At 40.1% G+C, this 57671-nt stretch carries 60 protein-coding genes and 3 pseudogenes (2 of these 63 cut by a window edge); 35 read left to right on the top strand and 28 right to left on the bottom strand.

Going from position 1 to position 57671, the window contains the following annotated elements:
* The 3 genes and pseudogenes from MST16_RS15085 to MST16_RS15075 all read left to right on the top strand — a co-directional run.
* Nucleotides 1-1610, top strand: a pseudogene (locus MST16_RS15085) (hypothetical protein); it begins 328 nt to the left of the window's first position.
* A complete protein-coding gene (locus MST16_RS15080; protein WP_180092247.1) occupies nt 1607-3664 on the top strand; it encodes a hypothetical protein in 2058 nt (685 codons plus the stop codon). The pseudogene MST16_RS15085 and the gene MST16_RS15080 overlap by 4 nt, the downstream one beginning before the upstream one ends.
* 3 nt (nt 3665-3667) lie before the next feature.
* Nucleotides 3668-4018 carry a hypothetical protein gene (locus MST16_RS15075; protein WP_180092250.1) on the top strand — a complete coding sequence of 117 codons (351 nt, stop codon included), beginning with the start codon at nt 3668-3670 and terminating at the stop codon, nt 4016-4018.
* An 88-nt stretch (nt 4019-4106) separates the two neighbouring features.
* On the opposite strand, the gene tfpZ (MST16_RS15070) is transcribed toward MST16_RS15075, so the two are convergent.
* Nucleotides 4107-4844: a TfpX/TfpZ family type IV pilin accessory protein gene (gene tfpZ / locus MST16_RS15070; RefSeq protein WP_180092253.1), complete on the bottom strand. Its 738-nt coding sequence runs from the start codon at nt 4842-4844 to the stop codon at nt 4107-4109.
* 69 nt (nt 4845-4913) lie between these two features.
* The gene (locus MST16_RS15065; protein ID WP_180092256.1) at nt 4914-5441 is read right to left on the bottom strand and encodes a pilin; all 528 of its coding nucleotides are present in this window, start codon (nt 5439-5441) and stop codon (nt 4914-4916) included.
* 765 nt (nt 5442-6206) lie between these two features.
* Here MST16_RS15065 and MST16_RS15060 point away from each other — a divergent pair.
* The 5 genes from MST16_RS15060 to tfpZ (MST16_RS15035) all read left to right on the top strand — a co-directional run bounded on the left by MST16_RS15060 (nt 6207) and on the right by tfpZ (MST16_RS15035) (nt 10204).
* Nucleotides 6207-6740 carry a pilin gene (locus MST16_RS15060; RefSeq protein ID WP_180092259.1) on the top strand — a complete coding sequence of 178 codons (534 nt, stop codon included), beginning with the start codon at nt 6207-6209 and terminating at the stop codon, nt 6738-6740.
* A gap of 359 nt (nt 6741-7099) precedes the next feature.
* On the top strand, nt 7100-8272 hold the full coding sequence (locus tag MST16_RS15055; RefSeq protein WP_257245659.1) for a sulfatase-like hydrolase/transferase: 1173 nt from the start codon (nt 7100-7102) through the stop codon (nt 8270-8272).
* Between the two features lie 294 nt (nt 8273-8566).
* A complete protein-coding gene (locus MST16_RS15045) occupies nt 8567-9076 on the top strand; it encodes a pilin (protein WP_180004783.1) in 510 nt (169 codons plus the stop codon).
* A gap of 18 nt (nt 9077-9094) precedes the next feature.
* Entirely contained in the window at nt 9095-9451 is a 357-nt protein-coding gene (locus MST16_RS15040) for a hypothetical protein (RefSeq protein WP_180004782.1), read from the top strand.
* A gap of 18 nt (nt 9452-9469) precedes the next feature.
* Nucleotides 9470-10204 (top strand): TfpX/TfpZ family type IV pilin accessory protein, encoded by a 735-nt coding sequence (gene tfpZ / locus MST16_RS15035; RefSeq protein WP_180092265.1) that lies wholly within the window; start codon nt 9470-9472, stop codon nt 10202-10204.
* A gap of 65 nt (nt 10205-10269) precedes the next feature.
* On the opposite strand, the gene bfr is transcribed toward tfpZ (MST16_RS15035), so the two are convergent.
* The 6 genes from bfr to gmk all read right to left on the bottom strand — a co-directional run bounded on the left by bfr (nt 10270) and on the right by gmk (nt 15146).
* On the bottom strand, nt 10270-10734 hold the full coding sequence (bfr, locus tag MST16_RS15030) for a bacterioferritin (RefSeq protein WP_180092268.1): 465 nt from the start codon (nt 10732-10734) through the stop codon (nt 10270-10272).
* Nucleotides 10735-10990: 256 nt separating this feature from the next.
* Complete coding sequence (locus MST16_RS15025; RefSeq protein WP_078192519.1) at nt 10991-11185, bottom strand: bacterioferritin-associated ferredoxin; 195 nt, start codon at nt 11183-11185, stop codon at nt 10991-10993.
* Between the two features lie 217 nt (nt 11186-11402).
* Nucleotides 11403-11786: a RidA family protein gene (locus tag MST16_RS15020; RefSeq protein ID WP_078189365.1), complete on the bottom strand. Its 384-nt coding sequence runs from the start codon at nt 11784-11786 to the stop codon at nt 11403-11405.
* A gap of 54 nt (nt 11787-11840) precedes the next feature.
* Entirely contained in the window at nt 11841-13946 is a 2106-nt protein-coding gene (locus MST16_RS15015; protein ID WP_180008708.1) for a bifunctional (p)ppGpp synthetase/guanosine-3',5'-bis(diphosphate) 3'-pyrophosphohydrolase, read from the bottom strand.
* A 218-nt stretch (nt 13947-14164) separates the two neighbouring features.
* Nucleotides 14165-14446, bottom strand: a complete 282-nt coding sequence (rpoZ, locus tag MST16_RS15010) for a DNA-directed RNA polymerase subunit omega (protein WP_067762989.1) — start codon at nt 14444-14446, stop codon at nt 14165-14167.
* Nucleotides 14447-14522: 76 nt separating this feature from the next.
* Nucleotides 14523-15146, bottom strand: a complete 624-nt coding sequence (gene gmk, locus MST16_RS15005) for a guanylate kinase (protein ID WP_078192517.1) — start codon at nt 15144-15146, stop codon at nt 14523-14525.
* A gap of 133 nt (nt 15147-15279) precedes the next feature.
* On the opposite strand from gmk, the gene ispH reads away from it, so the two are divergent.
* From ispH to rplS, 12 genes are all read left to right on the top strand, one after another.
* Complete coding sequence (gene ispH / locus MST16_RS15000; protein WP_168378169.1) at nt 15280-16230, top strand: 4-hydroxy-3-methylbut-2-enyl diphosphate reductase; 951 nt, start codon at nt 15280-15282, stop codon at nt 16228-16230.
* 164 nt (nt 16231-16394) lie between these two features.
* Nucleotides 16395-16847 (top strand): GspH/FimT family pseudopilin, encoded by a 453-nt coding sequence (locus MST16_RS14995; protein ID WP_180004778.1) that lies wholly within the window; start codon nt 16395-16397, stop codon nt 16845-16847.
* Nucleotides 16847-17347, top strand: a complete 501-nt coding sequence (pilV, locus tag MST16_RS14990; RefSeq protein WP_180004777.1) for a type IV pilus modification protein PilV — start codon at nt 16847-16849, stop codon at nt 17345-17347. Before MST16_RS14995 ends, pilV begins: the two co-directional genes overlap by 1 nt.
* A complete protein-coding gene (locus tag MST16_RS14985) occupies nt 17348-18280 on the top strand; it encodes a PilW family protein (protein ID WP_180004776.1) in 933 nt (310 codons plus the stop codon).
* Nucleotides 18270-18989: a PilX N-terminal domain-containing pilus assembly protein gene (locus MST16_RS14980; protein WP_180004775.1), complete on the top strand. Its 720-nt coding sequence runs from the start codon at nt 18270-18272 to the stop codon at nt 18987-18989. The genes MST16_RS14985 and MST16_RS14980 overlap by 11 nt, the downstream gene beginning before the upstream one ends.
* An 11-nt stretch (nt 18990-19000) precedes the next feature.
* Nucleotides 19001-22660 (top strand): pilus assembly protein PilY, encoded by a 3660-nt coding sequence (locus MST16_RS14975; RefSeq protein ID WP_180092271.1) that lies wholly within the window; start codon nt 19001-19003, stop codon nt 22658-22660.
* A 13-nt stretch (nt 22661-22673) separates the two neighbouring features.
* The gene (locus tag MST16_RS14970) at nt 22674-23144 is read left to right on the top strand and encodes a type IV pilin protein (RefSeq protein WP_180004773.1); all 471 of its coding nucleotides are present in this window, start codon (nt 22674-22676) and stop codon (nt 23142-23144) included.
* Nucleotides 23145-23612 (top strand): type IV pilin protein, encoded by a 468-nt coding sequence (locus MST16_RS14965; protein WP_180004772.1) that lies wholly within the window; start codon nt 23145-23147, stop codon nt 23610-23612.
* Nucleotides 23613-23755: 143 nt separating this feature from the next.
* Nucleotides 23756-24013, top strand: coding sequence for a 30S ribosomal protein S16 (rpsP, locus tag MST16_RS14960; protein WP_005013161.1), 258 nt, complete (start codon nt 23756-23758; stop codon nt 24011-24013).
* Between the two features lie 18 nt (nt 24014-24031).
* Complete coding sequence (gene rimM / locus MST16_RS14955) at nt 24032-24580, top strand: ribosome maturation factor RimM (RefSeq protein ID WP_180004771.1); 549 nt, start codon at nt 24032-24034, stop codon at nt 24578-24580.
* 42 nt (nt 24581-24622) lie between these two features.
* The gene (trmD, locus tag MST16_RS14950; protein ID WP_180004770.1) at nt 24623-25363 is read left to right on the top strand and encodes a tRNA (guanosine(37)-N1)-methyltransferase TrmD; all 741 of its coding nucleotides are present in this window, start codon (nt 24623-24625) and stop codon (nt 25361-25363) included.
* 139 nt (nt 25364-25502) lie between these two features.
* Nucleotides 25503-25874 (top strand): 50S ribosomal protein L19, encoded by a 372-nt coding sequence (rplS, locus tag MST16_RS14945; protein WP_078189351.1) that lies wholly within the window; start codon nt 25503-25505, stop codon nt 25872-25874.
* A 109-nt stretch (nt 25875-25983) separates the two neighbouring features.
* Here rplS and MST16_RS14940 read toward each other — a convergent pair whose 3' ends face one another.
* The gene (locus MST16_RS14940) at nt 25984-26493 is read right to left on the bottom strand and encodes a hypothetical protein (RefSeq protein ID WP_180092274.1); all 510 of its coding nucleotides are present in this window, start codon (nt 26491-26493) and stop codon (nt 25984-25986) included.
* 114 nt (nt 26494-26607) lie between these two features.
* Here MST16_RS14940 and MST16_RS14935 point away from each other — a divergent pair.
* Nucleotides 26608-27752 (top strand): IS3-like element ISAba14 family transposase gene (locus MST16_RS14935; protein ID WP_099046175.1). Its coding sequence is split into 2 segments (ribosomal slippage): nt 26608-26872 and nt 26872-27752, totalling 1146 coding nucleotides; the frame shifts between segments, so codons are not numbered across the junction.
* Between the two features lie 62 nt (nt 27753-27814).
* Here the strand turns inward: MST16_RS14935 and MST16_RS14930 are convergent.
* The 5 genes and pseudogenes from MST16_RS14930 to MST16_RS14910 form a co-directional block, all read right to left on the bottom strand.
* A pseudogene (locus MST16_RS14930) lies at nt 27815-28183 on the bottom strand (esterase/lipase family protein); the annotation flags it as partial.
* 224 nt (nt 28184-28407) lie between these two features.
* Nucleotides 28408-29373 (bottom strand): triacylglycerol lipase, encoded by a 966-nt coding sequence (locus MST16_RS14925; RefSeq protein WP_180092534.1) that lies wholly within the window; start codon nt 29371-29373, stop codon nt 28408-28410.
* Nucleotides 29374-29574: 201 nt separating this feature from the next.
* Entirely contained in the window at nt 29575-30585 is a 1011-nt protein-coding gene (locus MST16_RS14920) for a triacylglycerol lipase (protein ID WP_180092531.1), read from the bottom strand.
* A 367-nt stretch (nt 30586-30952) separates the two neighbouring features.
* Entirely contained in the window at nt 30953-31897 is a 945-nt protein-coding gene (locus MST16_RS14915; protein ID WP_257225815.1) for a triacylglycerol lipase, read from the bottom strand.
* A gap of 78 nt (nt 31898-31975) precedes the next feature.
* Nucleotides 31976-33004, bottom strand: coding sequence for a lipase secretion chaperone (locus tag MST16_RS14910; RefSeq protein WP_180092525.1), 1029 nt, complete (start codon nt 33002-33004; stop codon nt 31976-31978).
* A gap of 153 nt (nt 33005-33157) precedes the next feature.
* On the opposite strand from MST16_RS14910, the gene truB reads away from it, so the two are divergent.
* The 3 genes from truB to MST16_RS14895 all read left to right on the top strand — a co-directional run bounded on the left by truB (nt 33158) and on the right by MST16_RS14895 (nt 35452).
* Nucleotides 33158-34066, top strand: a complete 909-nt coding sequence (truB, locus tag MST16_RS14905; RefSeq protein ID WP_180073438.1) for a tRNA pseudouridine(55) synthase TruB — start codon at nt 33158-33160, stop codon at nt 34064-34066.
* A 24-nt stretch (nt 34067-34090) separates the two neighbouring features.
* Entirely contained in the window at nt 34091-34864 is a 774-nt protein-coding gene (locus tag MST16_RS14900) for a TSUP family transporter (protein WP_180092522.1), read from the top strand.
* A 126-nt stretch (nt 34865-34990) separates the two neighbouring features.
* Nucleotides 34991-35452 (top strand): hemerythrin domain-containing protein, encoded by a 462-nt coding sequence (locus MST16_RS14895; RefSeq protein ID WP_168378156.1) that lies wholly within the window; start codon nt 34991-34993, stop codon nt 35450-35452.
* A gap of 143 nt (nt 35453-35595) precedes the next feature.
* Here MST16_RS14895 and MST16_RS14890 read toward each other — a convergent pair whose 3' ends face one another.
* The 3 genes from MST16_RS14890 to serA form a co-directional block, all read right to left on the bottom strand.
* Nucleotides 35596-36465, bottom strand: coding sequence for a DMT family transporter (locus tag MST16_RS14890; RefSeq protein ID WP_180008737.1), 870 nt, complete (start codon nt 36463-36465; stop codon nt 35596-35598).
* A 117-nt stretch (nt 36466-36582) separates the two neighbouring features.
* A complete protein-coding gene (locus tag MST16_RS14885) occupies nt 36583-37452 on the bottom strand; it encodes an EamA family transporter (protein WP_180012356.1) in 870 nt (289 codons plus the stop codon).
* A gap of 117 nt (nt 37453-37569) precedes the next feature.
* Complete coding sequence (gene serA, locus MST16_RS14880) at nt 37570-38802, bottom strand: phosphoglycerate dehydrogenase (RefSeq protein WP_078189340.1); 1233 nt, start codon at nt 38800-38802, stop codon at nt 37570-37572.
* Nucleotides 38803-39174: 372 nt separating this feature from the next.
* On the opposite strand from serA, the gene MST16_RS14875 reads away from it, so the two are divergent.
* Both MST16_RS14875 and MST16_RS14870 read left to right on the top strand, forming a co-directional pair.
* Entirely contained in the window at nt 39175-40584 is a 1410-nt protein-coding gene (locus MST16_RS14875) for an FAD-binding oxidoreductase (RefSeq protein ID WP_180026080.1), read from the top strand.
* A 193-nt stretch (nt 40585-40777) separates the two neighbouring features.
* Nucleotides 40778-41149 (top strand): hypothetical protein, encoded by a 372-nt coding sequence (locus MST16_RS14870; RefSeq protein WP_078192499.1) that lies wholly within the window; start codon nt 40778-40780, stop codon nt 41147-41149.
* A 194-nt stretch (nt 41150-41343) separates the two neighbouring features.
* Here MST16_RS14870 and MST16_RS14865 read toward each other — a convergent pair whose 3' ends face one another.
* Nucleotides 41344-42090 carry an IS5 family transposase gene (locus tag MST16_RS14865; protein ID WP_180092519.1) on the bottom strand — a complete coding sequence of 249 codons (747 nt, stop codon included), beginning with the start codon at nt 42088-42090 and terminating at the stop codon, nt 41344-41346.
* A 166-nt stretch (nt 42091-42256) separates the two neighbouring features.
* On the opposite strand from MST16_RS14865, the gene MST16_RS14860 reads away from it, so the two are divergent.
* The 3 genes and pseudogenes from MST16_RS14860 (at nt 42257) to MST16_RS14850 (ending at nt 45406) form a co-directional block, all read left to right on the top strand.
* Nucleotides 42257-43021 carry a DNA polymerase beta superfamily protein gene (locus MST16_RS14860; RefSeq protein WP_180003393.1) on the top strand — a complete coding sequence of 255 codons (765 nt, stop codon included), beginning with the start codon at nt 42257-42259 and terminating at the stop codon, nt 43019-43021.
* Nucleotides 43022-43046: 25 nt separating this feature from the next.
* Nucleotides 43047-43926, top strand: a pseudogene (locus MST16_RS14855) (pirin family protein).
* Nucleotides 43927-44176: 250 nt separating this feature from the next.
* On the top strand, nt 44177-45406 hold the full coding sequence (locus MST16_RS14850; RefSeq protein ID WP_180003395.1) for an MFS transporter: 1230 nt from the start codon (nt 44177-44179) through the stop codon (nt 45404-45406).
* Nucleotides 45407-45485: 79 nt separating this feature from the next.
* Here MST16_RS14850 and MST16_RS14845 read toward each other — a convergent pair whose 3' ends face one another.
* From MST16_RS14845 to MST16_RS14820, 6 genes are all read right to left on the bottom strand, one after another.
* A complete protein-coding gene (locus tag MST16_RS14845) occupies nt 45486-45785 on the bottom strand; it encodes a DUF3817 domain-containing protein (RefSeq protein ID WP_180092516.1) in 300 nt (99 codons plus the stop codon).
* Nucleotides 45786-45927: 142 nt separating this feature from the next.
* Entirely contained in the window at nt 45928-46494 is a 567-nt protein-coding gene (locus tag MST16_RS14840) for a hypothetical protein (protein WP_180092513.1), read from the bottom strand.
* 18 nt (nt 46495-46512) lie between these two features.
* Nucleotides 46513-48663 (bottom strand): YccS family putative transporter, encoded by a 2151-nt coding sequence (yccS, locus tag MST16_RS14835; protein ID WP_373687871.1) that lies wholly within the window; start codon nt 48661-48663, stop codon nt 46513-46515.
* 124 nt (nt 48664-48787) lie between these two features.
* Nucleotides 48788-49336 carry a superoxide dismutase family protein gene (gene sodC / locus MST16_RS14830; protein WP_180092510.1) on the bottom strand — a complete coding sequence of 183 codons (549 nt, stop codon included), beginning with the start codon at nt 49334-49336 and terminating at the stop codon, nt 48788-48790.
* Between the two features lie 116 nt (nt 49337-49452).
* Nucleotides 49453-50574 carry an AI-2E family transporter gene (locus MST16_RS14825; RefSeq protein ID WP_171263748.1) on the bottom strand — a complete coding sequence of 374 codons (1122 nt, stop codon included), beginning with the start codon at nt 50572-50574 and terminating at the stop codon, nt 49453-49455.
* Nucleotides 50575-50724: 150 nt separating this feature from the next.
* Nucleotides 50725-51369, bottom strand: coding sequence for a ParA family protein (locus tag MST16_RS14820; RefSeq protein WP_078192493.1), 645 nt, complete (start codon nt 51367-51369; stop codon nt 50725-50727).
* Nucleotides 51370-51501: 132 nt separating this feature from the next.
* Between MST16_RS14820 and MST16_RS14815 the strand changes: the two genes are divergently transcribed.
* Both MST16_RS14815 and MST16_RS14810 read left to right on the top strand, forming a co-directional pair.
* Nucleotides 51502-51972 (top strand): Holliday junction resolvase-like protein, encoded by a 471-nt coding sequence (locus tag MST16_RS14815; protein ID WP_078192492.1) that lies wholly within the window; start codon nt 51502-51504, stop codon nt 51970-51972.
* A 55-nt stretch (nt 51973-52027) separates the two neighbouring features.
* Nucleotides 52028-52621, top strand: coding sequence for a hypothetical protein (locus tag MST16_RS14810; RefSeq protein WP_168378147.1), 594 nt, complete (start codon nt 52028-52030; stop codon nt 52619-52621).
* 47 nt (nt 52622-52668) lie between these two features.
* Here MST16_RS14810 and MST16_RS14805 read toward each other — a convergent pair whose 3' ends face one another.
* Entirely contained in the window at nt 52669-53295 is a 627-nt protein-coding gene (locus MST16_RS14805) for a class I SAM-dependent methyltransferase (protein WP_168378146.1), read from the bottom strand.
* Between the two features lie 305 nt (nt 53296-53600).
* Between MST16_RS14805 and MST16_RS14800 the strand changes: the two genes are divergently transcribed.
* Both MST16_RS14800 and MST16_RS14795 read left to right on the top strand, forming a co-directional pair.
* Nucleotides 53601-54161: a hypothetical protein gene (locus tag MST16_RS14800; protein WP_078189325.1), complete on the top strand. Its 561-nt coding sequence runs from the start codon at nt 53601-53603 to the stop codon at nt 54159-54161.
* Between the two features lie 73 nt (nt 54162-54234).
* Nucleotides 54235-54660 (top strand): protease inhibitor I42 family protein, encoded by a 426-nt coding sequence (locus MST16_RS14795; RefSeq protein ID WP_257222553.1) that lies wholly within the window; start codon nt 54235-54237, stop codon nt 54658-54660.
* Nucleotides 54661-54749: 89 nt separating this feature from the next.
* Here MST16_RS14795 and MST16_RS14790 read toward each other — a convergent pair whose 3' ends face one another.
* A complete protein-coding gene (locus MST16_RS14790) occupies nt 54750-55082 on the bottom strand; it encodes a HopJ type III effector protein (protein ID WP_078189323.1) in 333 nt (110 codons plus the stop codon).
* 168 nt (nt 55083-55250) lie between these two features.
* Between MST16_RS14790 and crcB the strand changes: the two genes are divergently transcribed.
* A complete protein-coding gene (gene crcB / locus MST16_RS14785; RefSeq protein ID WP_078189322.1) occupies nt 55251-55634 on the top strand; it encodes a fluoride efflux transporter CrcB in 384 nt (127 codons plus the stop codon).
* 120 nt (nt 55635-55754) lie between these two features.
* Here crcB and MST16_RS14780 read toward each other — a convergent pair whose 3' ends face one another.
* Together MST16_RS14780 and MST16_RS14775 are read right to left on the bottom strand one after the other, a co-directional pair.
* Entirely contained in the window at nt 55755-56009 is a 255-nt protein-coding gene (locus tag MST16_RS14780; protein WP_078189321.1) for a type B 50S ribosomal protein L31, read from the bottom strand.
* A gap of 107 nt (nt 56010-56116) precedes the next feature.
* Nucleotides 56117-57415 carry an AarF/ABC1/UbiB kinase family protein gene (locus MST16_RS14775; protein WP_180092507.1) on the bottom strand — a complete coding sequence of 433 codons (1299 nt, stop codon included), beginning with the start codon at nt 57413-57415 and terminating at the stop codon, nt 56117-56119.
* A 201-nt stretch (nt 57416-57616) separates the two neighbouring features.
* On the opposite strand from MST16_RS14775, the gene MST16_RS14770 reads away from it, so the two are divergent.
* Nucleotides 57617-57671, top strand: partial view of a DUF1737 domain-containing protein gene (locus MST16_RS14770; RefSeq protein WP_180064830.1) — the beginning only. 158 nt of this gene lie beyond the right edge of the window; only the first 55 of its 213 coding nucleotides appear in the window; its start codon is at nt 57617-57619; the stop codon falls past the right edge of the window.

The raw sequence follows: 57671 nt of genomic DNA, 5'->3' as shown, positions 1-57671 counted from the left end.
AAATTTTTGATTTATCAAATCAAGACAGTGTGATAGATGCGTATCGTCGTTAAAGCAAATATTTAGTTGATCGGACTTTGCTTGCGGACACTGATGAAGATAACTTGGCTGCGCATACCGCAAAGCAGTATCAGCGTTATGTTGCCAAACTGATTGCATATGTATTTGATTGTCATGAAATTGATATTTCTAGTCAAGCGATGCAAGTACAGTCTCAGCGTTATGATGTGCCTGTTTTGCCAATCGCTAAAGAGGATCATCAAAAAACTTATGCAACTTTGTTGAATGTCTTTCTTGAAATTCATCGTATTGTTGTACAAGAAAATGACTTTCCTGCGCATTTTCAATCTGTAGATGAAGAAGATTTTTATTTTTACTCGGGCTTTCATCATCAAACTGAGAAACAACATATTCAGTTTGATATGCAGAATTATTTAGCCAAATATCCAATTATTCCAGCCCTTTCCAAAATGTTGGCTGATTTTGAGTTAGGAGAAGATAGTGAGCATCGAAAACGTGTACGTGAAAATCGCAATCAAGCGATCCGTAAACTTGAAGAACGCAACAAAGACAAGCGACATGTAGAGCGTGAAAGACTTGCCACCTACGGTCTTGCCATCGGCATGTTGCTCTTTATCGCACAAACGGGGGCAAATTTAGACACGGCTCAACAGTTGCAACTGGATACGATGGAAATTCTACCAAGTACTCAAGGGCGCAGATTTTCTGGCACAAAAAGCCGTGCAGGTGACAAGACAGTCTACCCAGAATTTGGGGTTCAATTTGAACCTATTTTTAGGAAAATTCTGGAACTGCGTAAATGGTATATTCAAGATGAAGCATGTGATTTCGTCTTCCCATTACGCAATGAAATTCAACAGTTGGGACCTGTCAGCTACGGCAGATTACAATTAATGAAAAAGCTTTTTCAGCGCATTTTCCCAAGAATGATTTGGATTACGCCGCAACAGTGGCGTAAGCATAAAAGCAGTCAAACTGTTGAGTTTAGCGCTGGTGACCTACTGCTTGAAGCTGAAGTCATGGGTCACTCTCTCGATACGGCAAGAAATAATTATGCACGTACTTCATTCAAAGATGCAGCCCAGCAAATTTCACAGTTTTTTAATGAGCTGCGAGAAGTTGCCGTCTCAAAAACTCGAACGCTTGAACGAATTTCGGTGCAAATGTTAGATGAAACTATTGATGCTCAACCCTCACCTGTCGGTGCATGTGCCTCTATCTATCCACAGCCTGAAAAAGCTATTGGGTTTACTGAACGGGCCCCTACACCCAATTGTCAGCAATTTGAGCATTGCTTGTTCTGTCAGCACTATGCAGTCCATGCCGATGATACGGATATTCGTAAGCTTTTATCACTGAAAAGTCTACTTGGTTATGTCAAACAAAAAGCCACGGATTTGATCAAATGGGAACAGCAGTTCAGTGTTGTACTACACCGAATTGACGAAGTGCTTAATGATTTATCAAACACTTATGAAAATCTACGTGACCGTATTTTTTCAATTCAAGAGGAAGTAGAAAGCGGTGATTTAGATGCCTATTGGCTCAATCATTTTGAGCTTTTAATTGATTTGGGGTGGATCGCATGAGTTCATTTAATTCGTATTTGTATGCCAGTGGCGTTGCTGAGCATTTTTTACCCGATGAATATCGGTTGCAGAATCATCAGCTCACTGTTTCCGCCTCTTTTGTATTGTCCCGAATGAAAAATGGTACCACATTATCGGTTTATGCCGATAATGTTTGGGATCTCTCACCCTATTTACCAAAGTGTTACTGTAAATTAAATTTTAAGACATGGCTAGAGAATGCAAGAGAGGATGATTTTCTATTTGCTCAAATACGTGCAGAAATGAAAAAAATCATCTTTGCGTTGTTGTACGTTAAAACAGACAAGTCGATTATTAAAAGTATTGAGCAGCGCCATCTTGTGTTACGCCAGTTTGCACGACTTGCATACAAGAATGGCTGTACGTTACAACAGTTATTTGGTGATGGCGCTTATCTATCGAAAGTCAATGATGCTTATGCTGGTGTGAGCTACCAGAAAGTGGCTCATATCAAAGCATTTTTAACCGATTGTTTTACTTTACAACAGCAGTATCCCTTATTAATCCCTGCATTTAGTACATACCAGCCGATTGAGCATTTAGCAAAGTTAGTGGCTCAACTCAGATTGCAGTCAAATAAGGTCGGCCCACAAACCAAAGTTGTTCCTTCACGGCTTTATATCGCCCTAATTAATGCTTTAGCAGATAAACTGAACGAGTTTAATCAAAATGCAGTTGCTTTGCTGCAATGGTTCCAACGTATTCAGCAAGATAAAGCTTTTGCGCGTATGCCACGTGAGTTCAGCTATTATAAAAATGCAGTGAGTTTTGTCGATGCTCGAGATTTGCTTGGTTTAACTCAACTGTTTGAAAATAATCAGATTCAGAAACATGCAAATTTGACTCGCTATATGACGCTGATTCAAGGCATGGCCAAGCTGTGGATTCACTTATTTACAGGGATGCGCGATAATGAAGTAAATCATCTGTCTTATGACTGTTACCAAACCGTTCAGAGCCATGAACATCTTGTGCATGTGGTTATGGGCTATACCTCCAAGTTACATGGTGGTGGTAATAAGTCTACGTATTGGATTAGCTTTGAAGATATTCAAATTGGGGTATGTGCAGCGCAAAGTATCGGTGAAATTTATGCTCTGCTCAACCCGCATTATGATTTGTCGAACCCTGCTGAATATCCACTTTTTCCAACGCTGTACTCGCAAAAGCATCGAAATAAAAATAATCAAAATATTAAAAACGAAACGGATTTTGTGTCACATTTTTCAGGTGCTCCGACCCGAACACAAGCCAATTTTAACCAGTATCTAGGCCGTATTTCCGTATCACTGGGTGATGGACTGAGAATCATTGAAAGTGATTTAGCCGAGCTAGAAGCTTTCGATGCTTTCCGCAACTGGCGGGAAGAAAAAGACTGTCAAATTGGCAAATATTGGAATATTTGCACCCATCAGTTTAGGCGTTCACTGGCTGTGTATGGTGCTAGATCAGGTTTTATTGGACTAGGGGCTTTGTCTGTGCAATATAAGCATTTAACCGAAGCGATGACGCTGTATTATCGCGAAAATTCAGTATTTGCTCCGAATGTTTTAGCCAGTGAGAGCCAAAAGGAATTTATTCAAGAGCTTGAGTATCAGCGACTGGTGCATTCTTATGCACAATTTGATGATGGTGTGATTAATAGCTCTAGTCGCTTGCTCGGTGGTGCAGGAACCTATTTACAGCTACAAAAAGACCGTGAGCAGCTACTTAAAGTATTCCCAAACCGTGATGAAACCATCAAGCGTATGAAAAAGGGTGAGATTGCTTATAAGCCGAGTCTTTTTGGCGCATGTACCAATCCTGATTCTTGTGAAAAAATTTCTTTTACTGCAATTACCAGTTGTTTGAATTGTGCACATTCAATTTTTGATGTTGAGAGTGCTGAGAAGATGCAAAAAGCAGTTCAGCGATTACGACGAGTACGGGATGAACAAGCGCAGGATAGTTTGCTGTATGGGCAGATGGACAGCGACATTATGGCTCTAAATAAAACTATTCAAAAAATTCGAACTATCAATATTGAGGACTAAAATATGAGTGCAATAGATGAATATTATGCCGCTTTAGAGCGTCTAAAAGCCAATAAGCCGACCGTTCTACCGAAAGGATTTGCGATTAATAATGACACAGTGGCACTGGAGGCTGGACGTAAACGGGGTTCGATTAAGAAAAGCCGTCATGCCGTATTAATTGAGGCAATTGAGCTAGCTGCACTGGAAGCAGGGCAAAATGTTCTTTCACCTGCACAACAGATTGAACAAGCAAAAAGCAAGACCAAGGCGGTTAAAACTGATTATGAGCAGCTTGAGGAATATTATGAGAAACTGCTAGAAAAGTGCAATTCGCTGTTGCTAGAAAATTTTGAGTTGAGGCAAAAATTGTAAATTTTTGAATCTGCTCATAAAAAAGTCACTGAGTTTACATTATATTCAGTGGCTAGATTCACATAAATATATGGATTGATTCTTTAAATTATTTCCATGGTCGCAAATCAACGATTTTCACTACTTCTCCTGTATTTTTATTGACTAATACAGTCATGTCTATTTCATTGGCCTTAAGAGGAAGAAAAGCATTCGCTTTAGGATATTTTGCCAAAGCATCCATAACACTTTTTTCATTATTATAATCTTTAAGCTCTTCTAAATTTTTTGCGCGTTGTTTTATTTGCACTTTGGCTTGAGCAAAGTTTACATAGCGTTCAGGTCGTTGAGCTAAAGAAATACCAGCAAAGACTTCCTCAAACATATTTTGATTACGCTCTTCTGAATTGCTTGCGAATTTAACAGCTACAAATTGCGGTTTAAGCCAGGAGGGAGATTGAAATTGTTGTTTTGCTTGGCTAATATGGTTCTGTATAATTTCATTTTTACGCACTAATTCAAAACGATCAACATTATACACAATCCATGCAGGGCGGGCTTGTGAGATTGAATACAGACCATAAATTAGTGCTGCGCATTGAAAGAGAAAAATAATTGCTAGATCAAACTTTAAGGTCTTTTTCTTTTCTCTATAAACAATAAACCCTAAAAGAGGACCAAGTATAACATCAATGCCTAAAAGCATTAAAAAAATATATAAAACATCTGTTGCCTTTGCTAATGGACTTGGATACCAAATATTAAATACCCAAAGTAACGCCACTATAGAAATACAAATTGAGATGAATAAATGCCACTTTAGAAATTGGTAACGTGTAATTCTCATCTAATTGCTCCGTGATATCCCAAATTAGCAAAAAAAAAAGACTGGTTAACCAGTCTTTTTTTAAAAAAATTAGCGACAGTTTGACGGTGCTAATTTCGATTCCAAAGAGGGATTATTTGCAGGTATAACATTCGCAACAGCTGCAGTTGCACCTTTTGCAACACATTGCCAAATGATTTGACTAGCCGCAGGAGTATATGCAACAGCAGCACCAGAATTTGCTGCAGCCCGAGATGCAGGTAATTTAGCCGCAGCACCATCATCACCATCTTTAGTATATGGAAGCAACATTAACGTACCATCATCCTGAACTGGCTTATCAAATGTAATTGTAATCAAACCTGAAGTATCATCTATCGCAACTGATTTAACATTTGCTGTAGGAGATGGCGCTTGATAGCCTAAGCTATAAATTGCTGCACTTGATGAATTTTCAACCACTGCTGCTTTCGCAGCTGCAGCCAAAGAAAGACCCTCAGAAACTTTTGCACGTTTTGTATAGTCTTGGTATGCAGGAATTGCAACTGCAGCCAAAATACCAATAATAGCGACCACAATCATCAGCTCGATCAATGTAAAGCCTTTTTGAGCGTTCATAACATTCTCCACAAATGTTTTGTTAATTTAATTATAAGCTTTGTAAGCTAATTTATACTTTGCACAAAGTGTGCCAAAGTATATTAACTAATTATTTCTAATGAAATCAATACATTGTTTAATAAGTTAAAAATCTTAAAAATCCACAAAGTAAATTTATGTAACTAAGTGACAAAAAATGTCAGTTTTTGGAGATTTTTGAGATGTCATAATGCATGTTTTCTATATTTGAAAATGCTAAATTCTCAGCAGTTAAGCAAGCAGACAACTATATTAGTTTAGTGATGATTACTTGTGTGGGGATGAAAGCAATTTGAAATTGAAAGTGCTGTTCTATGCGGAATGTTTCATACATTGGGGAGTAATAGGATGAAATGGCTTAAAAAATTCAAAATAACCGAACGAATATCACGGTAAACTATAGAAGTTTTGCCTATGCAATTTGGTGATGACGAAGCCACCCGACGTATTGTTCTGCATCATGCAAAATGTGTCATCCATCAGCATTGAGAAGAACTACAAAAGTTGACTTATAAATGAGTCTGGATTTTTTATTCCATTTTTAGCCTATCTAGATTTAAAAATATCTCACAACCTGTCTGCTTTTATAAAAATTCATCCTATCATACTCAGTAAAAGCCATTTTCTGATATGGACAAATTGGAGAAATTTGTCCATTTAAAACGATGTCCATATGGATAAAATGAAGAATGAAGTAAAATAATATAATTCAATGACTTGATGCATGTCCATATAAAGTGACTTATGGAATGTATCGAATTAATGATTGTTGTTGCAATTATCGGTATTCTTGCTGCAGTTGCGATTCCTGCTTACCAAGACTATACCGTACGTGCGAAAATTACTGAAGTGATTACAGCAGGTGCTTCTGCTAAATCTGCAATTTCAGAAGGTTTCCAAACCAATGGTATGGTTGGTGTGAATTCTGCTGCTCAAGCAATTAGCAAAGGTACTTCTAGTGCTCCTATCAGTAAATATGTGGAGTCAATCGAATCGCCATTCGTTGTAGGTGAGCCTGATGATACGGTTACAGGTGTTATTACTTTAACAACGACTGCGGATGCGAGTTTACCAACAGATGCTCAGCAAGAGACAATTATGTTGACTCCATATGTTGATGTTGCAGGTACACCTACAGCTTTAACTGCTGGTCAAGATGGTTCAGTTCAATGGGCATGTGAAACTAGTACAAATGCACAAGCATTGTCTCGTTTCCCTGACATCGGTGAAACAGAAGCTACTTTACCTGCAAAATATGCACCATCTGAGTGCCGTTAATTTTTACGACTGAGTAAAGATGATTAAAAACCCGCTTTTTTAGCGGGTTTTTTTTACACTATTTAAAGGCGTTGTAATTTAATTTGACTGCAGCATGTTCTATGTTTATGAAAATTCAATCTTGGTTAAAATCTTCCTATCCAGCGCCAAAAACCAAAGAAATCATGCAAATATTATTTTGCATTGCATTGCCCAATTTATTTTTTTTAGCTGCGGCAGCATATACCGCTACGTCTAGACCTTTGCTGGATATCGATTATCTCTTTGCACTTTTTTTTCTGCTTATTCCATGGTCAGGCAGCCGTATATTGGGCGGATTATTCTTTATTGCGGCAGTCTTTTTTGATGTACTGATGCTTGTGATTCAAATTTTTCCATTTATGGACTTTGCTGCAATTCATTATCTTTTGCCTTTTGTATCTGTTGCACCTGTGCGTTATATTGCAGCTATTGCTGGCTTAATTATATGCAGCAGTTTGATTTTATGGATAAATCTATACTTAACACGCCAACAGAAAATTCTCTATCCACAATTTATCATTGTCCTTTTGTTGATTTTTTCTTATCCCGCTATGATCTTGGGGTTTACTTATGCTGAGTTTAAAGGAATTTTAGGTAGAGATAATTATTATATTGCACATAGCCAAAGCCGTTTATATCATGAAATTACCCAAAGCTATTTTTGGGAAGCTACAAATGTTGTGCCGAAACTTATGCCGCTTTCTTCAACTCAGCCCAGTGCAGCTCAGCAGCTGCATCAACCATTCAGTCCTAAAATTTTATACATTGTGGCAGAATCATGGGGGCAGTTGCGTAATGCTGAGGCGCAAAAAAACATACTTGCACATATAGATGCACAGCAGCATAAATTGGCATTTATTGAACACGGTACTTTTCAAACATCAGGAGCAACTGTTGCAGGGGAGTTACGGGAATTATGTACCTTAGCATTAGAAAATGATGGATTTGCATTAAAAAAAATAGCTAAAAGTCAGTTTGAAAAGTGTTTACCGAATCAGCTTAGAAATAAGGGGTATCAAACTTATGCGCTGCACGGTACAAGCGGTTTACTTTATGACCGTACTGACTGGTATAAAAAGGCAGGATTTCAACATACTTGGTTTGGTGAAAACTTTATGGGTTTACGACGCTGCACTGCATTTAAAGGCGTGTGTGACAGTGAGTTAATGAAAGAGGTTGGGCAAACATTTAAAGAGACCAAAAAGCCATTGTTTTTTTATTGGATGACACTGACTTCACATCAGCCTTATTCTAAAAAAGATATTCATAATCATCGTTTTGACTGTCAAAAATATAACATGAAACAAACAGGTGACGCTTGCCATAATGCACAATTGCAAACTCAGTTTTTTGATGATTTAGCATATCTTATTCAAAAACCAGAAATGCAAGGCGTGGAAGTGATGGTTGTAGGCGATCATCAACCGCCTGTTTGGGGTGAGGAGATTCAGCATATTAAACCGCTGACAGTGTCTTATTTGCATTTTAAAGTTAAAGCCGTACAGGATTAATAGATATCTTTCATAAGCCAAAAATGATCATTAACTTGTAGCAATATTGATATTGAAAGTCCCTTCTCCTTGAAAAAGAGAGGGAACATTTTTGTGAATTACGTATTGATTAAAAACAGACTTATGAAAGAATCCTAATATAAATATAGGTTGTTATATTTGAATCAGAATTGTATTTTTGTGACAGTTTTTGCATTAAAAGGTATTTTATATTTTTAATTTGTTGATTTACATTAATATTTTATATGGCATAAATATTGCTTTGTTGTGCAAAAGATATGAGACGTAACTCTTATGCGCAAATATTCTGGTTTTACGCTGATTGAGCTGATGATCGTGGTGGCGATTATTGGCATACTGGCCGCTATTGCTGTGTCTGCCTATCAGGTTTATGCTGCCCGTGCCAAAATCAGCGAAGCTATGATTCAAGCCAGTCCTGCAAAAGTTTTGGTCAGTGAGGCTTTCTTAACCAATGGTATCAGCAGTTTGGCAAAAATTTCTCAAGAATATAATGTCCTGCCGGCAGCATTGAAACAAACGCGCTATGTCTCCGATATTCAAATGGATAGTCAAGGCGTTATTACGGTAACTTTAACTGCTCAAAACAATGTGGGTTTACCCTCAGCGGTTTTGGGTAAAACATTGGTTATGACCCCCAATGTAGGCGGAGTAAAATTGGCAAATACGATAGGCAGTATAGATTGGGCTTGTGCCTCTGGCAGCAACACAACGGCTGCTGTAAAAAACTTGGCGGCTGATATAGGAACTTTACCTGCTTTATATGCTCCGCCTGAGTGCCGGTAATTTATGTAAGGATTCAATATGTCTATTAAGAACTTTGTGAATGAAATATTTATGCAGCAGATTTCATTAATTCTCGAAACACCGAAAGGAGGGGAGGTCGTAGAGGTGTGGCAGTTTGTGAAAAATGAAAATACTCAGCCAACAACTTATGATTTTGTTGAGTATTTAAATTTAGATGGTTTTTATGGTTGTAAAAATTTAGATGAATTAAAAAATAAATTTCAAATTATTATTCAAAATAAAGTAGAAGAAGGATTTGATTTGAAGCAGATTATAAATGATGGCGGGGAGCAGATAGTAACTCCTTTAGAGCAAAAAGAATTACTTGAGAAGGTTGGTCTGTATCAAATTAAAGAAGTACTTATCTTTAAATAATTATTAGGGAATTGAGCTGTGTCCAAACGCTTTAAATTTTTTCTCCATCATTTATCTATTTCTTTTCTAATTACTTCATTAGTGATGGGATTGGTCTTTTTTATTTGGTATCCCACACCATTAGCAACGGCAGTTGGCGTGACAAATATCTTTTTAATGCTGCTGGTTATTGATGTAATTTTAGGGCCATTATTAGGGCTGCTTGTTTATAAGGAGGGCAAAAAAACGCTCAAGTTCGATCTTAGCGTGATTGTTCTTATTCAAATTGCTGCATTAGGTTTCGGAGTTTACAGCATAGCGCAAGGTCGCCCTGTTTGGATTGCATATAATGTAGATCGTTTTGAATTGGTACGTAAAAATGAAATGATTACCGACCATATAGAACAAGCGCTTCCTCAATTTCAAGATACTCCTTGGTTTAAACCACAATGGGTGGGAGTGGAATTTGCCAAAGATGCAAATACTCGCAGTGATGACCTATTTGCTGAAGCTTTAGGTGGGATCTCGATTGCACAGAAACCTGAGCGCTATATCGATTTTTCTAAAGTGAAGTTACAGCTAAAGCAACGCACAATAAGTTTGACAGAGCTTAATGATTATAATGATGCACAACAAGTCGATCGTATTTTATCGAAATATCCACAAGCAACTGCTTTTGTCCCTTTAAAAGCCAACAGTGTGGATATGACAGTCCTAGTCAATAAAGAAACGGGTGAAGTAGTGAAAATAGTTGATCTTCGACCATGGAAATAAATCCAAAACAATATAAAAAAACCTGCATCTAAACTGCAGGTTTTTTTATTATTGATAGAAAAGCTTTACATCTGACTCTGAATATAATTCTCAATACTCACAGTTTCAATCAAATCTAACTGAGTAGTGGCCCAATCCAACCATTCTTCTTCTTTCTCTAAAATTTCCTGTACCAAATCGCGAGTCACATAGTCCAGTTGCTCTTCCGCTAGCTTAACCGCTGCTTGTATGGCCTCGATATTTTCTTTGACCTTACGCACATCACAGTTCAACACTTCAACGGTATGTTGGCCGATATACAGCTTGCCCAAATGTTGTAAGTTTGGCAGACCTTCTAAAAACAGAATACGCTCAATAATTTTATCCGCATGCTTCATTTGACGAATCGATTCTTTATATTCAGCAGAACCGAGTTGCTCAATGCTCCAATCGTTAAACATACGTGAATGAAGAAAATATTGGTTAATTGCAGTTAAATGATGATAAAGCACCTGATTTAACTGATTAATTACATCACGATTGCCTTTCATGTCTGACTCCTTAACTGCAATAAAGCTCGAATTAAGCAATATAAATTCGATATTAGAATAGAAATATCTTAAACAACAAAGTGTAATTTAGCGAGTGTTTTATAGAACAGCAAATGAAAATCACAATCAAAACAAGGCACTAATTTTCAGGTTTTAATAAATAAAAACCCGCTTAGAGTCAGAAGCGGGGGAGGAGGAATGGTCTGAGACCATTGGTTTTATAATTATGATTGTTGAGGAAATTTAAAAGCTTGGCTTATGCAGCAATTGCGATACGGGCTGCAATTTGTGCAACTTCATCACTGATGATCATACGTGCTTCAGGAGCACAGCGACCACAACAGGTGCCTAAATCGAGCATATCGCGAACTTCACGATAGCTTTCTGCACCATTGGCAATTGCATCTTTAATGTCTTGATCAGTAATACCACGGCACAAACAAACGTACATGAAATAAAACCAAGTGAATAAATGGGATAAGTAATATTATTGATAATTATTATCGTTTGTCAATAAAAATTATTTAAAAATGCTTTTAAAGTGATTGAGTTTTTGAATAAAAGCTGTCATTTAAGCGGAAATCTGAGTAATGCTCAGATTTCCATGAAAGGCTTTTGATCTTTTAGTATGAGATATTTCGCGAAAGGCTTAATCAGAGTTTACTAAATTATTGATTAATAATCACCACGCCATCCATTTCAACTAGTGCACCTTTTGGAAGGCTAGCAACACCGAGTGCTGCGCGTGCAGGGTAGGGTTGAGCAAAGTATTCGCCCATAATTTGGTTGACCAATTGGAAGTTAGAAAGGTCAGTGAGGAAAATATTCAGCTTAGCGATATCTGCTAGCGTACCACCTGCAGCTTCACATACCGCTTTTAAGTTGTCGAATACACGGCGAATTTGAGCTTCAATGCCTTCTACCAGCTCCATGCTATATGGATCTAAGCCAATTTGACCTGATAAATACAAAGTGTCGCCCACTAAAATGGCTTGTGAGTAAGTACCAATTGCAGCGGGTGCATTTTCAGTATGGATTACCTGGCGGGACATCTATTTCTCCTATTATCATCACAGACACAACATATATAAATAAGCGGTGTCAGGTTAGCTGGCAACTTTCGCAGGCTCAGCAATGGCAACAGGTTGTGCCAAACGACTGATGCGTGGGAAGCCAAAATGCATTCTTAAATTACGGATAATTTCGGCAATTTGTTTACGGTTATGTACAACAATATTCACATAGGTTTTTTCTTCATGTGAGCGGACAGTCTCTACACCGACTTTTTCTTTACGGCATAGATAGATCAGTTCTGAAATTTGCTCATCATTTAACAGCATGTTTAGGCATAAATAGGCTGTAAAACTAATGTCTTCACTGTCTTCTGTGGTCCAGTGTAAAGGCATGATATTTTCAGGATGTAAATGCTGTTCATGTAATAAATTATGACAACGTGAACGGTGCACAATTAAACCACGACGTGATAAATGACCTTGAATTGGATCGCCTAAAACTGGGTTGCAGCAGTGCGCATATTTAACATCGACACCGTCAGTGCCCAAGATCAAGCGTGCAGAGTTTGAAGTCTGAATGGTGTCTTGAGCATATAAATGATTGGCAACCAATTGAGGTAGTAAGTCACCCACGGCAATCTGTTCAAATAATTGTTCTTTATCATTTAAATGACGCCAATTCAGTACATTTTCCCAATCGGCTAATGTCAAATCACTCACAGAACGGTTAAAGAGTTTTAATGCGCGATTTAAAGCTTGCTGACCAACTAAACGTTGTTCGTCTTGGTCTTGGTCACGAAGGATATTTTGTAATGCACGACGGGCTTTTTGGGTATTAATAAAGCTGAGCCAGTCAGGATTCGGTGTTGCAAGAACATCGGTGATAATTTCAACCACTTGACCACTTAGTAATGGTGTTGAAAGGGGCTTGGTTTCCCCATTAATTTTCGCACCAACAGCATGGTTGCCCAAAAATAAGCTTGCTGAATAAGCAAAATCAACAGCTGTTGCACCCTGAGGGAGTTCATGCAAATGACCGTGTGGGGTATAAACCCAAATTTTTTCTTGATGTAGATAATCCAGTAATTCACTAAATGTGGTCTTTGCACATGCGCCATCGACTAACACGTTTAAATTTTGCATGGAGGCTTGGATCGCTGAACGACAAGCTTGCGGTGCATTTTCACCGAGGACCACACCAAAGCGCGCTGCTTTACGCATCAGCTCTGTTTGGATGGTCAGAGACAAAATAGTTTTTTCACCTTTTAAGCGCATCATCAGTGACTGGTTTCCACCAGGGAGTGGGCGACGGATATGATCGGCGTAATTTAAAACTTTAAAGCTTTCTTTGAGGATGTCTGCAAGTCGGTCACAGTCTGCGATACTTTGTAAAATAATTTCAAAGGCATGACTATGGGTGAGCTCTTGCAGATCGATATCGTTTTTTACAAAGTGACGAAGTAATTCAATATTATTATTTTTCTTTTTAATTCGACCTGAAATATGGTGCTGTTCAAGTAGGGTAGTGAGGTTGTTTTCCCACTTGGTTTGGTATTCGCAGCGTTTCGGTTTGGTTTGTAATAAAGCTTCTTGAACATTGTTATACATATCTAAATCTAAATTTTGATAACACAAATGTTCAAGGTTGTCGGCCATTTCATTCATACCGACAAGACGTGCCATAGGTACAAAAATTTCAAAGGTTTCTTGGGCAATACGAGCACGTTTGTCAGGGCGTAAAGCACCTAGTGTGGTCATATTATGATAGCGATCTGCTAGTTTAATAATAATGACACGTGGGTCTTGTAGTGTGGCTTGCAGAATTTTACGGAAAGATGCTGCCTTATTATATTCTTTATCACTAGAGTGGCTGAGTTTTGTGACGCCGTCGACGAGTTCAGCAACGGTCAGGCCAAATTTTTCAGTAATATCTTGTTTGGTAAATTCAGTATCTTCGATGACATCATGTAGTAAAGCGGCCATTAAAGTTTCCGCATCAAGACGCATATGCGCCAAAATACAGCTCACCGCAATTGGGTGAAGGATGTAGGGTTCGCCACTTTTACGTGTAATGCCATCATGGGCAATATCCGCATAGTCGCAAGCTTCAAGCACGCGTTCGACATCACTTACTGAAAGGTAAGCGTCGATTATCACATTTAACTGTTGCTTGGCTTGGCTGACCATTGGGCCTGGCATAGAACACCCTTTTACTACTGATTTACAAATGAAACGGTTAATACTTTAATGAAATGCATATTGCATGACTTGTCAATTTTTTAGTTTAAAAAAATGAAAATCTTTTTCGCTTGCTTTGCACTTCTTAAGCTTATGTTATAACTGTTCTGAGTAAAATATTAAAGAGAATCCATAAAAAAAGCCTAGTTAAAAACTAGGCTTTTAAGGTCAGGTTTATCTTATTGGAAAGAAAAACCGTCTAAGTTTAGGTTATTTGCAGAAAGTGCAAGGTCTAAACTTGAAGTTTGGTAGTCTTGTTCACGTTGTTTCAAAATGTCTTTAGAAACGTGACCCGCTGCGATTTCACGAAGAGCAACAACGGTTGGTTTGTCATTGTCCCACTCAACAGTAGGTTCGATACCTTGACGTGCCAATTGACGCGCGCGTTTGCTTGCCACTAGTACAAGCTCAAAGCGGTTGTCTACATGGTCTAAACAATCTTCAACGGTTACGCGTGCCATAAGAATTCTCGTTTGAATATAAAATTTTAACAGACTGTGCAGTATAAGGTGCTTTGTCTATAGACTCAAGTTTTAATCACTGTTCCGTAGGGGTGATTAATTTCTCAATCAGTTTTTCATGGCGCATAGCTTGTTGTTTTAAAACAAGACGATTGGCAATAATCACGGACTCTAAGTCATGCAGTGCTTTATTAAAGTCATCATTAATAATGATATAGTCAAAATTAACGTATTGCTGCATATCTTCTACGGCACAGCTAAGACGATGTTCAATGACTTCAACAGAGTCTGTACCACGATTGGATAAACGTTGACGTAAATCGAACTGACTCGGAGGGAGAATAAAAATTTGTCTAGATTCAGGAAAAAGTTTACGAACCTGTTCAGCACCTTGCCAGTCAATTTCAAGTAAAACGTCATGACCTTTGGCCAATTGTTCTTTTACTGTGCGCTGTGCAGTACCGTAATAATTACCAAAAACTTCTGCATATTCAATGAAGCCACCTTCATTTACTAAAGATAGAAAATCTTCTTTTTTTGCAAAATGGTAATGTACGCCGTCTAATTCGCCAGGACGCTGACCACGAGTGGTATGAGAAACAGAGACATGTAAATTGTTTACACGTTCAAGCAGGGCTTTAACGAGGGATGTTTTGCCCGTTCCCGAAGCAGCAGAAACGACAAACAAGAGACCCGACATGATATTTTTCCTGATATGATAAAATATCTTCTCTATTTTAGAGTAGACGCGCGCCAAACAAAATAGTCAGACGTCTATTGTTTACATTTATTTCAAGTGATACCCGTAAAATTGAGTGGGCATTGAGGATTCTATGGAAATTGTTTTAGCTAATCCACGCGGTTTCTGTGCAGGTGTTGATCGCGCCATCGCGATTGTGAACCGTGCACTGGAATGCTTTAACCCCCCAATATATGTGCGTCATGAGGTAGTACATAATAAATTTGTGGTGGACGACTTGCGTCAACGCGGTGCGATATTTGTGGATGAACTGGATGAAGTACCTGATGACAATATTGTGATCTTCAGTGCGCATGGTGTATCTAAAGCGGTACAACAAGAAGCTGAACGCCGTGGGCTAAAAGTTTTTGATGCGACCTGCCCTTTGGTGACCAAGGTGCATATAGAAGTGACCAAGTACGCACGTGAAGGTGTGGAAGCCATTTTGATTGGTCATGAAGGTCACCCTGAGGTTGAAGGGACAATGGGCCAATATGACACCAAAAATGGTGGTTCGATTTATTTGGTTGAAGATGAACAAGATGTTGCTGATCTAAAAGTGGTGCATCCTGAAAAAGTAGCGTTTGTAACTCAGACAACGCTTTCTATAGATGACACAGCAAAAGTCATTGATGCCTTACGTCAGAAGTTTCCTGAAATTCAGGGGCCGCGTAAAGATGATATTTGTTATGCTACTCAAAACCGCCAAGATGCCGTACGTGATCTGGCTGAGCAATGTGATGTTGTACTGGTTGTGGGTTCACCGAACTCTTCGAACTCGAACCGATTACGTGAATTGGCTGAACGGATGGGTAAGCATGCGTATTTGGTAGACAATGCAGATCAGTTGCAACAAGAGTGGTTTGATGAACACACTAAAATTGGTGTAACTGCAGGGGCATCTGCACCTGAAATATTAATTAAACAAGTAATTCAGCGCCTACAAGATTGGGGAGCAAAAGCACCGCAAGAGCTTGATGGCCGCGAAGAAAATATTACATTTAGTTTGCCAAAAGAGTTACGTATTCCTGTAACTCAAGCATAAAGTGTTAATGACTTAACATTCTGAATTTTTTTAAGAATTGACAGATAATTGCTTTTTGGCAATTATCTGTTTTTTTATGCCTTTTATCCTGATTTGTGTTTGTTTTGTAATTTAATTAGATATTATTTTTAATAGGGTAAAGTTTGGCGCGCCTTGGGGGGAGTATGCAGAAAAATAAAGGATTTACGTTAATTGAGTTGATGGTGACGATTGCTGTGATGGCGATTATTGCCATGCTGGCTGCGCCTTCGTTTGGAGATATGTTACAGCGTCAAAATTTAAATAAAAGTACAAAAGAATTGGTTGCTACTTTAAATCAGGCAAGGGCAAAAGCAGCTTTAGAGCGCAGAGAGATAACTGTGGTAATAGGAGAGGGAGCGGACACCCCTAATAGACTACATTGGTCTCCATCTGGTAAAGCAATATTAAAGTCAGGTAATAATCTTATTTTTATGCCTAATGGATTGGTTCGAGATCCATTAAATGCAAATACAGTAATAGCGAATAATACAACTTTTGTGATTTGTGATACTGCAACGAATGCAACAGCATCTAAAACAATATCAATTTCTCGAATGGGTACAATACAACAACCTGTTGATGGAGCATGTGCATAATGAACAAAATACAACAAACAGGTGTGGGATTGATAGAAATTTTAGTCGCACTTTTAATACTCGCAATTGGAGTATTAGGTTTTGTTGCATTGCAATATCGTGCCATAGAAGCATCGAGTGAGGGAGAGAACCGAATCCAAGCTATTAATATAGCAAGAGATGTGGCTGAGAAGATTCGAGTGAATCGTGCAGCCTTAGCAACTTATTCAACAGAGCTTGCTCGAACAAATATAACTGAATTAACCACACCTAGTTGTTTTAGTACTTATTGTTCTCCTACACAAAAAGCTGAATTTGACTCTTCATTTGTAAAACTCTCCACTCAAAGAATGGGTATGACTATAAATATGATGACGTGTCCTGGTATACAAAATGGTCGCCGGTGTATTTACGTCGCTTGGGGAGATACTGCAGCGACAAATGCTGACGGACTGAATAATTGTACGACTTCGGGTCTTTATAGAGCAGATTCCACTTGTGTTGTGATGGAGGCCTATTAAATGAGACAGCAAAACGGTTATACATTAATGGAGCTGCTGATAGCATTAACTCTTGGTTTGGTCATTGTTGCTGCCGCCACTATGCTATTTTTGACAGGTGTCCGAAGTCAAGCAATGCAACAGGGTGTTGCAGATTTACAAGATAATGCTAATTTTGGACTGAATTATATTACCCAAGATTTACGTCTAGCAAATTTAAATAATCTTGCCGCAGAAATGAATGATCAGCTTTTATTGGGGGGTATTGTCCTTTCACAAAATAACTATCCTAACCCTTTAAGACCTCAACCAGATCCAGCAAATCCAACTGCAGTACCGCCACCTATGAATCAGATATTGTTAAGTTCTTCAGGTAGCGGCCTCACAAATGTAGCCCAAGGTAGTGATCAATTGGTCATTCAATACCAACCCATGACAGTAGGTGGTTTTGATTGTGAAGGCCGTGAGATCACGAATAGTAACCGCATCATTGTGCAACGTTATTTTTTAAGAACGGATGCTAATCAAGCAACAGGTGAGACTAATCCTTTAGCTTTAGCATGTGATGCTGGGCATTATGCCGTTGGGGATAATACTGTTACTAACTATGGTGATGCAGGTGAAATCATCATGAAACGTGTTGATTATTTCAGAGTTCTTCTTAATGTTGCTAATGCTACAGGTGCTCAAAGATATGTAGCAATTAATAATTATTTAACTCTCACCCCTAGACCTAGAATTTTGGGTGTGTCATTGGGAGTGTTGACGCGTTCAGCACAGAGTGTGGGAACTGATCAAGCCATGGCTCAAAATAATAATTTCACTGTATTGGATCAAACTGTGCAAGTGACAAATACTGGCAACCCGAATGGCTATATGCGTCGAGTCGTTACACAAGATGTCGCACTTAGAAATGCATTAGGTGAAAGAGAGGAGGTGCAAGATGCTGAATAGGCAGAAAGGAGCAACATTAATAGTTGTGCTTATTTTACTTGTAGCTTTGACTGTCATAGGAACACTAGCTATCCGTCAGAGCCTAGTTTCTCTGAATATTGCGACAAATGGACAAGCGCAACAACTTCTTATTCAAAATTCAGACTCAGCTACATTTAATGTAGAGAATCCGAATAATTTGATAAGAAGTCTAGCGCGTGATGGAATGTTTGGCTTTATTAAGGGATCAACAAATAAAGGTAAAGAATTGATTTTTTGCTATCGCGGAGATCAGTCACAATTTTTTAATTTATCCCGGGCCAGTCTTATTTATGAGCAAAATGGCAGTATTGTGAATAACTCTTTAGGAGTTTCTGGTTATTGTCAACTTGGTTCACAAAATTTTTTCACTAGTAATCGACGTGCTGTTTTAACACAAGTTTCTGTAAGTTTTGTAGAGGGTGGAAATGTGAAGCCCTTCCAATTTTATATTCGTGGCACAGATCCTGAAAAAGCAAAAATTGAGCAAACAGAACGTGTTGTGGTTAACACAGTTTCGCTTATTCCATCACTTTCTACAGCAACGGATGAGGAAATTAATACTTGTCTATCAACTCGTCTGAGCAATACGGATATTCCAGCTCATAGTATTGCGACCTGTTTATCTCGCTTAAATGTTCCATTTACAGTACATGTAACAGAATACACACTTGGTCAAGCATTTATTTAAGGGTGAATGAAATGAAGAATAAATCTATGTTTAATAAAAAAACTCATCCATTTAAAAATGTTTTGGCAATGAGTTTATCTGCAATTATTACATCTATGACATGTGTTTCTACATCGTCTTTTGCCAGTGATATTGAAATTTATCAAGAGGCGAAGTCAGGTGATATTACCTTAATGTTTATGCTTGATATTTCTGGGAGTATGACAAATAAAGATGGTGGTAGTACATCTAGGATAGATCGTGTAAAGACAGCAATGAAAGATCTGTTAAATGGAAATGTAACAAATAAAATTACTAAAATTGATGATGATAAAATAATAGGATTATCTACACTAGGTGCAAGGTGGAACAGTGAGAATTATAATGCTGGTGCAGTTTTAATACCTGCAAAAAAACTAGGGTACAAGTATACCTCAGGCACTAATAAGGATAAAACACATCGAGACGTGTTAGTTGCTGCCATTAATAGTCTAGGTGCCAATACAAATACACCAACAGCAAGATCATATGCAGAGACAATTGCTTATTTAATGGGGACGACAACTAAACCACAAGGCATTTATCAGAATTATTTTAAACTCGATCAATATAATAATTATGGTATGTGTACCCAATGGAATGCGAGTAATAATTGTACAAGCTGGGACCGGTGGTATGAAGGATCATATATTCCTAGTGCATACACTAATTCCGGAAGTGGGAAGGTAGATAATTATAATGGAAAGTATTATGTTGGTACACATATTGCATCAGGTTTTGATTTTTCGAGTACAGATACTAAATCAGGAAATAATTATATTCCACCCACATCTTTAACTCAAACAGATGAAATTAAAAAATGTAGTGGGCAAGGTATTTATGTTTTAACCGATGGTGAACCTAACCAAAATGCTTCAACTCAAACTACAGCTCGATTAGCATTAAATAATCTTAATTTTACTTGTGATAATAATGGTGATGGTTGGGATTGCACAAGAAAATTAAATGCTGCATTAATAGATCCTAAACAAAATCCTAAGAATTTAAAATTTAAAACTGCTGTAGTCGGTTTTGGTAATTCGTTTAATAATGTGACCAGCTATGATCGTTCAAAAACACAAAAAGAAAATTTAGATGCTTTGGGAAATATTAATAGTGATGTAAAACGTGCTGCAGAGTGGGGTATTTTGGGAGAAGGAGGATGGTATGCGGGTAACAGTTCTCAAGATATTGTTGATAGTGTAAATAATTTTATTAACGATTTGGGAGCTGAAATTCCAGCTGTAACTACAGGTACTCCCACGATTCCATCTGATGAGTTGAATCCAATTGTTTTACAAAATTATGCGTATTATCCACAGTTTGAACCTATGCCTGAGAAAACCTATCAGCATTGGTCTGGAAACTTAAAAAAATATAATGTAGATAGAAATGGTAAATTACTCGATAAATTGAGTAATTTGATCACTGATGTTAAAGGTAAAATCATTGATAACTATGATTTATGGTCACCTACAGTTGGAGCAACTCCAACTGATGCTCAAAAAACTGCAGCTTTAGTAGGTGGTGTGAAAATGCAATTAAATTTGCGTCATACTGGGACGGATGTTGTTCAGCGTAAGTTACTCACTACTCGTGGTTATACATCAACAGGGGTAGTAACAATTACTAATACGCTGCAACAAGTGAAAGTTACAGACCTTGATGATAATTTAAAGAAAAAAGATCAAAAAATTGGCTATTTAATGAATCTATTGGGTTATGCTTTCGACCCGAAATCTTATTTAAATTCCACTAAAACGGAAAATACTTTAACAAAAGCGACTTTATTACAACAACCTGAATTAAGACAGGTTGGAGCTGTAATGCATTCTAGTCCAGTTTTGTTAACAAATCAGGGTAAAATTACTTACAACGATACAACTAATGCTGTTGGATCGGAGAATCGTAAAGATTTTATTCTATTCGGAACCACGCAAGGATTACTACATGTTGTGGATGCTATTACAGGTAAAGAAAAATTTGCTTTCGTTCCCAATGAACTAATCGAGAGTCAAGCGGAAGCATTCAATAAGCCTGAATTAACAAGCGGTGGTATGAAGAGCATGTATTATGGGGTTGATGGACCTTGGACTGCTTATACAGAATATGTAATAGATAAAAATAATACTGATTTATTATCTGTAGGTGAGGGTAAACCCTATACAGTTGTTGAAAACAACCAAAATGTAAATAAAACCGTGAAAGGAAAACAAATAGTTTACGGTGGATTACGCATGGGCGGTAAGGGGTACTATGCCTTAGATTTAGCAGATATTGATGCGCCGAAACTTCAGTTTCAAATCAATCCCACAGGTACTTGTTTAACTGAAAATCCTCTTGGGTGTATGGGGCAAAGTTGGTCAAAACCCACAATTACTTGGGTAAATTGGAAAGGAGTTAAAAGGCTCGTCATGTTTGTAGGTGGTGGTTATGATGCAGAAGGTACTAATATTGGTAATGATAACCATAAAACTACTGATAAATATCGTGGTTACGAGTACGACGATTATGTGCAATCGAATAAGGTGGGAGCAGGCGTCTATATGTTTGATGCCTTAAATGGGGATTTATTATGGTGGACTGGTGCAAATGCTACCGAAAGTAAAAAAACATTTGTTGCCAAACCAGCCTCACAAATGGCATATAGCGTAGTCAGCCAAATTCGTACTATAGATCGTGATTCAGATGGCTTAACCGATCATTTGTATTTCGGTGATTTAGGGGGACAAGTTTGGCGTATTGATTTAAATAATCAGGCAGGTAGCGAAACAGATCTCTTCGCAAGAAATCCGACGCTTATTCTTAATTTGAATAAAGGTAAATACAGCCCACGTTTTTATGAAACACCTGCATTTTCTACATATGCTAGCGATGGACAAATTTTCGGCTTAGTTTCAATTGGATCAGGAAATAGAAGCAAGCCTTTAAGTGAGTACACACATAATACGACCACGACTGGAACAGATACAAACTATAGTTATGATGGTGTGTTCAATATTTATGATAAGGATGTTGCTAGAGAAAGCTTACTGAAATTGACACGTAATAATCCAACAAGCACAACTGATAAATCTCATAAATACTCATTAACCGATGCTGATTTATTTACAAAAAATATAAAGTTGCAACCTGAAAGTATGGTGGGAATTACCACAGATTCTAAAAATAAGTTATTAGCTATTACAGATGCTACAAGGTTCCCTAAAGCTGGGGAATCAAAAGTAGAAAGGGTTGCCCCTTATGCATTAACTTCAGGTTGGTATTACAACTTTAATAGCCAAAAAGTTCAAAGTGAAAAAGTAATGTCGACACCTATCGTAATTAATAATGATATGTATGTAACGACCTTCGATGGAAGTAAGCCTGGATTGTCTGGTGATTGTGGAGCGGGAGTGAAAGGCGAAAGCTTTATGACATTATTCTGTATGCCTTTTGGTCAGTGTAATAGTGGTTCTGTAAGTACACATCGTTTAAATTTAGGTGCTGGGATTGTAGGCGGTGCCGTAGGTGCTGGGGATAGTTCTGGTATGCAGCGTCTAATAGTTGTTAACGTGGATACCACAAAAGTTCCTCAACCGAATAATATTTTAAATGCACGGTATAACACTATTAATAAATTAATCCCACAGCGTTGGTATGAGCGTCGATAAACGAGGGATCAAAATGATTAAAGACAAATTCTCTGGGTTTACGCTTATAGAATTGATGGTGGTTGTGGTGATTGTTGCAATATTTGCAGCAATCGCTATTCCTTCTTATCAAGAATATGTACGACGTGCACACGCAAGTCAGGCCCAACAAGAGATGATGCATCTTTCTAGCTTGTTAGAAAGACATAAGGCTAGAAATTTTTCTTATAGGAATTTTACTCCTTCTGCTGTGGTTATTCCAGAAGGTGCGACTGGAAGTGCCATTAAATATAATATAGAAGTTGTTAGCGGAGATAATAGTAACCCTCTGCTAAATGCATCTACTGCAACTGGTCGTAGTTGGGTTATTAGGGGATTGAGTACGGATACTCAAAACTATTCATTTTTACTAACAAGTACAGGCATTCGTTGTAAGAACAAAGCAGCAGAAAACGTTAGTTTTACAAGCTGTGGAAATACTAACTCTGGTAGTGAGACATGGTAAATGAAAACTAAAGGTTTCACGCTGATTGAATTAATGATTGTTGTGGCGATTATAGGTATCTTAGCTGCTATAGCTTATCCTTCATATCTAGAATATGTTCGTAAAACCCATCGTCAAGAAGTAAAAGCTGAGTTAATTGATATTGCAAAAAAAATTCAACGATACAAAATTTCCAATTTCTCATATTTAAGACCCTCTGTGCCTCCAGCCACTATTGGACTACCAATTACATTAGCTGATATTGGGGAAACAGTGCCATTAAATATTCCGAGACAGGGCACAGCACTATATACAGTTACATTGACGAATGTTACACGGAATACTTGGACATTAAATGCAACACCAATTAATGGCACAACTCAACAAAGTGACGGTAGCCTGGTTATGAATCACCGTGGGGAAAAATGCTGGATAAAGGGGCAGTCAACCTGCAATCTTTCAGCTACCTCCAACTGGGACGGACGTTAACCTAAATTCAAAATTGTAGCCAACCAACTTTTGATCTTTCATTCAGGGCAAACTTCGCGTAAAATATTGCCCTCTATGAAAGGGGTTTGAGCTGTATCGATGGTCGGTACAAGGATAATCCGTAAAAACTATAAGGTTCTATCATGGTTGTTATTCGTCTTGCACGCGGTGGTGCTAAAAAACGTCCGTTCTATCAAATCATTGTGACTGATAGCCGTAATGCACGTGACGGTCGTTTCATCGAACGTATTGGTTTCTTCAACCCTACAGCTCAAGGTAAAGCAGAAAAACTACGTTTAGACGCTGACCGTTTTGCTCACTGGGTATCTCAAGGCGCGCAGCCTTCTGATCGTGTTGCTTCTTTAGCTGCTCAAGCTAAAAAAGCTGCAGCTGCTGTTTAATACGGTAGTAGCTAGCCCATGACACCAACACAGAATGTTCCCGAAGATCGTATTCAGATTGGACAGCTACGTTCAGCATATGGATTAAATGGGTGGCTCTGGGTCTATTCCAATACAGAACCTATGAGCAATATATTTGACTATCTGCCTTGGTACATTGAGACCAAAGCAGGTTGGCAAATTGTCGATGTAAAACGTTGGAAACCTCATGGCAAAGGCTTGGTTGTTTCGCTGAAAGGTGTGGTTGACCGCACTGGGGCGGACGAATTGGTTGGCGCAAATGTCTGGATTTCAAAATCGCAACTGCCTCAAGCAGGCGTGGACGAGTATTACTGGTCAGATTTGAAAGGCTTAATCGTATTAGGTCTGGATGATGACGAACAGGAAGTTAATCTTGGTCAAATCCACGAAATGTTTGAAACAGGTGCCAATGATGTGATGGTGGTTCGCGCAACCCCTGACAGCGTCGATAGCGAAGAGCGAATGATTCCATGGCATAAAGATGTGGTACAGCGTGTTGATCTCGAAGCTGGTCGTATCTACGTAAATTGGGGCGTAGATTATTAATCCTTTAAGGATTGACGCAGCAGGAAAATAGAGGAGTCTGCGATGTTTTTTGCAGTCATTACGCTTTTTCCTGAAATGTTTGAAGCGATTACAGCCTACGGTATTAGCGGGCGCGCAGCAAAACGTGACATTGTGCAAGTTCATTGTATCAATCCACGCGAATTTGCTGAGGGCAACTACAAAAGAGTGGATGAACGTCCATTTGGTGGTGGTCCAGGTATGGTGATGATGGCTGAGCCATTAGCGAAAGCAATTCATCGTGCCAAAGAGCTTGCCAAGCAAGCGGGTGCTGTTCATGTCCCTGTGGTGTATATGTCGCCGCAAGGAAAAACCTTAAATGAACCTGCGGTACAAGATTTCGTCAAATATGATGGATTGATTGTATTGTGTGGTCGTTATGAAGGAGTTGATGAGCGTTTGATCCAACAATATGTTGATCAGGAATGGTCAATAGGCGATTACGTTTTATCTGGTGGTGAACTCCCTGCGATGGTTTTATTGGATAGTGTGATTCGGAGACTTCCGGGTGCAATGTCTGATGAGCAATCACATGTGCAAGACTCATTTGTGGATGGTCTTTTAGATTGCCCACAATATACCAAGCCAGACCATTTTGAAGGTTTAGATGTTCCTGAAGTATTAAAATCGGGACATCATGCCAATATTGAGAAGTGGCGGTTTTTGCAGCGATATCAACGCACTTTAGAGCGCCGACCTGAGTTGGTTGAAAAAGTTGAATTGACCAAGCAGCAAAAGAAATGGCTGAAAGATTCCAAGGTTTAAATTTTTTAAATCTTATATTAGGCTCTTTGTGCATTGAAGCGGTCAAGCATAAAGGGAAAGTCAATCGGGTCTATGCGCTTTAGCCTCTAGCCCCAGCGATGATTAGACCTCTTCTAACTCGCATAATCGGAGATACCCCATGAGCGGTAAACATCCTTTAGTACAAGCTGTTGAAAATGCACAGTTGAAACAAGACATCCCTGCTTTTGCTCCTGGTGACACAGTAGTTGTTCAAGTAAAAGTAAAAGAAGGTGAGCGTGAACGTCTTCAGGCATTTGAAGGTGTTGTAATTGCTAAGAAAAACCGTGGTTTGAACTCTGCGTTCACAGTACGTAAAATTTCTAGTGGTTTCGGTGTTGAGCGTGTATTCCAAACTCACTCACCAATCGTTGCTGGTATCGAAGTGAAACGTCGTGGTGACGTTCGTCGTGCTAAACTTTACTACCTACGTGAATTGTCTGGTAAAGCTGCACGTATTCGTGAAAAATTACCAGCTCGTAAAGCAAAATAATTTGTTTTACAACGCTGTAAAAAAATGCGCCTTTAGGCGCATTTTTTTATGCAAGAAAGAAAAATTATAAACCTTGAAGTTTCAAGCGATTGGCATGTTGACGGTAGACTCAAACAGGGTCTGGTGCAAATAAGCCTTTCAAGCCTAATACTTGATTGACTTCATCGAAATGGTTCCACTTGTAATTATCACGGACGGTTTTACCTAATTTACTGCTGCATTGGCTCACTAAGCCGTCGTTCGGTTGTCCGCTAAATGCAATTGGCCCCATTGCGGTAAAGATCGTATCTGGATCAAGTAAGTTGGTGGTGTTCGAAATACCTGTCCATGAATAGAAGCTAATGCCATTGGCTACACTTGGGCCATCAGCACATTTGGTTGCAGGCATACCGAGTGGAAATTTTGCATTAAAGGCTTTCACACCCGGTTGAGACATACTGTAGATCGAAGCTTTAAAATTTGAAGGCAGATTGGACTGCTGGGCGAAGTTAATCACTGGGGTCATTAAGGCATCCATAACTGTCGCTAATACGCCATTTAAAATCGGCACACTCTGTACTAAATCCGCCACAGGTGAACCGTCATTGGTTCCTGCAACTGTACTGACAGAGGCAACCAAATCAGGTCGTACGCCAGCAATATATCGAGCCGTAGGACAGAGATGGATCCGGAAATTTGAACAACTCCTATAAGTGATACTCTGCTGCTCAAATGATGTTATAAACATTAATATATGGAGTATTTTATGGCACGTAGACCAAGAAGAAATCATTCAAACGACTTTAAGGCTAAGGTAGCACTTGCTGCGATCAAAGCAGAAAAAACACTTGCTGAATTGAGTTCTGAGTTTGATGTTCATCAAAACCAAATTATTGACTGGAAAAATCAATTGATCTCAGCTTCCTCACAAGCTTTCGATCAATCAAAAGCTCCATCAGAACCTCCCATTGATCTTAAAAAGTTACATGCAAAAATCGGTGAGCAGGCATTAGAAATTGATTTTTTAGAAGGTGTGTTGAAGAAACTGGGCCGCTTCAACCACAAAAGTTAATCGATCACTCACTTCAGATTTCAGTATCTAAACAAGCTAAGTTACTGAAAGTCTCTCGTGGTTGTTATTATTATCGCCCAAAACCTGTTAGCTCATCAGATCTGAAGCTGATGCGATGTATTGATGAATTACATATGCAATATCCTTTTGCAGGCAGTCGTATGATGCGTGATTTGTTGAATCGTCAAGGGCATCATATAGGACGACGTCATACACGTACTTTAATGAAGAAAATGGGTATTCAGGCGTTATATTGCAAACCAAATTTAAGCCAGGCTAATCAAGCTCACCGTAAATATCCATATCTGCTCAAAGGATTGGCTATTCAGCGCAGTAATCAAGTGTGGTCTACGGATATAACGTATATCCCTATGGCAAAAGGCTTTGTTTATTTATGTGCTGTGATTGATTGGCATAGCCGCAAGGTACTTGCGCATAGGGTATCGATTAGTATGGAGGTGGATTTTTGTATTTCGGCTTTAAATGAAGCGATTGAAAAATATGGATCACCTGAAATATTGAATACAGACCAAGGCAGTCAGTTCACCAGTGATGCATTTATTGATGTATTGAAATCAAATGGCATTCAAATCAGTATGGATGGTAAAGGTCGATGGGTAGATAATGTGATGGTTGAACGATTATGGCGGAGCGTTAAATATGAAGAGGTGTATCTCAAAGCTTATAGCAGTGTCACAGATGCGAAAAAGCAATTGAGTGCATATTTTGAGTTTTATAATCTGAAACGACCTCATTCGAGTCTAGACAAAATGACACCAAATGAGTTTTACTATGATCAGCTACCGCAACAAAACAAGGTGGCTTAACTAGAGCAGAATATCACTTATAAATACGCTTTTAGTTGTTCAAACAAGTGGAACCACCTCTGACCACCATGTGAATGACCAATTAAATTCACTTTGGGTTTGCCTGTAATCGCGACAACTTGTTCAACTTGGTCTAACAGTTGTTCACCGCGAACTTCAATGGACTCCAACGGGGAGATTTGAGTAGCAAAGGCCGTTGCCTTATGGCTTGCCAAATCGGGGAGAACTTGATACCAATAATCTAGACCAAAAACGGCACCGCCTAAGCGATTAAAACCAAACATCCCGTGTACAAACACTAGGGGGTATTTGGTTTCAGCATAATTGTCGATGACTTTTTTAGTGGTCGCTTGTTGTATACCCAATGCAGCATGCGTTTGGGTCACTGCCATACTTGCAAGGAGCGTGGCGCAGAGCAATTTTCCTTTCATTTTTCATTCCTTTCTTTTTGTTTTGGTTTTCAAACTTTGATTCAGTTCAGTTTGCAAATAGACAAAATTGCCTATCTGACAATTTTTATTGTCATTAAGGATTATAAAAAAAGGAAAGTAAAATGTGAGAACTAATCGACAGAATGAAAGATATTTTGTACATTGATTAATGAAAATATCATTAAACCCTGAATTTACAGGGTTTAATGTATAGCTTTACTAAATTATAAACCTTGAAGTTTTAAACGATTGGCATGTTGACGATAAACATCGACAGGATTTGGTGCGAACAACGCTTTGAGACCAAGCACTTGGTTGACTTCATCTAAATGGTTCCAGTTGTAGTTATCACGAATGGTTTTACCAAACTTGGCACTACAGCGTGATACGAGGCCATCATTGTCTTTTCCGCCATCGATCAGTAATGCGGTCACTTTTAGTGCTGAGTCTAAATCTAAAATATTGGTGATTTGGCCCACACCTGTAAATGAATAGTTATAAATGCCTTTTTCCACGCTATTACCATCAGCACAATTGGATTTAGGCAAGCCCAGAGGGAATGCGGTATTGTACTTTGCAGAACCCGCTAGCGTTAAACTTGAACCACCTGCCAATGCATCATGAGGGTAAGTCTTTGGATCTAGACCTTGCGCCCAAACAATGGCTTTAGAGACAAAATTCACAGCTCCGACCAAGGGTGCTTCGACAGCGGTGCCTTCAGCTTTTAAAATTAAATCTGCAACAGGGGAGCCTTGATGAGGTCCTGCAACACTGGTTAATGAAGCCACGACATCTGGGCGCACACCGGCAACATAGCGAATTGTTGGTCCACCATGACTATGTCCAATCAAATTCACTTTATCTGCACCGGTGAGTGCTCGGATTTCAAGGACCTGTTGTAAAAGTTGTTCGCCACGTACTTCGGTGGAGTTAAACGGCGATACGCGCGTTGCCCAGACATTTGCACCATTGCGGGCAAGATCAGGCAGGATTTGATACCAATAGTCGAGTCCAAATGAGTCCGTACCAACGGTAATGAAACCACCCATACCATGGTTAAATACGATTGGATATTTGGTCTTTGCATAGCTAGAACTAGCTTTGGCGGTGACTTGGGTTGCTTGCGATGCAGATACATTACCGATGAATGTAGCTGCAATTAAACCTGCTAAAAATGGTCCGTATTTCATGAGCGATCCTCAATGTATTATTGTTTTATGACAATATTTATTGTCACTTCTAATAAAGCAATAAAGATCACCTGTTGCAAATTGAAAAAGATTAACTGCGCCGCTAAATGTAACAAAATAAAAGATCAAGAACTTCAGATTGATAAAAGTAAATAAGAGGGCCGAAGCCCCCTTAGTGAATTGAAACGTCAACGATAAAAATTAAAGTCCTTGCAGTTTTAAACGGTTAGCATGTTGACGGTACAGTGCCACAGGATCTTGTGCAAATAGACCCGTTAAGCCGAACATCATATTGGCTAAATCGGTATGGTTAAGTTTGTAGCTGTCGTTAATGACTTTACCGATATAAGCACTACAACGTGCAACCATACCGTCATTGTCTTTATTACCATAAGACAATGGCCCGAGTTGCATCAGGATCGTGTCGATATCAAGTAGATTTGTGGTTTGTGCAACACCGGTCCATGAATAGTACTGAATGCCTTTGCTGTCGACTTGCTTTAAGTTTTTGCTGCAATTTTCTGAAGATGCCAAAACACCGTCAGCTACAGCAGATTTTGCAACCGTACTGTTAAATGCAGCAGAACCTGTTTGTGATAATGATTTCATAGAAGCATCGAAATCAATTTCAAGCTCAGGTTTTGCCTGACCTAAAGCAATCAGTGGGCCGACAATATAGTCACCTAAAATATTGAAGGCAGTGCGAGAAAGTGAGTTGCCTTGAATATCATCCGCTACTTTAGAGCCGTGATAGGTTCCTGCAACACCTGTAATAGACGCAATGTACTGTGGTTTTGTTTGAGCAACATACAATACAGTTGGGCCGCCATGAGAGTGACCGATTAAGTTAAGTTTTGGCTTCCCTGTAATAGCCAAAACATCTTCAACTTGTGCAATTAACTGCTCACCACGATGTGCTGTGGTATTTGCAGGAGATAATTGCGCTGCGAATACGGTTGAGCCATTTCGTGCCATATCTGGCAAGATTTGGTACCAATAATCCAGTCCAATGGTGTCGGTACCGATACGTGACCAACCGAGCCAACCATGCACCATTAAAATTGGATATTTGGTTTTTGCGTAGTCAGATTTTGCCGTTTCCTTCACCTGGAGGACGCTAGGCGCAGCTTGAGTGCTTGCCGATATACTGATCGCTAAGCTTGCAATTGCAGCTACAGAGGCCATCTTGGCCGTGTTTACTAAAGATCGCATAAATGTTCCTTGATCTGATGTTGTTTTTATTACTTTTTAATAATGAAAATACTCTCTATTTTTAAGCATCATCTTTGTGATTGGCCAGGCCATATCTTTGATTTTAGAGAGTTTGAATAGACAAAGATGCCTTGTCATTTTTTCATGCTCGGTTTGAAATTCCATGTCATTTTAGGACATGGACGGCATTGAGGTGACAAGTATATTTATATACATTCGTCTTTTATTTTTGCTATTTATTTTAGTTGTTATCATTTAATAACTTATTGAATTAAATTGTTTAATGCGTACAAATAAAAAAATTGTAAACAAAAAAGGACGTCCAAAGACGTCCTGTTCAGTGCTGAAAGGGAGCCAACTTTTGAAGTTACAGTCCCTGTAATTTTAAACGATTGGCATGTTGGCGGTAGAGCGCAACTGGGTCAGGTGAAAATAGGCTGCGTAGACCAAAGACCATATTCACTTCATCTAAGTGGTTGTGATTGTAGTCATCACGGATTACTTGTCCGATGTGGGTGCTACAGCGTCCAACCAAACCGTCATTGTCACGATTTCCATAGGCCAAAGGGGCAAGCTGACTAATCACTGTATCTAGTACATCTAATACATTCGTGGTTTGTGCTGTACCTGTCCATGAGTAGTAATACACGCCATTGTCGACTTTGGCACCCGACTGATTACAGTTCGCAGCCAGTGCTGCGGTTGGAAATTTTGCATTAAATTCAGCAGAACCTTTTTCACTGATCGCGATAAGTGATGCATCAACACTGTTGGGTAGACTCGAGTTGCCTTCAGCCCAAGTAATAATCGGTGCTAAGAGTTGATCGCCAAGGACTCCAAAGACTGAGTTAATAGTTTTATTCGCTTGGATTTTATCTGCGACTAGAGAGCCACGATAAGTGCCTGCAATCCCAGTCACCGAAGCCACATATTCAGGTTTGATCGCTGCAATGTAGCGAGTTGTCGGTCCACCATGTGAATGACCAATGAGGTTCACTTTAGGTTGCCCGGTCAGGGCAAGGACTTCTTCGACTTGAGAGAGTAATTGCTCACCCCGAACTTCTGTCGACTCAAGTGGAGAAACTTGGGCAGCAAAGGTATTGGCCCCATTGCGGGCTAAATCCGGCAAAATTTGATAAAAATAATCCATGCCAAAGCTGTCAAAACCAATGCGGGTAAACCCAAACATACCATGGGTAAACACAATCGGATATTTGGTCTTGGCATAGCTTGCCGAGCTGTTGGCGGTGACATGTTGGAGTCCTGCTGCAGCTTGGGATTGTGTGCTGGCGATCGCTGCTGATACAGCCATAATTGCGCATAAAAGAGCTTGTGGTTTTTTCATCATTTCATCCTGAAATTGAAGTTGTTTTTAAATTGTTGTTTGCAGTTATTCTGCGAAAGGTAATTTTCCACCTTGATCATGTACAGATTCAAAGGTACTGATGCGGAGCTGATCTTCCTTCGATTTAAAATGTTGATTACGGAGTTGCTGTACCGCTTGTTGTTTAGCACTGTCACTCATATTGCTTTTCACAATGCTGTCACGCTCTGTGAGGTATTGATTTACGCTAGATTTCCAAGAGCTGCGCTGGCTGTCTAGATTTTCAAGGCGCTGAGTGGCTTCTGGGCCAACTAAATTTAACCGCATTTGATGGATTTCTTCGCTTGAACCACCACGGGCTTTAATGTCCGCTGTGAGTTTGCGTAAATCTTCAAGTTTATTGATTTGTTCCAGATTTTCTTTCCAGTCTTCTGGGAGTTCATCAAACAGGGCTTTTAGTTTTTTGGCTTTTTCAGACTCAGACAGTTTTTTGTCATTCACCACTTCCATGCGTTTCAGCGTGTATTCGTGATAGGTATTTTCCTTGCCAAATAAACCTTCAATTTCATAATCAGAAAAGAACTGTTTTCTTAAATTCTGTGTGCTGCTGTAGATCGAGCGATAATATTGTGGAGATTCTTTGTCGTCACTTGGTGGCTGTAAATTGCCTAATTGTTCACGATATTTCATATAGCGATCCCACAAATCATAAATTTGGGACAGCGCCGGTTCTTTATGACCTTGTGCAATGTAGGCTTTAAAGTCCTTTTTGATTTGATCTATCGACTTTTCACCATACTGAGTAATGAAATATTCAAAACAATTCCGCGTTTGTTCGTTCACGATCAGACGGTTTGAACCATCCATACTGATTTGACAGTTTACTTCTGTGTCTTGTTGACTTGGACTGAGCAGTGAAGAACCGCTTATGGCTTGTGCTGTAGCGTTTTCGCCCTGAGTTAAAGGCGTATTTTGTTGTTGAATCGATTGATCTGAAGGATCATTTTGTGATGCTTTTGGCGTCAGCCAAAATATAAATGCAGCAACAGCGATAACGACCAAGGCAATGATGAGCCAAAGTTTATTTTTTTGCATATCCCAATGCACCTTTATTCCGTTTTAATTGTTTTATGAGTTCTAAATGTGAACTCAATATGACATAAAAGAATGATAAAAACATAGAAAAGTTGTAAACGCTTAGCATGGATTGATACCATGGCGCAGTTCTCTTTTTGCCCTATTTTAGTCATGAAAAAAGCTTCTCCTAAGATTCAGCGTCGTCCTGTACATGGTGTATTTCTTTTGAATAAGCCATTAGGTATTAGCTCGAATGCAGCCTTACAGAAGGTGCGTTGGTTGTTTCGTGCACAAAAAGCAGGACATACTGGTGCGCTTGATCCGCTGGCTTCAGGTTTATTGCCGATTTGTTTGGGTGAAGCAACAAAGTTTTCGCATTTTTTATTGGATTCGACTAAACGTTATAAAACCACCGTCTTTTTAGGACACAGTACCACGACGGGTGATGTGGAAGGTGAAATACTATTAGAGCAAGCTGTTCCAACATTGACTGAAGAAAATATTCAAAATGTCTTGGCGCAATTTGTAGGGGATATTCAACAAATTCCACCGATGTATTCTGCGCTGAAAAAAGAAGGTCGCCCGCTGTACGAGTTGGCGCGTAAAGGCATAGAAATAGAGCGTGAAGCACGTCCAATTTCGATTTATGCCATCGAGTTATTATCATTTAATGAGAATAGTATTACACTCGACATCACCTGTTCCAAAGGCACGTATATTCGTGTTTTAGGCGAAGATATTGCCAAAGCATTGGGTACTTTTGGACATTTGACCTATCTACACCGTACGCAAACGGGGCATTTTGACCTCAATCCAACTTACACCATTGAATATTTGGAAAGCTTGACCGAAGGGGAACGTGAAGCATTATTGCTGCCAGTGTATTCACCTGTCGATCATTTCTGCAAAGTGCAAGCGCCGGAAGGTCGAGCTGAATATTTTAGTCGTGGAATGGAAAGTAATATTGAGCATGCTGCGGAAGCGCAGGTTTTGGTATTTGATGGTGAGCGTTGTTTAGGGCTGGCTGAAATTACAGACCGTAAACGTTTGGTGCCTAAGCGTGTGTTAAATCTAGAGTAGCTGATACAGCATTGAAGACTTCTTATGGACTTTGAAATTATTTTAAGCCTCTTATTTTTTGCATTTTTTGCCGGTGCAATTGATGCAGCAGTGGGGGGCGGAGGATTAATTCAAATTCCAGCCATTATGAATGCCATGCCGCACTTATCTCCAGCGACTGTATTTGGCACCAATAAGTTGTCTTCGATTTTTGGTACAGCGTCAGCTTCCTATTCTTTTTTACGCCAAGTCAAACTCCGTTGGAAATTACTTGCGGTCATTGCAAGCTGTGCATTTGTTGCCTCCTTTGTGGGAGCAGCCTGTGTATCAATGATTCCAAAAGAAGTCTTACGTCCTTTCGTTTTGGTCATGTTGATCGTGATTGCAATTTATACCTTTGCCAAAAAACAATTTGGTCAGGTGCATGTACGCCAAGAACTGACTCCTAAAATCCTCGGTTTTGCCGCTCTTGGTAGTCTGGTGATTGGCTTTTATGACGGCATTTTTGGGCCAGGCACGGGCAGTTTCTTTATCTTCTTTTTTATTCGTTATCTACAAGCAGACTTTTTACATGCCTCTGCTTTGTCTAAAGTGGCTAACTTAACCACCAATTTGGCTGCATTGAGTTTTTTTGCGCCCACAGGCCATGTGTTATTTGCGATAGGCTTAATGATGGCTGTGGCAAATATTTTAGGCTCGATCGTTGGTGTACGTGCAGCGATTAAATACGGCAGTGGATTTATTCGAATTCTATTTTTGATTTTGGTGAGTATTTTGATTGTACGGCTAGGGTATCAAACCTTTACGGGACAAGCTTAAAACAAAACTTAACAGAGCTGCGCTGTATTCTGATGCTGATATGTTTAGTATAAAAATGAAGCACTTTATTTTGCTGAATTAAAAAAAATACTCAGCTATCGCTAAGCATCAGAGGACATCATCAGAATGAATATTTTTGAAGCTTTACGTCAAAGTCATGAACAACAAAGAGCGCTTGCAGAACAATTAGTACAAACTTCTGGTGATAGTCCAGAACGTCGCGATCTGTTTGACCGACTTAAAAATGAATTATTCGCGCATGCTGTCGGAGAAGACCGATATTTTTATATTCCTTTAATGATGACCGATTCGGGGCTGAATATTACCCGTCATGCCTTGGCTGAACATCATGAAATGGACGAACTTTTAGAGCAGTTGACTGAGACTGAATTTAGCAATCCGGGCTGGCTGGCCATTGCCAAAAAACTTTCAGAAACAGTGCATCATCATTTACAGGAAGAGGAACACGGTTTCTTTCAACAAGCCGGTAAAATATTGGATGATAAGCAAAAAGAAGCTTTGGCTAAACAATACTTAGCCGAGTATAAAAAATATAAAAAAGCAGATAAAGACAGCCTGACTGGTTAAGTCCTTTATAGAAGCTAGACTTTTTCGAACCTTGTATTTAAAAGCCTTGTATTTAAAAGCTTAGATGTAGGAGTTCTTAGACAAGGTGTTGAAAAATGGCGGCAATCCCGCCATTTTTATTTAACTATTTTGCCTTTAATAATTTAGTTGGCTGTTTCCGATTTAGAGGAACGCATCGTCACCCCGACTGAGGCGAGCATAATACACAGCAGTGCGATCCATTGCCACATGCCGATACGTTCTCCCAATAAAACCATACCCGTAATAGCTGCCAAAGCAGGTGAGATACTCGACAATGTGCCATAGCTTAGCTTGCTTAGAATCTTTAAGGCTTTGAGGTCTAGGGCATAGGGAATCGCTGTGGCTAAAATGGCAATCAACAGTGCTTTAGGCCAATATTGTGTGTCCATTAAAGCTGCTGCGTTGTTATAGAGGCCGATAGGTAATAAGGTCAATGCCGATAAACTAATGGCAATGGTCAGTGCATGCATGCCAATATTTTGGTGTACCACTTTTTGCCCGAAATAAATATAAAAGGCCCAACAGAGTCCGGCAGCCAAGGCACACGCCGCACCAATCAGTGAGAAATTGCCGCTTTGAGCCTGTCCCCAAGGCACCATCAACGCAATCCCTAAGATCGCCAAAAACACCCAGATGTAGTCGCTACGATTTTTTATCGACAGCAGCGCCAAACCTAGAGGCCCAATAAACTCGAGTCCAACGGCAATCCCTTGAGGGAGTTTGCCTAGAGACATATAGAACAACACATTCATCAAACAGAGTGCCGCGCTATAGCAGAGCAGATCCCGCCATTTTAAAAAAGACAGCCGTTTTAAAATGTGCCATGAACGAAACATTAAGCAGATAATAATTGAAGCAAAACAGAGTCGTAAAATGGTCACACTGAGTGGATCAAGCACCAAAAATAATTGTTTGGCGAATGAAGCACTGATCTGATAGGAAATCATGGAGAGCACCATGAAAACAACAGCGAGAAGTTGTGAATTTGGCATGCGGCACACAGTTGTTGGGCGGTGTTGAGCCCTATTTTTGAATCAGTACAGTATAGCGGTTAATGCTGACAGTTGAATGATTTTTAACATTTGATCAAATCATGATGGATTCTGAATTTAAATGGCTTTGGCTTTTTGTGTGGTATAGGTACACCCAATCGAGGCACAGATGATGACAGCAAGGGCTAACCACTGGGTCCAAAGTAATTGTTCATTTAAAAAGACAAAACCAGAGAGTGCTGCAATTGCAGGTTCTAGGCTCATAAGCGTTCCGAAACTGAGCGCCGTTAAATTGCGGAGTGCAATCATTTCTAAGCTAAAGGGGATTGCACTGGCCAAGGTGGCTAAAGCAAGAAAATAGAGGAGACTCATCGGTTCAAAGGCATGCGCAGGAATCCCTACAAATAATGCAATCGGCATAAGCATACACATGCCGACAAACATACCTAAACAAACTGTATGGTTGCCTGAAACGCCAGAAGGTTTCTGACCTGCCACGATATAGAGTGCCCAGCAGGCACCTGCACCAAGGGCGAGGGCAATGCCAACGGGATCAAGTCTTTGTGCAGCTTGGTCAAAAGGAAAAAGTAGGATAAGGCCTAAAATAGCCAGTCCGACCCAAATAAAGTCAAATTTTCGGCGTGCAGCAAATAGTGCGACACTGAGCGGGCCAATAAATTCAAAAGAGACGGCAATGCCGAGCGGGAGACGATCAATCGACAAGTAAAATAATACATTCATCCCTGCTAAGGCACAGCCATAGCTGAGGATCGACGACCATTTCACTTGTTTAAAATTGATCTGCCAAACTTTAAAAATAATCGCCAAAATCAAAGCGCCTAGCATTAAACGCATGGCCGAAACGGTCAGTATGGGAAATTGACCGAAAAGATATTTGGCAAATGAACCGCTGCTTTGCATGCTGATCATGGCAATAAGCAAGATCAGCGGTGCTTGGACAGCCGGTGCAACTTTAAAATTTGGCATAAACTAAATTTGTTTCGATGACTCGAAGAGCGGGAGAGTGGCACTAGCCAGATTTTAAAAGTTTATAACAATAAAAAAACCACAGCCCGAAGGCTGTGGCTTCAGTGTCTAATACGATTAGAACAATACGCGAACTCGGATCGTACCTTCAACTTCGTGAAGTGTATCCAATGCTTCTTTAGAGGCAGTTGCGTCAACGTCCATCACTAAGTAACCCACATCACCTTTGGTCATTAAAGACTGACCAGAGATGTTGATACCGTGTTCAGCAAACAAGTTGTTGATTTTTGAAAGAACGCCCGGCACATTTTTGTGAATGTGAAGTAAACGGTGTTTACCTTCAGTCAACGGTAACGCGATTTCTGGGAAGTTCACTGCAGATAAAGTCATACCTTTATCAGAGTAAGCAACGAATTTTTCAGCTACTTCTAGACCGATGTTCGCTTGCGCTTCCATTGTTGAACCACCCACGTGAGGAGTCAAAATCACGTTGTCTAAGCCACGAAGTGGAGAAACGAATTCTTCACCGTTTGCTTTAGGTTCTTTCGGGAATACGTCTACAGCTGCACCAGCAATATGACCAGATTTGATTGCATCAGCAAGATCTTCAATGATGACACATGTACCACGTGCAGCATTGAGGAAGATTGCACCTTCTTTCATTTGAGCAAATTGGTCTTTGCCGAAGAAGTTGCGAGTTGATGGAACGTCTGGAACGTGTAGAGATACGACGTCTGCATTGGCAAGAAGTTCACCCATAGAACCGACTTGACGTGCATTACCCATTGGAAGTTTAGTTACAGCATCGTAATAAATTACGTGCATACCTAAACCTTCAGCAAGTACAGAAAGTTGCGAGCCAATCGAACCGTAACCAACAATACCTAAAGTTTTACCACGGGTTTCAAATGAACCAACTGCAGACTTGTTCCAACCACCACGGTGAGTTGAAGCAGATTTTGCAGGAACACCACGAAGCAATAAAATCGCTTCTGCAAGTACTAGTTCAGCAACTGAACGAGTATTTGAGTATGGTGCGTTAAATACTGGAATACCGCGAATCATTGCAGCATTTAAGTTCACTTGGTTTGTACCGATACAGAAACAACCCACAGCAATCAGTTTGTTCGCCGCTTCAAAAACTTCTTCAGTTAATTGAGTACGTGAACGAATACCAATGAAGTGAGCATCTTTAACCGCTTCTTTCAACGCTTCACCCTCAAGCGCAGTTTTACGGTAGTCAATGTTGGTGTATCCAGCAGCATTTAGAGTGTCGATTGCGTTTTGGTGAACGCCTTCTAACAACAAGAAACGAATTTTATCTTTAGGTAAAGAAAGATGTTGGCTCATTACGGCTCCGCTACAAAGGCCAAATTTAGTGCGCATATAATAGCATAGGAAGTCGCCTGATATACATTTCCTTTATGACCGACGTCATGGCTATTTTGGCGAATGATGAGTCAATACTTTTTAGATTTGGTCTAATTAACTTGGTCATATTCCTCGTGACATTTTGAAATCACGTTTTTCTTTGGGTTTTGTCAAAAAAAGCCCAGTTATAGCTTATAATGGTGCCGCTCAAAATCATCATGACCAATTCCCTGACATTTTGATGCGCTCTGTTTCAGGCTTTTTCCCTTGAAATATGCGTTACCGCAGTTTTGACTGAATGAAGTCTGGACCTTTAAAAAACTTGTTTACTTCTTGCAAGGTCTGAAAACGATGAATGCTCCAGTCGCTTTAACCCCAGAGTTATTGACCCAATTGACCGCTATTGTTGGCGAAAGCCGAATTAAAACCGATGCGGATAGTCTCCAAAATTGGGGTCGTGACCATACTAAGCACTTCGATCCAAACCCGTCGGTCGTCGTTTTCCCTTCAAGCACAGAACAAGTTCAACAGATTGTAAAACTTGCCAACCAATTTAATGTAGCGATCACACCAAGTGGCGGTCGTACAGGTTTGTCTGCGGGTGCTGTGGCTGCTAACGGTGAAATCGTGGTGAGCATGGACAAGATGAACCAAATCTTGGAATTCTTCCCAGCTGACCGGATGGTTCGCGTACAAGCAGGTGTGGTGACCGAACAACTTCAGAACTATGCTGAAGAACAAGGCATGTACTACCCAGTTGATTTTGCATCTTCAGGTTCTTCACAAATTGGCGGCAACATTGGTACCAACGCCGGTGGTATTAAAGTCATCAAATACGGCATGACTCGTAACTGGGTGTTGGGCATGACGGTTGTTACAGGTAAAGGTGACGTCCTGCGCTTGAACAAAGGCATGATCAAAAACGCGACTGGTTATGCGCTTCAACACTTATTTATTGGTGGTGAAGGGACTTTGGGCCTCGTGACTGAAGCTGAAATCAAACTTGAACGCCAACCCCATGACTTACAAGTATTGGTTCTCGGTGTGCCTGATTTTGATGCGATTATGCCTGTTCTACATGCCTTCCAAAAGAAAATCGACCTGACTGCATTTGAGTTCTTTGGTGAACTTGCGATGCAAAAAGTATTGGACAATGGTCATGTACAACGTCCATTTGAAACACCATGTCCGTTCTATGTTTTACTTGAGTTTGAAGCACCATTTGAACCGATCATGGATGCGGCAATGGAAATCTTTGAACATTGCATGGAACAAGGCTGGGTACTGGATGGCGTGATGAGCCAAAGCTTAGACCAAGTACATAGCTTATGGCGTTTACGTGAAGACATTTCTGAGTCAATCGCACCGTTCACTCCATACAAAAATGACATTTCAGTACTGATTACGCATGTACCTGCATTTATTAAAGAAATTGATGCAATTGTGGAAGCGAACTACCCAGACTTTGAAATTTGCTGGTTCGGTCATATTGGTGATGGTAACTTGCACTTAAATATTTTGAAACCTGCGGATTTAAGTAAAGATGAATTCTTTGCAAAATGCCAAGTGGTAAACAAATACGTATTTGAAACTGTGAAAAAATATGACGGTTCAATTTCAGCAGAACATGGCGTGGGTATGACCAAAAAGCCTTACCTCGATTACACACGTTCAGCAGAAGAAATCGAATATATGAAAGCATTGAAAAAAGTATTCGATCCAAATGCAATTATGAACCCAGGTAAATTGTTCGATCTTTAATTTTTTTAAAGACGTACTAGAACGCATCTTCGGGTGCGTTTTTTTATGGCTATAGCACGCCTTTTTAGCCGCACATGGATGAGAAACAGCACGTTGATTTTGTGGAGTGAGGTACTTCTTTTACATTGCTTAAATAGTGTTTTGGACAAATGTTCGGCATGATAGGACTGAATAATAAATTTGAGTTGCTTCTATGTATCGTTTAATTGCTGTGTCTGCATTGTGTGTGGGGATGTTGGCGGGTTGTGCGACAACGCAGAAAATTGTGTCTAAAGTCGGTTCTTCTGCTACGCCACTCGATCAGGTATTAAAAGAACGTCCTGATTTGCGTAAAGAGCTGTCGACTGTAGAAATTCGTCAGTACTTTAACCGTGTCGAGTCGCCAAATGCGGGGCAGGTGAAAGTGACGGAAACAGGTTTGATGGATGATTCGGTGAAATCAATTCGTACTATTTATAGTTTTAGATTGGTGGATGGTGACTGGCAGCGTGTAAATACGCAAAAGGAATATCAGTGCCAACGTGGTAAAAATACCAAGACTTTCCAATCGGCGAAGTGTCCTTAATAAATCTTTGATTTATGGTTGGAATTTAGGCATGTGTGCCTCATAAAAAGCGTATCGATTGATGCGCTTTTTTATTTCAGAAAGAACAAGCTAGCGTGACAATTCAAATCAAATTTTGAATATATCTTCATATTATTTAATTTATTTCTTAATCAATGTTAGGGTGTGTTGACATTTACAGCCGATAAATTGAGCTAAAGAGGCAACCATATAAATATACAAGTTAAAGCAACAGCGCTTTGATAGTTACGTTTTAGCTTATCGTATCTTGTGGCAATTCCTCTAAATTGTTTTAATCTACAAAATGCATTTTCAACTAAATGTCTGATTTTATACATATACCAGTCCATATCATCATTGCTAGATTTGGCATTTGATCTTCGAGGAATGTTTGCTTTCGTATTACTTTCTCTAATTTTCTTTCTGAAACTTTCTGAATCATAGCCTTTATCTGCACATAGCATTTCTGACTCTGTTAAATCTAATTTTGATACAAGATCAGGTGCAACCTTAATATCATGTGAAGTTCCATCTGAAATAATAAATTCAATAGGATTACCATTTGAATCGATTGCTAAATGTATTTTTGAACTATTACCACCAATACTTTTGGAAATACTTTGATTCTTAATACCAGCTGAATGTTGATGCGCTCGTACATGGCTCCCATCGATAAAAATCCACTCTTTATCAGCATGCTGGCTGAATAATTTAAAAATATTCATAAACTTACTATTTTTAGACCATCGATTATATTTCTTAAAAATAGAATTTGATTTACCAAACTCTTGAGGTAAATCACGCCAAGGACAGCCTGTTCTAATTCGAAATAAAATCGCTTCAATAAAATTCCGTAAATTTAATTTGAGATAAATATTAAAGTGACGGAAAATAGCAAGTAACTTGGACCAGTGTTGATCATTTAGCATTGTTCGAGGCATAGCGAGTGTAAAATTGGGTTTGGCGATTTAATTTTACTATCTCGCTATTTTTTTAATCAACAAATGTCAACAGACCCTAAATAAAGTTGAATTAAAGTTTTATAAAATCCACAGTTTGGCCATAATAATGGTATAAAAACAGTCACACTGCCTAAAACATAAATTTATGAACATCCAACAAGAAATCCAAAAATTATTCCAAAACCGAGATGAATTTCCATTATTTTATATTGAGAGTGGCAGTCGATTATGGGGCATGGCAAGTCCAGACAGTGATTATGATGTACGAGGTTTTCATCTCCCGTCTAAAGCACAATATTATGACTATCGGAAACATCGTGACCTTATTGAAATCATGGATGGTGATTTTGATTTCGTCTCTTTTGATTTAAATAAAATGTTTGGTCTATTGGCAAAGAGCAATCCGACAGTATTGGAATGGGTCCGCGCACATATTATTTATTTAAATCAGTTTCCTGAGTGGGAGAATTTTCGTGAGGGTCTACTTGAGCGTATAGATTATAAGGCTTTGTATTATCATTATTTATCACTGGCAAAAGGTGGTATGAATGTTATGCAAACGGCAGAGAATTTTACATATAAAAAAGTGTTCTATTCGATTCGAGGGTTAATGTCTGCTGAGTTGGCTACACAAAAAATTATGCCTGAACTATTGATTACACAGTTGTTTGAACAGATTGATGCACAAGATCCATTGCGTCATTGGGCAGAAGATTATTTGGAAATTAAAAAACAGCAAAAAGAAAAGGCACAAGTTCCATTGGCTGAGCAAACCCAAATTTTAAAATTGCTGAATGATAAAATTGAAGCACTTAATGAAAAGCCGATAGAAGCAACCAATGATTTACACAAATTACAGTCTTATCTCACAGAGTATAGTTTCCGTTTAAAACAGCATTTTTACGATTAAAATTTATTTTCGATACAATTGTATGATGAAAACCCTCGCTTTTATCCACGTCAATGACTCAGGCTCACCGGTCGGTGACTTTGCTCCAGTAACTTCAGTTTTTTCTCATTATGAATTGGGCAATACCGTTTCACCTTTTTTATTGCTCGACCATTTAGGGCCTGGAGTGCTAAAACCAACGCAACTGAAAAAAGGTGTGCAGGAACATCCACATCGAGGCTTTGAAACCGTCACATTGGTGTTTAAAGGTGAGCTTGAATATCATGATACGACTGGCGGAGGCGTTGTCATTGGTGAGGGCGATGTGCAGTGGATGACTGCTGCTTCAGGCATACAACACGAAGAAGTTTTTAGCCAAGCCTTTGCACAGCAGGGCGGAGCATTTGAAATCTTGCAACTTTGGGTCAATCTGCCTACCAAAGATAAAATGAATCCTGCACGCTATCAGAGCTTGGCCAAAGCCAATATTCCAAAGGTCGATTTAGCCCAAGATGCAGGTTATGTACGGGTGATTGCGGGCCAATATTTAACAGCCCACGGCCCCGCAGAAACACATACACCTATGCAAGTATTTGATGTCTTTGTCAGAGCCAATCAAAGCATCATACTACCTGCACAGGAAGGGGATACCACACTTGTGTATTTACGTTCGGGCAAACTAAAATTTACTGAAACAGATGAACAGTTAAATGCACAGCATATGGCAGTCATGTCGAGTCAAGGTGAAAATGTCGAATTGACGGCAGTCGAAGATAGCCACATGTTGTATTTATCAGCGCAGCCTTTGAATGAACCCATCTATGGGCGGTTATTTTGTGATGAATCATTTTGCTGAAGTCATGCAAGCCTATGAGGACCTAAAACAAGGCCGCTTTATCCAAAAAGCAGACAATGAAAAACCATAAAAGCGGTAGTTTAAAAAGACCAATACAACGCCAGCAAACACTGTTAAAATAGTCGGACTCAAACCGACAGATCGGTTCATTGAAGTTCATTTTATCTCTATCTAGCGTCTTGTTAATACGACGCACATATGGCGGATAAGCCGCAAATTCATTTTTAAAATTAATATTACAGTGCTCGTCATTGGGCTGAAGTGTCTCTCCCTATTTGTCATTTCAAGCTCGACAGCACATATTTGATATGTAGATAACAATGCAAAACGTACAAACCACAAAATTAAGTCGTGCCACCTTAATGTTTCCCTTGGCACTGGTTTTATTTGAATTTTCTGTCTATATCGGAAACGACTTAGTCCAACCTGCCATGCTTGCGATTACCCAAGAGTTTGGTGTGAGTAGTGCATGGGCACCCTCGTCGATGTCATTTTACTTATTGGGAGGTGCCTGTGTCGCTGCGATATTAGGACCTTTGTCAGATCGATTAGGCCGTAAAAAAGTCCTGTTGGGCGGTGTGGCATTCTTTAGCTTATGCTGTTTAGCGATATTGCTCACGCATAATATCGAAAGCTTTTTAACATTGCGTTTTTTACAAGGTTTTGGTTTATCGGTTATTTCTGCTGTGGGCTATGCTGCTGTTCAGGAAACTTTTGAAGAGCGAGATGCCATCAAAGTCATGGCGATCATGGCCAATATTTCACTACTGGCGCCACTGATCGGCCCCGTCCTCGGTGCTTTTATGATTGATCATGTGTCATGGCATTGGGGCTTTATTGGAATCGCATTTTTATCTTTTCTGAGTTGGTTTGGTTTAAAAGCCAAGATGCCGACTCAACACATCAGCATCCCCAAGCAACCGGTGGGTTATATCATTGATGACTTTAAACAGGTGTTAAAAAACAAGCGCTTTTTGGCACTGACACTGGGTCTACCGATGGTGGCAATGCCACTGATGCTGTGGATTGCGCTATCTCCGGTGATATTGGTGGAGCAGCTAGGATTGAGTAGCATGCAATATGGCATGGCACAGTTTCCTGTTTTGGGCGGTCTGATCCTCGGTAATATTGTCCTGATTAAAATCATCGACAAACTGCCATTAGGTCAGTCTGTGATGATCGGGCTACCGCTGATGTTACTCGGGACGAGCCTCGTGGTGATTGGGACGATGACTGAAAGTTATTTTCTGACATTGCTCATTCTTGGCATGAGTTTGGTCAGTTTTGGTGAAGGGATTAGCTTTTCTGTGCTCTATCGATTTGCCTTAATGTCGTCTGAAATGTCGAAGGGCACTGTGGCTGCGGCAGTGTCTGTGATTATGATGCTGACGTTCTTTGCCGTGATCGAAATCGTGCGCGTGCTGTATGAAAACTTTGGCCTTTGGGCCTATAGTTTGGCAGGATTTACCCTCATTATCTTGTGGTTCAGCCTACCACGCTTGGTGGTGCGAGATATTATGCGACAACGTAAATTGACGGGTGAATTTTAAATTCGAGTTCATGCCATTATAGAAAAAGCCCAATGCTGTGTAGAACAACATTGGGCTTTTTTATTTGCTGTATACCGTCTTAATTTGATGCTGCGGGTTGTTCTGCATTTTTTAATTTGCGATCGAAAATGAAAGGACCAAAAGGCAATATCGATGCAATCAAGCCCATTAGAAATACGCTGAGCGACCATTTTTGTTTTTCACAGACCACAAATAGCACCACCAAAAAGGCGATAAACAAGACGCCATGTCCCATACCGACGTATTTGACCAATATTGGATTATCCATCAGGTACTTCATTGGCATAGCAATGAACAACAATAATAAAAAGGAGATGCCTTCGAGTAGGCCCACAAAGCGTAAGGTCTTGATATTCATGCGAAGTCTAAATTCAAAGTGATTTCAGTCTTGAGTGTACCTGAAAGCACAGCAGGAACGAAGCGTTCCTGTTGAAATAATTGATCCGCATATTGAATCTAAGTAAATGTTTTTAAAGTTAATTCTGAGTCATCTGCTCGGATTAATTTTCTAGATCCGCTAAGGCATCCTCAATCGAACCCTGATCAAATTCATAGTTACAGCCGAGTAAAATCATTGGGCTTTTTCCGGTCATTTCAGACAGGCTTAGTTTGTGATTGATCGCATGCAGATCATCCGTTTCAGCTTCCGTGCGTAGGATTTTTTCACCACGGAAAAACGGCATATTGGCAAACATTGGATGCTGCTCAATGCCATACTTTTGGGCAAGTTTTTTCACATCGGCTTGGCGATAGATTGCGAATACTGCATTGGAAGACAGGCCAATTTCTTGGGTCGGCATGCCAAAAAACTCTACAGCCTGCTTATTTTTATAGATATAAATAAACGGTTGATGTGGGTCATCATGGCGTTTCCAACCCAATTGCCCTAGAACCTTTTCATAGTCGAGTAAAGTGTCATGGTAGGTGTCGTAATCGGCCTGACATTCCAGAATACGCTTTAAATCTTGTGCTGTCGGTGCTGCAAAAACAGAAGACGCAGCTAAACATGAGGTCGCCACAATCATAGGTAATATGAGGCGTCTAAAATCTAAACTAAGCATTTTCATTATAAGTCTCAAATGATTTTATTTAATTTCCGCCTGAATTAGCTGTGTTCTGAGCTGAATCAGTTCGGCTAATGTTTCTAATAATAAACTGATCTGCTTGAGCACCAGTTGTAGGTGATTAGACCGCATTTCTTCAGTGCTGAGTGTTTGAATTTCGAAAAGTTTTTGCTGAATTTTCTCAGGGTTGAGCGGTTTTTGCTGAATTAAGACCTCGTCTAAGGTGCTTTGACACCATTGCAGCAGTTCAACGACTTGTTGGTCTTGTACTTGTTCACGGTGGCTCCCCAGTGCCGAAATATAACTGAGCTGACTATGGCTATAGACCAAATAGCGAAAAGCATGTTGAATCAAAGTTTGGTCGGGTTCAGGCTCGGTACTTAAACTTGAAATCATGCTCGACAATTCAGTTTGAGCATTATGGGCTGAACGACGGGCACGCCGATAATCAATGCTATTGGTTTTCCCATGGAGATATTGCTCAACTACGGCATCAAAATAATGCAGGGTCGCAGCAGAGCTTTTTTGAATGGTCTTGGAAATATTGCGAAAGTCCCAATCTGGCCAGATGACATTGACTGCGAACCATGCAATAAAACAGCCGAGTAGGGTATCAACGATACGCGGTAAAATGACCGCATAACCAGCGCCTTTTAAATTAAAAATCAGCAAGACCATTAAGGTTGCCATGAGGGTCGCCATGGCATATTTTTTGGCACTCAGATAGAAAAAGCACACGCCAAAAATAATCGTCAGTAGTAATTGACCTTCGACACTCGGCACAAAATACAAAATAGGAATGCCAAGTAAGACCCCTAATATGGTTCCCAAAGTCCGCATTTTTAAACGACTTTTGGTCGCAAAATAGCGCATCTGACAGACAAATAAACTGGTCAATAATATCCAGTAGCCATTTTTGGCAAAGGGCAAGAGGGAAATGGCATAGCCCATCGCAAAGACAAAGGCGATGCGAACGGCATGGCGAAATAAGGCAGACTCGGGACTCAAATGCTGTTTCAGTTTGAGCCATAAATCATGCCAGCCGTGAATATCGTCATCGAGTAAATTGAGGTTGTCGATATGCTGCTGATAAGCCTGTTGCTGTGAATGATCTAAATCCTGCACATGCGAAAAACGTTCTTGCACACTGTCCAAATTGCTCAAGATCAGCTGTAGGTTTTTCACTTCTATATTTTGCGGATTATTGGCCATCCACTCCTGCAAAGAGGCATGCAAATGTGCCAGTGCTTGCGCAGTAATGGGATCAGGCTGATAGGGCTGCCGATGCAAAATACAGTAGGCCAACTGTTGGCAAGCCTGCGCTTGTAATCGAATATTTTTTTGAAAACGAAAAATTAAATCGGTACGGCTAAAATTTTGATGAATTTGTTCGTAGTGTAAATAATTCGCACTGGCCTGTTCGTGAATATCTTGTGCCAAGAAATATAAATTCAGCCAGTAGATGGTATTTTTATTGGCTCTTGAGGCTTTTAAACGGGTGAGTAAAGAAGCTTTGGTCGTGTTTAAACTCGGGATGACATCACTGTTTTTGAGTGATAATTCATACAGTAAGTGTTCTACATTGTCGACATTATCTGGGTCAAATAAGCGTGCTTTTGCATTCAGTACTTCGGCGATTTGTAAAAAACAACGCGAAAGATTGTCCTGTACAGGTAGGGTAGGTTTAATCAGGTAAAAAAGAATTGAGGTGAAGCCATACCATAAGGCCCCTAGAACAAAGCAACTGGGTTGAAAATACCAAGTGTCATATTCGCCCAAGCCGAACATGGTGTAAATCGACAGTAAAATCGTGCCAAAAGAAATCGTGGCATAGCGTTGCCCCAAAGCCCCCAATAAAATAAATCCTGCACTGGAAAGTGAAAGATACAAGATAAACAGCAGCTTATAAGGATAGAGAAAATCTAAAATACTACTGACACTAAAGAAGAGTACGCAGACATAGAGCAAATTACGCAGTCGGATGCTGAGTCGGTCATCAAAGTCCGTGAGTGCAGTGGCAATCGCACCTAAGGTGACGGGCACAATAAAACTATGAAAACCGAGAAAATATAATCCGAGCGTGGTGCCACTCAAAACAATACAAATTTGCAGGCAATACATAATGATTGCACTGGATTGAAACTGTTGAAACCAAGAGAGTCGCGTGTTCACAGAGTTATGAAGTATTCGAATGATTTTGTAAATTAGACTGAGCTTTTTTCTGTGAACTGTCAATTTTTATTCAATAGAAAAGCGGACTTAAAGTCCGCTTGTTCAAATCTATATGCAAAGTTGATTATTGAATCACACCACAGGCAATACGGTCACCGCCACCGCCTAGAGGTTTAGGGTCGTCAGAGTAATTATCACCACCGGCATGGACCATGATGGCTAAGCCTTGTACATCCGCCAATTTCAAGCGTGGTGCAATTAAATTCACTTTTGCTGTGCCATCGGTTTGAACTTGAAGGATCGGTAAGTCACCCATGTGACCGGTTAGCGGCGTACCGTGGTGAGGTGCAGATTTAGGGTTAAAGTGACCACCTGCAGCGAGTGCAGCACCCGCTTTTCCATCTTTTTCAGCTGGGGCACAAGAACCTTTTTCATGAATATGGAAACCGTGTGGACCCGGAGGAAGCTGGGTTAAATTGGTATGAATAACCAAGCCAGCAGGGCTATCAACCAAGTTAATTTGACCGATGCTTTGACCAATACCTTGAGCAGTCACGGCATTGACCGTCACGGTTTTTGCATTCAGACCTGTTGAAGTCGAGGTACTCGCACAGCCTGTAAACATCAGGGCACTGACCGCAGCAAGCGCACCGAATTTAAATAGTGAAGACATGTTTGGCATCCTGTCTGTTTTTATGGAGTTTCAACCATTGAAACAGATGCGGATACAGGATGACAGATAATTTAAGTATTTGATTGTAATATTTGTTTAATGAATTCAAGCCTGAATTAAGGTTGTTCAGGCTTATCATCCATATTGTCTAAGTTATGTGCCAATGTTGCTTTGGGCATCATGACGGGTTCAATTTGGGTTTCATGTAACCATTCACGCCAAATCGCCAAGAGTACCGCCAAGATCACTGGCCCGATAAATAAACCGACAAGACCGAAACTGGCGATCCCACCCAAAACACCAAACATGATTAATAAGAATGGAATCTGCGTTGCCCCTGAAATCACTAAAGGGCGAATCACGTTATCGGCCGTACTCACCACACAAACACCCCAAGCCATGACGCCAATGGCTTCGATGGTTTGACCTTGTGAAAATAACCACAACGACACAGCGGTATATGAAATCGGTGGACCAAACGGAATCAGTGCCAACATGAAGGTAATGATGGTTAATAACATTGGGTTAGGCACATCGGCGACAAAATAGCTCACACCGGCAAGTAAAGCTTGGGCAATCGCGGTAAGACCGATGCCATACACTACGGCACGTGTAGTATCCGAAATAGTGGCAAGATAATGATGAATACGTGGCCCGATCACCATTTCGAGGGCTTTACTGACCTGACTTAAAATGGTTTGACCGTCACGATAGAAGAAAAATAAAGACATCACGGCAAAACACAGCTTAAAGATATTTTTACTGACTTCGCCAACCAAAACTTTACCGTAGTTCAAATGCCCCTGAATCCAAATTTGTACCGATTGAATAATACTGTTCGGGTCATTGTTCAGCTCATGCAGGGTACGACTGACTTCTTTACCAATAAACGGCAGTTGGCGAATAAAATCAGGCACATTGACATGACCCGAGAAGACCTGCTTTTGTAATTCAAAATACAAGTTACGGCCTTCATGTTGTAGCAAGAAGATCGCAAAAATCACCGGCAGACCCACCACGAGCACCACCAGTAAGATCATCAGCGCCGCACTTAGATTTGCACGATTGCCACAAAAACGATGCACCGATTGATACAGCGGCCAAGTCATATAAGCAATAATCGCTGCCCAAACGACGGGCACAATAAAGTATTTGAGTACGCTAAAGCTCAAAAAAATCAGGATAAAAAATAATCCGAACAATAAGACTTTTTGTAATGTAGGTGCGAACGTTGGCAATGCGTGCTCTGATTTTTTCATCATGTTGTGTTCAATCTTAACTGAAAAAAAAGCTCCCGAAAACGAGAGCTTGTTAACTTATGGTGAATATCTTTCAGGCTAGATCCTTGCAAGATTGGCCTTTATATCAGCAAAATGTGGAATGATGGGTTAAAACCACTCGGCTTCGTCTTCAATTATGGCATTGAGCACAGGTTGCCATTGTTGTTGCATACCGAGGTACAATTTTTGTGTTTTATCAAAAACCGAAAGACCTTGCATGGCAAGTTGACCATAAGCGGTACGTTCAGAAATCCAAGCAACGGGCTGTTGTTCAACTTTATTGAAAAAATCTTGAATTTCCTTGGAATGAGCAGAATTGGGTTTGACACGATTGGCCAGTAATAAGATTTGGACTTTACCTTTACGAATCCGTTTAATTTCTTGCAAATGCTTTAAAAAACGACGGGTCGAGTCGATGTCGAAGAAAGATGGTTGTAGCGGGGTAATGATGGCATGAGCTTCACTGACCAACTGATCTGCATGTTCACCCGATAACGCACCCGGTGCATCGATAATTAGATATTCAATCCCTTTCGGCACATCACCAATCGACTTTTCATGACGCCAATCTAGGCTCTGAATTGGGGCTGCAGTCTCTGGGCGCTGTTTGAGCCATTGACGTGCAGACTTTTGATTGTCAGCATCTGCCAAGGCCACTTTATAACCTTTTTGCGCAAGTGCAGAGGCTAAACTGATTGCTGTGATGGTTTTGCCACAACCACCTTTTTGATTGGCAATTAATATCGTTTTCATCGACCTAAATAGATTTTATTCTGCTCATCCCTAGCATATCATTGTTTAATGCGGGGAATATGACAAAGAACCAAAGTCTAAGTTTTTTCTATACGTTTCGCAGTAATGTCTTAAAAAGATTAGGAATTTTAAATGTCTGTCTGGATGGCCATGCTCATTGGCGCGTGTATTGGGATTGTACTGACCACCTTAATTTTAAGTGGTAGTCGCAATGGAAGGATTAAGGCAGAATACGAGCAATATATTGCAGAACTAGAATTGGAACATCAGCAGGCCTTGGCCCATGCACAAAAGCGCAGTGTAAATACCAGTCGTGCTGTTTTAAAAGGCAAAATGGCCGAACAAATGGCGCCGATCATGCCCGAATTTCAGTATCTACCTAGCGATGCAAAGTTTCTTGGTGACCCGATCGATTATGTGGTTTTTGATGGCTATACCGACTTTCGTGATGGCGATGGCCTCGCTGAAGACATCGAAGTGGTGCTGATTGATATTAAAAGTGGTGGGGCACGTTTGACCAAAGGGCAACAAGCGATTGCTCAAGCCATTGCCGAAGGGCGAGTGCGTTTTGAAACCATCCGAATTGATTTTGAGCATATTTAAGCTCGCGTGATTCAGGCTCAGAAGCGTCGAAAAGTAATAAGGACAGAATATTCACATGGAAAAACTCTTAGCGACTGCAGCCGTTTTTGCGCTCATGCTGTGGATATGGTCTGAATATTTTCGTGCCATTCCACATTTAGAGCAGACAGGTGTGCTGAAAAATTTTCAGGTCACAGCGACTCAGGCATTTTCCGGTGAATATTTGCTGTTGGATAAACGCTACTACAGTGCCAGTAGTCGTACACTACATCCGGCCGCACCGACCGTGGTGGGTGGCTTTCAAGACTTGGCCTATGTCAGCAATATTGATCTGCTACTGAGTTCAGGCGCAAATGATATCCAATCTTTAAAATACCATCTTGAATGGTCTCAGCAGAACCGCTGTTTTAGTGTGCAAGCGAAAGACGCGCCCTCGACACAAATTGAACAGCTCAAGTCCGAATTGCAAAATGTTAGTGTGATTGCTCAATCCGAAGATGTCGCAAATCGTATTCGGCGTTTAAAATCAGGTGATCGCGTGGAGATTTTGGGTGAATGGGTGGATGTGCATTCCATCAAAACAGGGAAGTCGTATAACACCTATAATGTGTTGAATAAAAAGCCCTGTCATATCCTAAAAATTAATGCCATTCGATTAATCAAAGACTAGGTACTTTTAACTAGATTTGATTGTGCTTAAACATGGCCTTGGACGCTTTAACTCAACTTCCGTGCGCGGGCGAGTAACATGCGCTGACCAATTTTTGGAATGCCTTCAGCATCAAAATACTGCGTTTCAAAACATTCAAACTGGGCATCTTCAAGCAACTTTTGCATATGACGATCCAGATGACAGCCATCCGCGACTTTCTTTTGAATGGGCGTCAGTAGGTGTTGTAACTGCTTAATTTTCCGATTTTCATTGTGTTGTACATGCTCAACCAAATGAAATGTCCCTGTTGGTTTAAGGACACGGTAGATTTCTTCAAGCGCAGTTTCAATATCGGCAATGCTGCATAAGGTCCATGTACTCACGACATGATCTAGACTTTCATCTGCAAAGGGTAATTTTTCAGCACCGGCTAAAATATGCTGTACCTCAAAGGGCGCAGCATGTACACGTTCAGCAGCTAAATGAAAAATATCGGGATTGGGCTCAAGGGCAAAAACCGTATCGACATTTTGATAAAAGGCTAAATTCAAACCTGTACCAAAGCCAATTTCGAGTACCTCACCAGACACGGCTAACAGGAGTTCGCGTCGTTTATCCATCAGGCTTGGCACCTGCATGACTTGATTTAAAAGATGCGGAAAAATGTGTTGTTGATAAAATTTATAAATCATAGCGAGGATTTTTGTTGGCTTTTTTTAAAGTGTAATTCATGTCTTTTTAATTTTAAATCATGTGGTAGGGCGTGGATATGGGCCAATTGACTGAATAACAGCATTTTGTTACCAAGTTCATAAGGTTTATGCAGACTGTGTGCGTAATATAGAGTTACAACTAGTGAAAACGACATTCATCAGGCTCAACCTACGCGATTTTAAGCTCATGTTCAGGTTGGGGCATTATGAATAGATGAAGTCGGCTCAATTGCAGAATTAAAATTGAGTAATGTGAAGTATTACAGGGTAAAGAGGATAACGCGATGATCAAGCGAATTGCATTAAGTACTGTGCTTGCAGGCTTTTTATTGAATGTCGGTGTCCAAGCGTCTTCAGATTATAATATTGCCAAAGGCTTAGCACCTGCTGCCAAAGGCCAGTCAATTTCTACCTTGAAAGAATTTAAAGGTGATTTCCGAATTTTAGGTTCAAAAACCTATCAAACAGATGAACAAGCAAAATTTTCTCCGATCGATTATGCAGTCAGTTGGGGTTTATTTGCAGAGCCAGAAATTGCTCGTACGATTTCAGTCAATCAATATGACCGTTTCTTAAATTGGAAAATGGATCGCGTTCCTGTACCGCAAAAGCAAGCCATGATGATGGTGTCGAATATGCACATCATTCCTGCAAACCCGCAAATTGCGAAACAAATTACTCAAGTGAAACGTGGAGATCTTGTGCGTTTAAAAGGGGATTTGGTTGAGGTGAAAGACAAAGATTTGGTTTGGACTTCATCTTTGACCCCAACAGATACGGGTGATGGGGCTTGTGAGGTTTTTCGTGTCAGTTCGATTCAGTGGATTGAAAAAGTCAAAGGCTAAACTTCGATTGCATCGAGATCGTATTTGAAATCGGTGTGCATTAGATTCAAGGTAAAATAATTTGATGATGAAAATGACGATAAAGAAAAAGTTTATTTTGAGTCTAATGATGGCGAGTGGTTTGGCACTTGGTGGATGTACCAGTATGAGTTCAACTGTAGATGGGAAAACCCATGTATTTACTGAACAGCAAAGTTGTCCGACTTTGCTTGAGATGGATCGTGGACAAACTTTAGAAGTACTGTTAAACGAAAATCCAAGTACCGGATATGTATGGTCTTTGGCTGAGCAACCGAAATTTTTTAAAGTTGAAGAAGTGTTTCAGTCAGCTCAACAACAAGATGCTGCGGATACGACACCAGTACTAGGCGGAGGCGGTCAAAAAACTTATCGTTTTACCGCAACGACAGCCGGTGAAGAATTACTACATTTGAAGCATGCACGAGCTTGGGAAAAAACCGCGATGGCTGAATGGACTTGCAGAGTTCGAGTGTCCTGATGTGAACAGATGATGAACGATAAAAAAAGCCAGTATTTATACTGGCTTTTTTATTGCAGACGAACTGATTTAGAAGGTCCACCTAGGCATTATTTCGCGCTGAGCGCTTGACCGTCAAATTGAATACCTTCCCAACCATTTTGCATAAATTGGCGAATGTTTTGGTGGTCAGTTGCGTCTGGTGTTGCCAATACAGCAGCATAATGTTCAGCAAAAAGACTTAAGGTTTCAGCTTGGTTTAGACCATTCAATTGGGCAAAAGAAAATACTTTGGCACTGCCTTGGTTTTCAGTTGCTGCATTGGCTTGTTTGCCATTGGTAAAAGCGGTTGCTGTGTGGTTATAACGCGCTTCAATAAATGCAATCACATCTGAAAATTTCGCAGTCCCTGCTTGAAGTTGATCTAATAATTCCTGAGCCATAATGTCCTCTTTCAATAAAAAATACCGCAAAGTGTTGCAGACTATAGCAAGCTTTGGCCCAAACATTTAACACTATTTGCGTAAATTAAATGCGTGTATATTGAAGGGCGACCTTAGGCAGTCTGTTGCCTAAATTGTAGATACCAATGATGTTGAAGTAGGACAACTATGAACTGGCTTTTGGTCGCATGTGGCGGCGCAATTGGGGCAACACTTCGCTATGCGGCAGGACTGTTATTGGCCAAGCCAACCGTGCTCTTTCCATGGGCAACATGGTGGGTGAATATTTTAGGTTGCTTTTGTGCAGGTGTGTTTTTTGCATTTAGCCAAAAATATCCCGTTCTACAAAATGAAGCACGCTTATTACTTATGGTCGGGATCTTAGGCGGCTTTACCACCTTTTCGAGTTTCGGCTTAGAAACCTTTCAACTGCTTAGACAAGGGCAAAGTGGGCTAGCATTCAGTTATGCCATTTCCAGTGTGGTGATTGGTGTCATCGTATTGGGGCTGGGATATTACTTATTTCAGTCGATTTTAAAAATAGATGTTTAAAACAACGCTTGAAAACCTCAAAATTTCAGACATAAAAAAAGAAGTTCAGGCTGGAGGAGGGGAACCCTGAACTTCTTCAATGCTTTAATTTTAAAAGCAAAAACTTAATCGAAACTGAACTTATTGTGAGCGTTTGAAACGCGCAAAGCGTTTATTAAAGTTCGCAATACGTCCTTCGTTATTCACTTGACGTTGTTCACCTGTATAAAAAGGATGTGATGCACTTGAAATATCGAGTGTCACATAGGGATAAGTTTTGCCTTCAAACTCTTTGGTTTGATTGGTACTTAAAGTACTGCCAATCACAAAAAAGGCATTGGCATTGGTGTCATGAAAGAGCACTTCACGGTATTCGGGATGGATGTTGGCACGCATTCTTCTGTTCCTTAAACTTATTGATTAAAGAAATGTTATAACATAACAATATAAAATGCAAATATTGCCCGAAATTCATCGGGCAATCATCAGCGCTTTACGCTCCCTTAAGCGCTAGGTGGGACCAACTCATCAAAAAGATCATTGAGATTGTCATTCACTTTCAAATGAATCAAATTCCAATAATGTCCTGAAACAGTCCGGTTCACCATCAAGGTATCCGGTGACGGTTTAAACACATCCCAGTATTTAAGAGATGGCTTAATTAATTCTACCCCGTCATGGTGTGCTGAGTTTTCAGCAAAGTCATATTGTGTGGTCAGCGGACGCATCAGTACTTCCAGCCATTGTTCATACAAGTCCGCAGGGAATTTACCGAGTTCATTGAGGGAATGTAAGGCATCGAGTTGCTGTTCCATCAGTGGAATATCGTGCTTGCGTGCAGCATTAATCAATTGCTTAAAGTGTGACACGATTTCAGGAGACAGGGTTTTCACACCGCCGTAGTCATACACGATGACTGAACCATCTTCACGAAAGGCGAAGTTGCCCGGATGTGGGTCACAGTGGAAACGTTTAAGGAAGAAAATTTCACGGCCAATGGCACGGAATAAGCGTCTTCCCAAGGCATTTCGTGTTTCTTGTGACCATGTGCTGGCAGTTTCTATACTGTCGCCAAGCTCTAGGCTTAAAGTCAATATATGACGTGAAGAATAATCTTTATAGACCTGTGGAATGATGATTTTGTCATCCAGCGCACTATGAAACGCACGGGCCACATTTAAGTTTTGCGCTTCAATTTCGTAGTTCAGTTCGTTGTCCAAACTGTCCTGAATTTCACGAAATAGCTTGTTTTGTAACTTCCGATCAATTTTCAATACGCCCATCAGACGAAGGGCAAGGCGAACTTGTTTTAAGTCACTTTCACAGGCTTCTTCGACACCCGGATATTGCACTTTCACCACCACCTGCTGACCATTAGGTAACACGGCTTTATGCACCTGCCCAATGGATGCAGCGGCAAAAGGTTGTTCTTCAAAACTTTTAAAAATTTGCGCGAGGGGTTTGCCGAGTTCTTGTTCTACTTGGGCCTTAATTTCAGCAAAAGGCATGGCTGGCGCTTGGCGTTGTAATTTACTGATCGCTTTTGCGACTTCAGGTGGAAAAATGTCTTTGTACTGCGAGGCAATTTGTCCGACTTTCATCACCGCACCTTTCATTTCACCCAAAGTGTCTGCAATTTGCAGACCGATGTCCTGAAAAAGTTTACTGCGAGATGCATTTTTCTGTTCTTCATCGGCAGTGATATTGCGGATGGAATTGGAAACGGTTTTAGTAGCAATGCTTGCCGTCATACTGGCAAGTTTCATAAAGCGACGACCCGGTGTGCTAGCCGTTTTTGCCATGTGATGTTCCTCAAGATCATCATTTATTATCTAATACCGATCATAGGCGACAAAACACAAACTGCCTACTTTAAATTGTTAAGACTTTATTTCTATTGATAAAATGATGGGCAAAAATGTAAATACTGAAAATAATTCAGGCAAATTTAAGCCACACGCTGAATGGTTTAAAATATCGCGTCGCTAGAAGAGAACTGAACGATGAAAGTGTATCGCTATTTAACTGGTAAAGATGATGTCAATTTCTGTGCCCGTG

The sequence above is a fragment of the Acinetobacter sp. YH16040_T genome (genome assembly GCF_024605785.1).
GTDB lineage: Bacteria > Pseudomonadota > Gammaproteobacteria > Pseudomonadales > Moraxellaceae > Acinetobacter > Acinetobacter amyesii.
The sequence above is the reverse complement of the archived record's forward strand: the minus strand, read 5'-3'. Positions and strand labels throughout refer to the sequence as shown.

Bases quoted from the DNA above. Each gene is read 5' to 3' on its own strand.
- MST16_RS15080 (WP_180092247.1), top strand. From the start codon at position 1,607: ATGAGTTCATTTAATTCGTATTTGTATGCCAGTGGCGTTGCTGAGCAT.
- MST16_RS15075 (WP_180092250.1), top strand. From the start codon at position 3,668: ATGAGTGCAATAGATGAATATTATGCCGCTTTAGAGCGTCTAAAAGCC.
- tfpZ (WP_180092253.1), bottom strand. From the start codon at position 4,844: ATGAGAATTACACGTTACCAATTTCTAAAGTGGCATTTATTCATCTCA.
- MST16_RS15065 (WP_180092256.1), bottom strand. From the start codon at position 5,441: ATGAACGCTCAAAAAGGCTTTACATTGATCGAGCTGATGATTGTGGTC.
- MST16_RS15060 (WP_180092259.1), top strand. From the start codon at position 6,207: ATGGAATGTATCGAATTAATGATTGTTGTTGCAATTATCGGTATTCTT.
- MST16_RS15045 (WP_180004783.1), top strand. From the start codon at position 8,567: ATGCGCAAATATTCTGGTTTTACGCTGATTGAGCTGATGATCGTGGTG.
- MST16_RS15040 (WP_180004782.1), top strand. From the start codon at position 9,095: ATGTCTATTAAGAACTTTGTGAATGAAATATTTATGCAGCAGATTTCA.
- bfr (WP_180092268.1), bottom strand. From the start codon at position 10,734: ATGAAAGGCAATCGTGATGTAATTAATCAGTTAAATCAGGTGCTTTAT.
- MST16_RS15025 (WP_078192519.1), bottom strand. From the start codon at position 11,185: ATGTACGTTTGTTTGTGCCGTGGTATTACTGATCAAGACATTAAAGAT.
- MST16_RS15020 (WP_078189365.1), bottom strand. From the start codon at position 11,786: ATGTCCCGCCAGGTAATCCATACTGAAAATGCACCCGCTGCAATTGGT.
- MST16_RS15015 (WP_180008708.1), bottom strand. From the start codon at position 13,946: ATGCCAGGCCCAATGGTCAGCCAAGCCAAGCAACAGTTAAATGTGATA.
- rpoZ (WP_067762989.1), bottom strand. From the start codon at position 14,446: ATGGCACGCGTAACCGTTGAAGATTGTTTAGACCATGTAGACAACCGC.
- gmk (WP_078192517.1), bottom strand. From the start codon at position 15,146: ATGTCGGGTCTCTTGTTTGTCGTTTCTGCTGCTTCGGGAACGGGCAAA.
- ispH (WP_168378169.1), top strand. From the start codon at position 15,280: ATGGAAATTGTTTTAGCTAATCCACGCGGTTTCTGTGCAGGTGTTGAT.
- MST16_RS14995 (WP_180004778.1), top strand. From the start codon at position 16,395: ATGCAGAAAAATAAAGGATTTACGTTAATTGAGTTGATGGTGACGATT.
- pilV (WP_180004777.1), top strand. From the start codon at position 16,847: ATGAACAAAATACAACAAACAGGTGTGGGATTGATAGAAATTTTAGTC.
- MST16_RS14985 (WP_180004776.1), top strand. From the start codon at position 17,348: ATGAGACAGCAAAACGGTTATACATTAATGGAGCTGCTGATAGCATTA.
- MST16_RS14980 (WP_180004775.1), top strand. From the start codon at position 18,270: ATGCTGAATAGGCAGAAAGGAGCAACATTAATAGTTGTGCTTATTTTA.
- MST16_RS14975 (WP_180092271.1), top strand. From the start codon at position 19,001: ATGAAGAATAAATCTATGTTTAATAAAAAAACTCATCCATTTAAAAAT.
- MST16_RS14970 (WP_180004773.1), top strand. From the start codon at position 22,674: ATGATTAAAGACAAATTCTCTGGGTTTACGCTTATAGAATTGATGGTG.
- MST16_RS14965 (WP_180004772.1), top strand. From the start codon at position 23,145: ATGAAAACTAAAGGTTTCACGCTGATTGAATTAATGATTGTTGTGGCG.
- rpsP (WP_005013161.1), top strand. From the start codon at position 23,756: ATGGTTGTTATTCGTCTTGCACGCGGTGGTGCTAAAAAACGTCCGTTC.
- rimM (WP_180004771.1), top strand. From the start codon at position 24,032: ATGACACCAACACAGAATGTTCCCGAAGATCGTATTCAGATTGGACAG.
- trmD (WP_180004770.1), top strand. From the start codon at position 24,623: ATGTTTTTTGCAGTCATTACGCTTTTTCCTGAAATGTTTGAAGCGATT.
- rplS (WP_078189351.1), top strand. From the start codon at position 25,503: ATGAGCGGTAAACATCCTTTAGTACAAGCTGTTGAAAATGCACAGTTG.
- MST16_RS14925 (WP_180092534.1), bottom strand. From the start codon at position 29,373: ATGAAATACGGACCATTTTTAGCAGGTTTAATTGCAGCTACATTCATC.
- MST16_RS14920 (WP_180092531.1), bottom strand. From the start codon at position 30,585: ATGCGATCTTTAGTAAACACGGCCAAGATGGCCTCTGTAGCTGCAATT.
- MST16_RS14915 (WP_257225815.1), bottom strand. From the start codon at position 31,897: ATGGCTGTATCAGCAGCGATCGCCAGCACACAATCCCAAGCTGCAGCA.
- MST16_RS14910 (WP_180092525.1), bottom strand. From the start codon at position 33,004: ATGCAAAAAAATAAACTTTGGCTCATCATTGCCTTGGTCGTTATCGCT.
- truB (WP_180073438.1), top strand. From the start codon at position 33,158: ATGAAAAAAGCTTCTCCTAAGATTCAGCGTCGTCCTGTACATGGTGTA.
- MST16_RS14900 (WP_180092522.1), top strand. From the start codon at position 34,091: ATGGACTTTGAAATTATTTTAAGCCTCTTATTTTTTGCATTTTTTGCC.
- MST16_RS14895 (WP_168378156.1), top strand. From the start codon at position 34,991: ATGAATATTTTTGAAGCTTTACGTCAAAGTCATGAACAACAAAGAGCG.
- MST16_RS14890 (WP_180008737.1), bottom strand. From the start codon at position 36,465: ATGCCAAATTCACAACTTCTCGCTGTTGTTTTCATGGTGCTCTCCATG.
- MST16_RS14885 (WP_180012356.1), bottom strand. From the start codon at position 37,452: ATGCCAAATTTTAAAGTTGCACCGGCTGTCCAAGCACCGCTGATCTTG.
- serA (WP_078189340.1), bottom strand. From the start codon at position 38,802: ATGAGCCAACATCTTTCTTTACCTAAAGATAAAATTCGTTTCTTGTTG.
- MST16_RS14875 (WP_180026080.1), top strand. From the start codon at position 39,175: ATGAATGCTCCAGTCGCTTTAACCCCAGAGTTATTGACCCAATTGACC.
- MST16_RS14870 (WP_078192499.1), top strand. From the start codon at position 40,778: ATGTATCGTTTAATTGCTGTGTCTGCATTGTGTGTGGGGATGTTGGCG.
- MST16_RS14865 (WP_180092519.1), bottom strand. From the start codon at position 42,090: ATGCCTCGAACAATGCTAAATGATCAACACTGGTCCAAGTTACTTGCT.
- MST16_RS14860 (WP_180003393.1), top strand. From the start codon at position 42,257: ATGAACATCCAACAAGAAATCCAAAAATTATTCCAAAACCGAGATGAA.
- MST16_RS14850 (WP_180003395.1), top strand. From the start codon at position 44,177: ATGCAAAACGTACAAACCACAAAATTAAGTCGTGCCACCTTAATGTTT.
- MST16_RS14845 (WP_180092516.1), bottom strand. From the start codon at position 45,785: ATGAATATCAAGACCTTACGCTTTGTGGGCCTACTCGAAGGCATCTCC.
- MST16_RS14840 (WP_180092513.1), bottom strand. From the start codon at position 46,494: ATGAAAATGCTTAGTTTAGATTTTAGACGCCTCATATTACCTATGATT.
- sodC (WP_180092510.1), bottom strand. From the start codon at position 49,336: ATGTCTTCACTATTTAAATTCGGTGCGCTTGCTGCGGTCAGTGCCCTG.
- MST16_RS14820 (WP_078192493.1), bottom strand. From the start codon at position 51,369: ATGAAAACGATATTAATTGCCAATCAAAAAGGTGGTTGTGGCAAAACC.
- MST16_RS14815 (WP_078192492.1), top strand. From the start codon at position 51,502: ATGTCTGTCTGGATGGCCATGCTCATTGGCGCGTGTATTGGGATTGTA.
- MST16_RS14810 (WP_168378147.1), top strand. From the start codon at position 52,028: ATGGAAAAACTCTTAGCGACTGCAGCCGTTTTTGCGCTCATGCTGTGG.
- MST16_RS14805 (WP_168378146.1), bottom strand. From the start codon at position 53,295: ATGATTTATAAATTTTATCAACAACACATTTTTCCGCATCTTTTAAAT.
- MST16_RS14800 (WP_078189325.1), top strand. From the start codon at position 53,601: ATGATCAAGCGAATTGCATTAAGTACTGTGCTTGCAGGCTTTTTATTG.
- MST16_RS14795 (WP_257222553.1), top strand. From the start codon at position 54,235: ATGACGATAAAGAAAAAGTTTATTTTGAGTCTAATGATGGCGAGTGGT.
- MST16_RS14790 (WP_078189323.1), bottom strand. From the start codon at position 55,082: ATGGCTCAGGAATTATTAGATCAACTTCAAGCAGGGACTGCGAAATTT.
- crcB (WP_078189322.1), top strand. From the start codon at position 55,251: ATGAACTGGCTTTTGGTCGCATGTGGCGGCGCAATTGGGGCAACACTT.
- MST16_RS14780 (WP_078189321.1), bottom strand. From the start codon at position 56,009: ATGCGTGCCAACATCCATCCCGAATACCGTGAAGTGCTCTTTCATGAC.
- MST16_RS14775 (WP_180092507.1), bottom strand. From the start codon at position 57,415: ATGGCAAAAACGGCTAGCACACCGGGTCGTCGCTTTATGAAACTTGCC.